Origin of the sequence: Erwinia plantamica (genome assembly GCF_043420595.1) — a bacterium.
GTDB classification, from domain to species: domain Bacteria; phylum Pseudomonadota; class Gammaproteobacteria; order Enterobacterales; family Enterobacteriaceae; genus Erwinia; species Erwinia aeris.
Window position 1 is genome coordinate 1 of the sequence record NZ_JBGCUC010000026.1, and the last position, 52,023, is coordinate 52,023.

At 55.9% G+C, this 52,023-nt stretch carries 46 protein-coding genes, 9 tRNA genes and 1 other RNA gene; 38 read left to right on the forward strand and 18 right to left on the reverse strand.

Translation table 11 applies throughout. The features are described from left to right. The 12 genes from AB3U87_RS20280 to nagB form a co-directional block, all read right to left on the reverse strand. Positions 1–75: transfer RNA gene (locus AB3U87_RS20280), tRNA-Gln, on the reverse strand. A gap of 41 nt (positions 76–116) precedes the next feature. Beyond that, a tRNA-Gln gene (locus tag AB3U87_RS20285) sits at positions 117–191 on the reverse strand. 7 nt (positions 192–198) lie between these two features. Further along, a tRNA-Met gene (locus AB3U87_RS20290) sits at positions 199–275 on the reverse strand. 36 nt (positions 276–311) lie between these two features. Next, positions 312–386: transfer RNA gene (locus tag AB3U87_RS20295), tRNA-Gln, on the reverse strand. A 37-nt stretch (positions 387–423) separates the two neighbouring features. Beyond that, positions 424–498 (reverse strand) — tRNA-Gln (locus AB3U87_RS20300). Between the two features lie 19 nt (positions 499–517). Next, positions 518–602 (reverse strand) — tRNA-Leu (locus tag AB3U87_RS20305). Positions 603–613: 11 nt separating this feature from the next. After that, positions 614–690 (reverse strand) — tRNA-Met (locus AB3U87_RS20310). A 207-nt stretch (positions 691–897) separates the two neighbouring features. Next, positions 898–2,565 (reverse strand): asparagine synthase B, encoded by a 1,668-nt coding sequence (gene asnB, locus AB3U87_RS20315; protein WP_253454905.1) that lies wholly within the window; start codon positions 2,563–2,565, stop codon positions 898–900. A 284-nt stretch (positions 2,566–2,849) separates the two neighbouring features. Continuing rightward, complete coding sequence (locus tag AB3U87_RS20320) at positions 2,850–3,602, reverse strand: HAD-IIA family hydrolase (RefSeq protein ID WP_253461076.1); 753 nt, start codon at positions 3,600–3,602, stop codon at positions 2,850–2,852. Positions 3,603–3,634: 32 nt separating this feature from the next. Further along, the gene (nagC, locus tag AB3U87_RS20325; RefSeq protein WP_301729842.1) at positions 3,635–4,855 is read right to left on the reverse strand and encodes a DNA-binding transcriptional regulator NagC; all 1,221 of its coding nucleotides are present in this window, start codon (positions 4,853–4,855) and stop codon (positions 3,635–3,637) included. Between the two features lie 7 nt (positions 4,856–4,862). Further along, the gene (nagA, locus tag AB3U87_RS20330) at positions 4,863–6,011 is read right to left on the reverse strand and encodes an N-acetylglucosamine-6-phosphate deacetylase (protein WP_253454903.1); all 1,149 of its coding nucleotides are present in this window, start codon (positions 6,009–6,011) and stop codon (positions 4,863–4,865) included. Positions 6,012–6,052: 41 nt separating this feature from the next. Beyond that, the gene (nagB, locus tag AB3U87_RS20335; protein WP_301729841.1) at positions 6,053–6,853 is read right to left on the reverse strand and encodes a glucosamine-6-phosphate deaminase; all 801 of its coding nucleotides are present in this window, start codon (positions 6,851–6,853) and stop codon (positions 6,053–6,055) included. Between the two features lie 321 nt (positions 6,854–7,174). Between nagB and nagE the strand changes: the two genes are divergently transcribed. The 4 genes from nagE (at position 7,175) to AB3U87_RS20355 (ending at position 15,349) form a co-directional block, all read left to right on the forward strand. Next, positions 7,175–9,121: a PTS N-acetyl glucosamine transporter subunit IIABC gene (gene nagE / locus AB3U87_RS20340; protein WP_253454900.1), complete on the forward strand. Its 1,947-nt coding sequence runs from the start codon at positions 7,175–7,177 to the stop codon at positions 9,119–9,121. Positions 9,122–9,262: 141 nt separating this feature from the next. After that, a complete protein-coding gene (glnS, locus tag AB3U87_RS20345; RefSeq protein WP_253454899.1) occupies positions 9,263–10,930 on the forward strand; it encodes a glutamine--tRNA ligase in 1,668 nt (555 codons plus the stop codon). 255 nt (positions 10,931–11,185) lie between these two features. After that, positions 11,186–12,589, forward strand: coding sequence for a chitoporin ChiP (chiP, locus tag AB3U87_RS20350; protein ID WP_394150294.1), 1,404 nt, complete (start codon positions 11,186–11,188; stop codon positions 12,587–12,589). Positions 12,590–12,691: 102 nt separating this feature from the next. Continuing rightward, positions 12,692–15,349, forward strand: a complete 2,658-nt coding sequence (locus tag AB3U87_RS20355) for a beta-N-acetylhexosaminidase (protein ID WP_394150296.1) — start codon at positions 12,692–12,694, stop codon at positions 15,347–15,349. A 57-nt stretch (positions 15,350–15,406) separates the two neighbouring features. On the opposite strand, the gene fur is transcribed toward AB3U87_RS20355, so the two are convergent. The 4 genes from fur to ybfF form a co-directional block, all read right to left on the reverse strand. After that, the gene (fur, locus tag AB3U87_RS20360) at positions 15,407–15,850 is read right to left on the reverse strand and encodes a ferric iron uptake transcriptional regulator (protein ID WP_253454897.1); all 444 of its coding nucleotides are present in this window, start codon (positions 15,848–15,850) and stop codon (positions 15,407–15,409) included. Between the two features lie 348 nt (positions 15,851–16,198). Continuing rightward, complete coding sequence (gene fldA / locus AB3U87_RS20365; RefSeq protein ID WP_125288585.1) at positions 16,199–16,729, reverse strand: flavodoxin FldA; 531 nt, start codon at positions 16,727–16,729, stop codon at positions 16,199–16,201. Positions 16,730–16,870: 141 nt separating this feature from the next. Next, positions 16,871–17,152: a LexA regulated protein gene (ybfE, locus tag AB3U87_RS20370; RefSeq protein ID WP_125288637.1), complete on the reverse strand. Its 282-nt coding sequence runs from the start codon at positions 17,150–17,152 to the stop codon at positions 16,871–16,873. Between the two features lie 145 nt (positions 17,153–17,297). Further along, a complete protein-coding gene (gene ybfF, locus AB3U87_RS20375; RefSeq protein WP_253454896.1) occupies positions 17,298–18,062 on the reverse strand; it encodes an esterase in 765 nt (254 codons plus the stop codon). 236 nt (positions 18,063–18,298) lie between these two features. Here ybfF and seqA point away from each other — a divergent pair, with 236 nt between their 5' ends. The 6 genes from seqA (at position 18,299) to AB3U87_RS20405 (ending at position 24,696) form a co-directional block, all read left to right on the forward strand. Continuing rightward, a complete protein-coding gene (gene seqA / locus AB3U87_RS20380) occupies positions 18,299–18,853 on the forward strand; it encodes a replication initiation negative regulator SeqA (RefSeq protein WP_253454895.1) in 555 nt (184 codons plus the stop codon). A 24-nt stretch (positions 18,854–18,877) separates the two neighbouring features. After that, the gene (gene pgm, locus AB3U87_RS20385) at positions 18,878–20,518 is read left to right on the forward strand and encodes a phosphoglucomutase (alpha-D-glucose-1,6-bisphosphate-dependent) (protein ID WP_253454894.1); all 1,641 of its coding nucleotides are present in this window, start codon (positions 18,878–18,880) and stop codon (positions 20,516–20,518) included. A gap of 474 nt (positions 20,519–20,992) precedes the next feature. Then, positions 20,993–21,199 carry a DUF2517 family protein gene (locus AB3U87_RS20390; protein ID WP_253454893.1) on the forward strand — a complete coding sequence of 69 codons (207 nt, stop codon included), beginning with the start codon at positions 20,993–20,995 and terminating at the stop codon, positions 21,197–21,199. 299 nt (positions 21,200–21,498) lie between these two features. Beyond that, positions 21,499–22,455 (forward strand): YbgA family protein, encoded by a 957-nt coding sequence (locus AB3U87_RS20395; protein ID WP_253454892.1) that lies wholly within the window; start codon positions 21,499–21,501, stop codon positions 22,453–22,455. A 14-nt stretch (positions 22,456–22,469) separates the two neighbouring features. Further along, complete coding sequence (phrB, locus tag AB3U87_RS20400) at positions 22,470–23,888, forward strand: deoxyribodipyrimidine photo-lyase (protein ID WP_253454891.1); 1,419 nt, start codon at positions 22,470–22,472, stop codon at positions 23,886–23,888. A 64-nt stretch (positions 23,889–23,952) separates the two neighbouring features. Next, positions 23,953–24,696, forward strand: a complete 744-nt coding sequence (locus AB3U87_RS20405) for a type 2 GTP cyclohydrolase I (RefSeq protein ID WP_301253158.1) — start codon at positions 23,953–23,955, stop codon at positions 24,694–24,696. Positions 24,697–24,743: 47 nt separating this feature from the next. Here AB3U87_RS20405 and AB3U87_RS20410 read toward each other — a convergent pair whose 3' ends face one another. Further along, the gene (locus AB3U87_RS20410; protein WP_253454889.1) at positions 24,744–24,929 is read right to left on the reverse strand and encodes a hypothetical protein; all 186 of its coding nucleotides are present in this window, start codon (positions 24,927–24,929) and stop codon (positions 24,744–24,746) included. 144 nt (positions 24,930–25,073) lie between these two features. Between AB3U87_RS20410 and pxpB the strand changes: the two genes are divergently transcribed. From pxpB to nei, 7 genes are all read left to right on the forward strand, one after another. Further along, entirely contained in the window at positions 25,074–25,730 is a 657-nt protein-coding gene (gene pxpB / locus AB3U87_RS20415) for a 5-oxoprolinase subunit PxpB (protein ID WP_394150301.1), read from the forward strand. After that, positions 25,724–26,656 (forward strand): 5-oxoprolinase subunit PxpC, encoded by a 933-nt coding sequence (gene pxpC / locus AB3U87_RS20420; protein ID WP_253454887.1) that lies wholly within the window; start codon positions 25,724–25,726, stop codon positions 26,654–26,656. Before pxpB ends, pxpC begins: the two co-directional genes overlap by 7 nt. Beyond that, positions 26,646–27,383 (forward strand): 5-oxoprolinase subunit PxpA, encoded by a 738-nt coding sequence (pxpA, locus tag AB3U87_RS20425; protein ID WP_394150303.1) that lies wholly within the window; start codon positions 26,646–26,648, stop codon positions 27,381–27,383. Before pxpC ends, pxpA begins: the two co-directional genes overlap by 11 nt. A gap of 89 nt (positions 27,384–27,472) precedes the next feature. After that, a complete protein-coding gene (locus AB3U87_RS20430) occupies positions 27,473–28,201 on the forward strand; it encodes a DUF969 domain-containing protein (RefSeq protein ID WP_394150305.1) in 729 nt (242 codons plus the stop codon). Then, a complete protein-coding gene (locus AB3U87_RS20435; RefSeq protein ID WP_301253179.1) occupies positions 28,198–29,190 on the forward strand; it encodes a DUF979 domain-containing protein in 993 nt (330 codons plus the stop codon). The genes AB3U87_RS20430 and AB3U87_RS20435 overlap by 4 nt, the downstream gene beginning before the upstream one ends. A gap of 7 nt (positions 29,191–29,197) precedes the next feature. Next, the gene (gene pcp / locus AB3U87_RS20440; protein WP_253454884.1) at positions 29,198–29,839 is read left to right on the forward strand and encodes a pyroglutamyl-peptidase I; all 642 of its coding nucleotides are present in this window, start codon (positions 29,198–29,200) and stop codon (positions 29,837–29,839) included. A 12-nt stretch (positions 29,840–29,851) separates the two neighbouring features. Beyond that, positions 29,852–30,643, forward strand: coding sequence for an endonuclease VIII (nei, locus tag AB3U87_RS20445; RefSeq protein ID WP_253454883.1), 792 nt, complete (start codon positions 29,852–29,854; stop codon positions 30,641–30,643). 42 nt (positions 30,644–30,685) lie between these two features. Here the strand turns inward: nei and AB3U87_RS20450 are convergent, their stop codons facing one another. Further along, positions 30,686–31,966 (reverse strand): citrate synthase, encoded by a 1,281-nt coding sequence (locus tag AB3U87_RS20450; protein WP_253454882.1) that lies wholly within the window; start codon positions 31,964–31,966, stop codon positions 30,686–30,688. A 607-nt stretch (positions 31,967–32,573) separates the two neighbouring features. On the opposite strand from AB3U87_RS20450, the gene sdhC reads away from it, so the two are divergent. The 21 genes from sdhC (at position 32,574) to AB3U87_RS20555 (ending at position 52,023) form a co-directional block, all read left to right on the forward strand. Beyond that, positions 32,574–32,963 (forward strand): succinate dehydrogenase cytochrome b556 subunit, encoded by a 390-nt coding sequence (gene sdhC, locus AB3U87_RS20455; protein ID WP_253454881.1) that lies wholly within the window; start codon positions 32,574–32,576, stop codon positions 32,961–32,963. After that, positions 32,957–33,304, forward strand: a complete 348-nt coding sequence (gene sdhD, locus AB3U87_RS20460; protein WP_125288605.1) for a succinate dehydrogenase membrane anchor subunit — start codon at positions 32,957–32,959, stop codon at positions 33,302–33,304. Before sdhC ends, sdhD begins: the two co-directional genes overlap by 7 nt. A gap of 3 nt (positions 33,305–33,307) precedes the next feature. Then, positions 33,308–35,074, forward strand: a complete 1,767-nt coding sequence (gene sdhA / locus AB3U87_RS20465) for a succinate dehydrogenase flavoprotein subunit (RefSeq protein WP_253454880.1) — start codon at positions 33,308–33,310, stop codon at positions 35,072–35,074. A 15-nt stretch (positions 35,075–35,089) separates the two neighbouring features. After that, positions 35,090–35,806 (forward strand): succinate dehydrogenase iron-sulfur subunit, encoded by a 717-nt coding sequence (locus AB3U87_RS20470; RefSeq protein ID WP_253454879.1) that lies wholly within the window; start codon positions 35,090–35,092, stop codon positions 35,804–35,806. A gap of 159 nt (positions 35,807–35,965) precedes the next feature. Beyond that, on the forward strand, positions 35,966–38,773 hold the full coding sequence (gene sucA, locus AB3U87_RS20475) for a 2-oxoglutarate dehydrogenase E1 component (protein WP_253454878.1): 2,808 nt from the start codon (positions 35,966–35,968) through the stop codon (positions 38,771–38,773). Between the two features lie 14 nt (positions 38,774–38,787). After that, on the forward strand, positions 38,788–40,002 hold the full coding sequence (gene odhB, locus AB3U87_RS20480) for a 2-oxoglutarate dehydrogenase complex dihydrolipoyllysine-residue succinyltransferase (RefSeq protein ID WP_394150310.1): 1,215 nt from the start codon (positions 38,788–38,790) through the stop codon (positions 40,000–40,002). A 106-nt stretch (positions 40,003–40,108) separates the two neighbouring features. Then, positions 40,109–41,275, forward strand: coding sequence for an ADP-forming succinate--CoA ligase subunit beta (sucC, locus tag AB3U87_RS20485; RefSeq protein WP_125288609.1), 1,167 nt, complete (start codon positions 40,109–40,111; stop codon positions 41,273–41,275). Beyond that, positions 41,275–42,147 carry a succinate--CoA ligase subunit alpha gene (gene sucD / locus AB3U87_RS20490; RefSeq protein WP_125288610.1) on the forward strand — a complete coding sequence of 291 codons (873 nt, stop codon included), beginning with the start codon at positions 41,275–41,277 and terminating at the stop codon, positions 42,145–42,147. The genes sucC and sucD overlap by 1 nt, the downstream gene beginning before the upstream one ends. 561 nt (positions 42,148–42,708) lie before the next feature. Beyond that, positions 42,709–44,268 carry a cytochrome ubiquinol oxidase subunit I gene (gene cydA, locus AB3U87_RS20495; protein ID WP_394150312.1) on the forward strand — a complete coding sequence of 520 codons (1,560 nt, stop codon included), beginning with the start codon at positions 42,709–42,711 and terminating at the stop codon, positions 44,266–44,268. A 2-nt stretch (positions 44,269–44,270) separates the two neighbouring features. Beyond that, positions 44,271–45,410, forward strand: a complete 1,140-nt coding sequence (cydB, locus tag AB3U87_RS20500) for a cytochrome d ubiquinol oxidase subunit II (protein WP_394150314.1) — start codon at positions 44,271–44,273, stop codon at positions 45,408–45,410. A 15-nt stretch (positions 45,411–45,425) separates the two neighbouring features. After that, complete coding sequence (gene cydX, locus AB3U87_RS20505) at positions 45,426–45,521, forward strand: cytochrome bd-I oxidase subunit CydX (RefSeq protein WP_253454874.1); 96 nt, start codon at positions 45,426–45,428, stop codon at positions 45,519–45,521. Between the two features lie 276 nt (positions 45,522–45,797). Next, a complete protein-coding gene (gene ybgC / locus AB3U87_RS20510) occupies positions 45,798–46,193 on the forward strand; it encodes a tol-pal system-associated acyl-CoA thioesterase (protein ID WP_301289557.1) in 396 nt (131 codons plus the stop codon). Positions 46,194–46,198: 5 nt separating this feature from the next. After that, positions 46,199–46,876: a Tol-Pal system protein TolQ gene (tolQ, locus tag AB3U87_RS20515; protein ID WP_394150316.1), complete on the forward strand. Its 678-nt coding sequence runs from the start codon at positions 46,199–46,201 to the stop codon at positions 46,874–46,876. A 9-nt stretch (positions 46,877–46,885) separates the two neighbouring features. After that, on the forward strand, positions 46,886–47,314 hold the full coding sequence (tolR, locus tag AB3U87_RS20520; protein ID WP_125288616.1) for a colicin uptake protein TolR: 429 nt from the start codon (positions 46,886–46,888) through the stop codon (positions 47,312–47,314). 26 nt (positions 47,315–47,340) lie between these two features. Continuing rightward, positions 47,341–48,741: a cell envelope integrity protein TolA gene (gene tolA, locus AB3U87_RS20525; RefSeq protein WP_394150319.1), complete on the forward strand. Its 1,401-nt coding sequence runs from the start codon at positions 47,341–47,343 to the stop codon at positions 48,739–48,741. A 133-nt stretch (positions 48,742–48,874) separates the two neighbouring features. Next, the gene (gene tolB, locus AB3U87_RS20530) at positions 48,875–50,167 is read left to right on the forward strand and encodes a Tol-Pal system beta propeller repeat protein TolB (RefSeq protein WP_253454869.1); all 1,293 of its coding nucleotides are present in this window, start codon (positions 48,875–48,877) and stop codon (positions 50,165–50,167) included. Between the two features lie 42 nt (positions 50,168–50,209). Then, positions 50,210–50,740 carry a peptidoglycan-associated lipoprotein Pal gene (gene pal / locus AB3U87_RS20535; protein WP_253454868.1) on the forward strand — a complete coding sequence of 177 codons (531 nt, stop codon included), beginning with the start codon at positions 50,210–50,212 and terminating at the stop codon, positions 50,738–50,740. 9 nt (positions 50,741–50,749) lie between these two features. Further along, complete coding sequence (cpoB, locus tag AB3U87_RS20540) at positions 50,750–51,538, forward strand: cell division protein CpoB (RefSeq protein ID WP_301729830.1); 789 nt, start codon at positions 50,750–50,752, stop codon at positions 51,536–51,538. A 164-nt stretch (positions 51,539–51,702) separates the two neighbouring features. Next, positions 51,703–51,778: transfer RNA gene (locus AB3U87_RS20545), tRNA-Lys, on the forward strand. A gap of 13 nt (positions 51,779–51,791) precedes the next feature. Continuing rightward, positions 51,792–51,915, forward strand: a non-coding RNA gene (locus AB3U87_RS20550) — RtT sRNA. 32 nt (positions 51,916–51,947) lie between these two features. Next, positions 51,948–52,023, forward strand: a tRNA-Lys gene (locus AB3U87_RS20555).

Consider the following 52,023-nt stretch of genomic DNA (forward strand, 5'->3'; position numbering starts at 1 on the left):
TGGCTGGGGTGCAGGGATTCGAACCCCGGAATGCTGGTATCAGAAACCAGTGCCTTACCGCTTGGCGACACCCCAATTTTTTGGGTGCGATCCGCTTGGGCAGATCGTCTTTTTTATGGCTGGGGTGCAGGGATTCGAACCCCGGAATGCTGGTATCAGAAACCAGTGCCTTACCGCTTGGCGACACCCCAATAAAATTGGTGGCTACTACGGGAATCGAACCTGTGACCCCAGCATTATGAGTGCTGTGCTCTAACCAGCTGAGCTAAGTAGCCTAATTTTACTGCGTTACAACTATACTACATTCTGACTGGCTGGGATACCTGGATTCGAACCAGGGAATGCCGGTATCAAAAACCGGTGCCTTACCGCTTGGCGATATCCCAATGTCCGTACACAAGTCACAAAACCATCAGAACAAACTGGCTGGGGTACCTGGATTCGAACCAGGGAATGCCGGTATCAAAAACCGGTGCCTTACCGCTTGGCGATACCCCATCCGTGCAATGCTTCGAAATGGTGCGGGAGGCGAGACTTGAACTCGCACACCTTGCGGCGCCAGAACCTAAATCTGGTGCGTCTACCAATTTCGCCACTCCCGCTAAAAAAAAGATGGTGGCTACTACGGGAATCGAACCTGTGACCCCAGCATTATGAGTGCTGTGCTCTAACCAGCTGAGCTAAGTAGCCATCTTTTTTCGCGTTACCTTCATCGGCGTTGCGGGGCGCATTATGCTAAGTTGGCCTGAAAGCGTCAACAAGTTTTTTCCCGTTTTTTCGCTGAAATGATTCGTTTGTCTGGCTTATAACCAGTATGGCGACTAATTCAGCAAAGCCAGCGTTTTTTTAAACAATTACGGGCCGCTGGCGGCCCGATTTGTGAATAAAAGCCGTAAGTTATTTATAGGCGGACTGATGAACGCCTACCGCACGACCGGAAGGATCGTCCATGGTTTTGAACGCTTCGTCCCATTCAATCGCTTTTGCCGAAGAACAGGCGACGGATGGACCGCCCGGCACGCATTCAGCCGCGCTGGGAACCGGAAACAGCTCTTCAAAAATTTCCCGATACAGATAGCCTTCTTTTGAGGTCGGCGTGTTGTACGGAAAGCGGAAATGCGCCGTTTGCAGTTGCTGGTCGCTGACCTGTTTCGCCGCGACTTCTTTCAGCGTATCAATCCAGCTGTAGCCTACGCCGTCGGAGAACTGCTCTTTTTGACGCCACGCCACGCTTTCCGGCAGATAAGAAGAGAAGCATTCACGCAGGATATGCTTTTCCATTTTGCCGTTGGTGCCGCACATTTTGTCCGCCGGGTTGATGCGCATCGCCACGTCGAGGAATTTTTTATCCAGGAAAGGCACGCGTGCCTCCACGCCCCAGGCCGACATCGCCTTGTTGGCGCGAGCGCAGTCGAACATATGCAGCGCCAGCAGCTTACGCACGTTCTCTTCGTGAAACTCTTTAGCGTTGGGGGCCTTATGGAAATAAAGATAGCCGCCAAAGACTTCATCGGCGCCTTCGCCGGACAGCACCATCTTAATGCCCATCGCTTTAATTTTACGCGACATCAGATACATCGGCGTGGAGGCGCGAATAGTAGTCACATCATAAGTTTCGATGTGATAGATAACGTCGCGGATCGCATCCAGGCCTTCCTGCACGGTAAAGTGGATCTCGTGGTGCACCGTGCCCAGATGGTCGGCGACGGATTTCGCCGCTTTCAGATCCGGCGATCCTTCCAGACCTACCGCGAAGGAGTGCAGCTGTGGCCACCATGCTTCGCTCTTGTCCTGATCTTCGATACGCTTGGCCGCGAATTTTTTGGTCACGGCGGAAATAATAGAGGAGTCCAGGCCGCCGGAAAGCAGCACGCCATAAGGCACATCGGACATCAGATGGCTTTTCACAGCCTCTTCCAGCGCATCTTTCAGCGCCGTCGCGTCAGTTTTGTTGTGCTCTACCGCCTCATAGCTGAACCAGTCGCGCTGCCAGTAGCGGCGGATCTCGCCATCGGTGCTGGAAAGGTAGCTTCCCGGTGGGAATTCTTTAATTGATTTACAGACCGGCACCAGCGCCTTCATTTCTGAAGCGACAAAGAGGTTGCCGTGTTCATCGTTACCCATATACAGCGGAATGATGCCGATATGATCGCGGCCAACCAGGTAAGTGTTTTTTACGCTGTCATAGAGGATAAAGGCGAACATGCCCTGCAGGTCGTCCAGAAAATCGACGCCTTTTTCCTGATAAAGCGCAAGAATAACTTCACAATCCGATTCGGTCTGAAACTCGTAGCGGTCACTCAGCTCTGCACGCAGCGCCTGATGGTTATAGATCTCACCGTTTACCGCCAGCACGTGGGTGTGGGCTGCGTTGTAGAGAGGCTGCGCGCCGTTGTTGACGTCCACAATAGAGAGACGCTCGTGGGCCAGAATCGCGTTGTCACCTGCATAAACGCCTGACCAGTCCGGGCCGCGATGACGCATAAGACGAGAAAGCTCCAGCGCTTTCTTACGCAGTTCAACCGGATCGCTTTTGAGATCCAACACGCCAAAAATAGAACACATAGCTAACTCCCTAACGACAAACCGCAACGGTGATATTGATGAAAAAAGGTATAGTTAACGGCGACTTCTTCGCCCGATAGATAAGAAAATGCGCCAGATTGAGAGAGTGTGCAAGCCTTTTAGCTGTTTTCTGATAAATGGCCTGTTGCATCGCGCTTAAGTTTGATGATTATGCAATATATGGCGTTATTTTTTGCGGAATCGATAATAAACATCAAAAAGCGGTCAAAAAACAGGCAGGCGAGGCGGATAAAAAAGCCCGGCGCGTTGGCCGGGCTGGCGATTCAGAGAATGTCGATGTCCGCGACCGACGGGAATACCCAGCTGGGTCGGAAAGGCATGGCGTCAATATCGCTCAGGGTGGAAACACCGGACAGCACCAGAATAGTTTCCAGACCGGCCTGGAAACCAGCCAGAATATCGGTACGCAGATTATCGCCGACGATCACCGTCTCTTCGGAGTGCGCCTGCATCTTGTTCAGCGCCGCGCGCATAATCCACGGGCTGGGTTTACCCACGTAAAAAGGCGTCCGGCCGGATATTTTTTCAATACCCGCGCACAGCGCGCCACACGCCGGTACAAAGCCACGGGCGTGCGTATCGGGGTTAGTTGCGATAAAGCGCGCGCCGTTCGCCACGAAATAGGCGGCCTTATGCATCATATCCCAGTTAAACGAGCGCGTTTCGCCCACGATAACAAAATCGGGATTGATGTCGGTAATGGTAAAACCGGCTTTATACAGCTCATGCACCAGCGCCCCTTCGCCAACCACATAGGCTTTCTTGCCTTCCTGACGGCGTAAAAAATCGGCGGTAGCCATCGCTGAGGTATAAAATACGCTTTCCGGCAGATCGATGCCCGCCGAAGAGAAGCGGTTAGCCAGATCCAGCGCGGTTTGCGAAGGGTAGTTGGTCAGCACCACCAGCGGCATCCCTTTAGCCAGGATGCGCTGCAGGAAATCGTTAGCGCCGGGTACGGCGGTATTATCGTGCATCAAAACGCCGTCGATATCGCAGATGACGTTTTTGATAGCTATTTTTTCGCTGTCGTTCAGGGTTAGAGCGCTCATCAACTTTCCATTAAATGTTGTAACAGGATGCCGTTAAGCATGGCACGCTTTGCCAGCGCGAAAGCGCCTATGGCAGAACGATGATCGAGCTCAGAACGCACCACCGGTAAATTCTGGCGGAAAGCTTTCAGCGCCTGAGTGTTGATACAGCCTTCAATAGCGGGCAGCAGGATTTTATCTGCTTCAGTGATCTCGCCCGCAATCACCACTTTTTGCGGGTTGAACAGATTAATGGCGATAGCGATCGCCTTGCCTAAGTGGCGTCCGACGGATTCTATCACTTCGGCTGCCAGCGCGTCGCCGCGGTTGGCGGCCTTGCAAATTTTCGGCATCACACAGTCATCCAGCGTCAGCGTGCTCGGATAACCCTGGGTAAGCAGATGACGGACGCGATTTTCTATCGCGCTGTTGGCCGCCAGGGTTTCCAGACAGCCGAAATTGCCGCAGTGGCAGCGCTCGCCCAAAGGATCGACCTGGATATGGCCCAGTTCGCCCACGTTGCCGTTACTGCCTAAAAAGATATGACCATTGGTGATGATGCCTGCGCCTGTACCGCGATGGACTCGCACCAGAATCGAGTCAGCACAGTCGCGAGACGCACCAAAATAGTGCTCGGCAAGCGCCAGGCTTCGGATATCGTGACCTACAAAGCTGGTGACGTTGAAACGCTTTTGCAGATTGGCGACCAGCGGCCAGTGATGAACCGCGATATGTGGCATATAGCGGATAACGCCGTTATTAGGATCGACCAGACCTGGGAGGATAACGGCGATGGCGATCAGCTCGCGCAGCTTGCGCTGATACTGCTCGCAGAAACTGGCGATAGCGTTGAACAGCGCATGTTCCAGCGTTTCCTGGGTGCGTTCCGGCAGCGCGTAGTCCTCCTGCGCCAGCACTTTTCCACTCAGATCGAACAGGGTAAGCGTGGCGTCATTGCGGCCCAGACGGATGCCGATAGTATTGAAGCCGCGGGTTTCGGTGACGATAGAGATAGCGCGGCGGCCGCCGGTAGAGGCCTGCTGATCCACTTCTTTGATCAGGCCGCGCTCTATCATCTGGCGAGTGATTTTGGTGACGCTGGCGGGCGCTAGCTGGCTATGTTCGGCAATCTGAATGCGCGATATAGGGCCTTGCCGATCGATAAGCCGGTAAACGGCCGCGCTATTGAGTTGCTTAACAAGATCGACATTTCCTATTTGAGCCTGGCCGCCAGTGGTCATTCAGTTTCTACTCGCTTAAGACTTCGTCACCATTAACGACAGTCTGGATTATTTGATAGTCACGGGTGAACACCGTCAGGTTCGCGACTTTTCCGGCTTCGACGGAACCTAACTTATCCTCCACACCCATAGCGCGGGCTGGGTACAGCGTTGCCATCCTGATCGCCTCATCCAGCGCAATGCCGACATGTTCGACGCTGTTCGCGACAGCTTCAATCATGGTCAGCGCAGAGCCGCTGAGCGTGCCGTTTTCGTCAACGCAGAGTCCATCCCGATAGTATATTGTTTTTCCTGCAAAAATGAACTGGTCAATCTGCGCGCCCGCCGGCGCGGTGGCATCGGTGACCAGGATTAGCCTGTCGCCTTTGAGGCGTTTTGCATTACGAATATTAACGTAGTTGACGTGTAAACCGTCGGCGATGATGCCGCAGTAGACGTTGGGCGAGTCAAAAAGCGTACCGATTAAGCCTGGCTCACGGCCGGTCAACGGCGGCATAGCATTATACAGATGGGTGGCGAAACTGATGCCGGCGGCAATACCCTGGCGCGCCTCTTCGCTGGTGGCATAGGAATGACCAGCGGAAACCACGATACCGGCCTGATGCAGCTGGCGGATCACGGCAGAATCAACCTGTTCCGGTGCCAGGGTGATTTTGGCAATCACATCGCTGTTTTCACACAGATAATCGACCATCGCTTTTTCCGGGGGACGGATCAGCGCCGGATTATGCGTGCCTTTTTTGAGTGGATTCAGCCAGGGGCCTTCCAGATGCAGGCCGAGCGCCTGGTTAGCGTTTTGCGCCAGGTAAGCGCGCATCACTTCCACCGCGCGTTTCATCAGCTCGTCGCTGCTGGTGATTAGCGTCGGCAGGAAGCTGGTACAGCCCGACTTCTCGTTAGCTTTTTGCATAATCGCCAGCGTTTCAACGCTGATAGCGGCGATATCATCATTAAACTGCACGCCGCCGCAGCCGTTAAGCTGCAAATCGATAAAGCCGGGAGCAATCAGCGCGCCGTTTACATCACGCCGGGTGATATCCGCAGGCAGCTCTTCCAGCCTGCAGACACGGTCAATCAGGCCGTTGGCGATGACGACGGCGTGATTATCCAGTACTTCGTAGCCGGTAAAGATACGGCCATGGGTTAAAGCATACATAATTTTCTCCCGGCCAGCGCCGATAGCCTTGTGCAGATGAGTTACAGATTTTCCATATTTTCCGCTTCCATTTCGCGGAAATATTTAACCGTTTTCACTTTCAGTTCCATCGTCGCGGGCTCGTCGCAAACCACGATCGATTTGGCATGCAGCTGCAGGCAGCTGATGGTCCACATATGATTAACGTTGCCTTCGACGGCTGCCTGCAGCGCCTGCGCTTTCAGGTGTCCCGTCACCAGAATCATCACTTCCTCCGCGTCCAGCAGCGTGCCCACGCCAACGGTCAGCGCATATTTCGGTACCTGGCTGACGTCGCCGTCAAAAAAGCGGGAATTCGCCAGGCGCGTATCGTGCGTCAGCGTCTTGATACGGGTACGGGAAGCCAGCGATGAAGCGGGTTCATTAAAAGCGATATGCCCGTCATTACCTACGCCGCCCATAAACAGGTGAATTTTACCGTAAGCGCGGATTTTCTCTTCATACTGGCGACATTCTGCGTCAATATCAGGCGCGTTGCCATTAAGAAGATTGATATTTTCACTTTGAATATCAACGTGATTGAAAAAGTTGCGGTACATAAAGCTGTGATAGCTTTCCGGATGCTCTTTCGGCAGGCCGACATATTCGTCCATATTGAACGTAACGACGTGTTTAAAGCTGACCTGGCCCGCTTTATGCATTTCAATGAGATGACGATAGGCTTCCAGCGGCGTGCCGCCCGTGGGTAAACCCAGCACAAACGGACGCTCTGCGGTGGGTTGAAACGCGTTGATACGGTTTACAATATGGCGGGCGGCCCATTTACCGACCTGGTTTGGCGTCGTAAGAGGGATCAATCTCATTTTTTTACCTCGTTATAAGCAATTTAAGGAAATATTTTACACCGGTTTCACTGTAGTAAGCGTAATCTGCATAATCAGTAACGGGCGCGAAACAGCACCACGATCATTTTTTTCATCATAAAATAAGTAGGCGGGGTTCGCCAGCATCAACCGCGTTAAAATAGCTTCTTTGGTGATAAATATCACAAATGCTATGGTTTTAATTTGCGCAGCGAATTAATTTTTCCTTACACTGCGTCGACTAATGATTGGTGGCATTCAGAGCAGTCCGCTCAATAAAAACTGCACAACGGGCGCCTGGCGGCTCTCATAGGGGGAATAGTGAATATTTTAGGGTTCTTTCAAAGGCTGGGGCGCTCTTTACAGCTACCGATAGCCGTATTACCAGTGGCGGCGCTGATGTTGCGCTTTGGTCAGCCCGATCTGTTGAATATGCCGTTTATCGCGCAGGCTGGCGGGGCGATTTTTGACAATCTGGCATTAATCTTTGCTATCGGGGTGGCTTCTACATGGTCTAAAGATAACGCAGGCGCCGCCGCGCTGGCAGGCGCCGTGGGCTACTTTATTCTGACCAAAGCGATGATCACCATTAATCCGGCGATCAATATGGGCGTGCTGGCGGGGATCGTGACTGGCCTGGTAGCGGGCGCCACCTATAACCGCTGGGCGGATATCAAGCTGCCTGATTTTCTCAGCTTTTTCGGCGGCAAGCGTTTCGTTCCTATCGCAACCGGCTTCTTCTGTCTGATCCTGGCTGCTGTGTTTGGCTACGTCTGGCCGCCAGTGCAAAACGCCATTCATGCGGGCGGCGAGTGGATTGTCTCGGCTGGCGCGTTTGGCGCAGGCGTCTTCGGTTTCGTTAACCGCCTGCTGATCCCAACGGGTTTACATCAGGTACTGAATACCATCGCCTGGTTCCAGATTGGCGATTTCACCAACGCCGCTGGCGCCGTTTTCCATGGCGATATCAACCGTTTCTATGCGGGCGACGGCACGGCGGGCATGTTTATGTCCGGCTTCTTCCCAATCATGATGTTTGGCCTGCCCGGCGCTGCGCTGGCCATGTATATGGCCGCGCCGAAAGCGCGTCGTCCTATGGTTGGCGGTATGCTGCTTTCGGTGGCGGTTACCGCTTTCCTGACCGGCGTGACGGAGCCGCTGGAATTCCTGTTTATGTTCCTGGCGCCGATGCTTTATCTGATCCACGCCATCCTGACGGGCATTAGCCTTTATATAGCGACGGCGCTGGGTATCCATGCCGGTTTCTCTTTCTCTGCGGGCGCAATCGACTATGTGCTGATGTATAACCTGCCGGCGGCCAGCAGCAATGTCTGGGTGCTGCTGGTGATGGGCGCTATCGCATTTGTGGTTTACTTTGCGCTGTTCAGCGCGGTTATCCGCATGATGAATCTGAAAACGCCGGGCCGTGAGGATGCGACCGTGCAGCCGGAGGAAGAGGCTAACAGCAACACGGAAGAGGGGCTGGAACAGCTTTCCCGCCACTATATTGCCGCCGTCGGCGGGTCGGAAAACCTGAACGTTATTGATGCCTGTATCACCCGCCTGCGTCTTTCCGTAAAAGATGCCGCGCAGGTAAACGATGCGGCCTGTAAGCGTCTGGGCGCTTCGGGCGTGGTGAAGCTGAACAAGCAAACCATTCAGGTTATTATCGGTGCCAAAGCGGAATCCGTGGCGGAGACGATGAAAAAAATCATTGCCAAAGGGCCGGTTGCGCCAGTTGCGGTCAGCACCGTCGCCGCGACCGTCGCGCCAACCACGTCGCCTGCACCGGCTGCTGCTGCAAAGGGCGTGCTTGAAACGCTGCTGGCGCCGGTAAGTGGAGAAGTTGTGGCGCTGGAGCAGGTGCCGGATGAGGCTTTCGCCAGCAAGGCGGTCGGCGAGGGCGTAGCCATCAGGCCAACCGGCAGTACGGTGGTTTCGCCTGCCAGCGGCACCATCCTGAAAATCTTCAACACCAACCATGCTTTCTGTCTGGAAACGGAAAAAGGCCTGGAAGTGGTGGTGCATATGGGCATCGACACCGTCGCGCTGGAAGGAAAGGGCTTTACGCGGCTGGTAGAAGAGGGCGCGCAGGTTAAAGCGGGTGAACCAATTCTGGAGATGGATCTGGCCTGGCTTAACAGCCATGCGAAATCGATGATCAGTCCGGTCGTGGTCACCAATATTGAAGATTTTAGCGGTATCAGGCTGGTTGCGGGCGATACCGTCATTGCGGGCGAAAGTCCACTTTGCGAAATTACCGGCTGACGGCAGCGGTAAAAAAACGAGGGCGGGAAGCGATTCCCGCCCTTTTTTATGCGATACGCTAACAAACGGTTGTTTCCCTGAACGGCTTTGTGGATCATACTCCGTTATTTCACGCACTAAAGTATTCCAGAGGATATTAAGATGAGTGAGGCTGAAGCCCGCCCAACTAACTTTATTCGTCAGATCATCGACGAAGATCTGGCGAACGGTAAGCACACCAGCGTGCATACTCGCTTCCCGCCGGAGCCGAACGGCTATCTGCACATTGGTCACGCCAAATCAATCTGCCTGAACTTTGGCATCGCTCAGGATTACCAGGGCGAGTGTAATTTGCGTTTCGACGACACTAACCCGGTCAAAGAAGACCTGGAGTATGTCGAATCAATCAAGCGTGACGTACAGTGGCTGGGCTTCGAATGGAGCGGCAAGGTCCGTTATTCCTCTGACTATTTTGACCAGCTGCATCACTATGCCGTTGAGTTGATTAATAAAGGCCTGGCCTATGTAGACGAGCTGTCGCCGGAGCAGATCCGTGAGTATCGCGGCACCCTGACCTCGCCGGGTAAAAACAGCCCGTACCGCGATCGCAGCGTAGAAGAGAACCTGGCGCTGTTTGAGAAAATGCGCAACGGCGAATTCGCCGAGGGCAGCGCCTGCCTGCGTGCCAAAATCGATATGGCCTCTAACTTTATCGTCATGCGCGATCCGGTGCTTTATCGCATCAAGTTTGCCGAACATCATCAGACCGGCAACAAGTGGTGCATCTACCCGATGTATGACTTTACCCACTGCATTTCCGACGCGCTGGAAGGCATTACGCATTCGCTTTGTACGCTGGAATTCCAGGACAACCGTCGCCTGTACGATTGGGTGCTGGACAATATCACCATCCCGACGCATCCGCGCCAGTACGAGTTTTCGCGCCTGAATCTTGAATACGCCATCATGTCCAAGCGCAAGCTGAACCTGCTGGTAACCGAAAAAATCGTGGAAGGCTGGGACGATCCGCGCATGCTGACCGTTTCCGGTTTGCGTCGTCGCGGCTATTCGGCCGCCTCAATCCGCGAGTTCTGCCGTCGCATTGGTATCACCAAGCAGGACAACATTGTTGAGATGGCCTCGCTGGAATCCTGTATCCGCGACGATCTCAATGAAAACGCGCCGCGTGCTATGGCCGTTCTCGATCCGGTTAAGCTGGTGATCGAGAATCTGCCGGCCAACTATGAAGAAATCATCACCATGCCGAACCATCCGAACAAGCCGGAGATGGGAACGCGTGAAGTGCCGTTCAGCCGTGAGATTTATATCGATCGTGCGGATTTCCGTGAGGAAGCCAATAAGCACTACAAGCGCCTTGTGCTGGGTAAAGAAGTTCGGCTGCGTAACGCTTACGTTATCAAAGCCGAGCGCGTGGCTAAAGATGAAGCAGGCAACATCACCTGCCTGTTCTGCACCTGCGACGTCGATACGCTGAGTAAAGATCCGGCTGACGGCCGCAAGGTGAAAGGCGTTATCCATTGGGTATCCGCCGAGCATGCGCTGCCGGCCGAGTTTCGTCTTTACGATCGTCTGTTCAGCGTGCCGAATCCTGGCGGCGCCGAGGATTTCCTGACCACGATCAACCCGGACTCGCTGGTTATCCGTCAGGGCTTTGTCGAGCCTGGCCTGAAGGCTGCCGAAGCGTCCAGTCCGTTCCAGTTTGAGCGTGAAGGCTATTTCTGCGCGGACAGCGTTTACTCCAGCAGCAGCCATCTGGTGTTTAACCGCACGGTAGGCCTGCGCGATACCTGGGCTAAAAGCGGTGAATAAGTCATAATTTAATAAAAAAGCAGCCTTCAGGCTGCTTTTTTTTTGGATAATATATTAATCTGCTTAACGGCTAAAAAACAAATATAATACAACCTGTTTTGCATCATAGTTTACAACGACAATAATCGTTATTAATTGCCAGCTGCCTCACCAGTAAATATAATCAGCGCGCAGTCGGTTAATTGCTGTTTGTTATTTTTTATATTTTACGATTATTTATTTATTGTTTATATTTCTTTCGAGAAGGATTTCTCAATGCACTCTGTTAATTTAGCGCGAAAAGCGCTGGCGATGGCTGTCGCCTGCGGATCTGCTCTTGCCGGAAACTTTTATGTTCCTGCTGCTTCCGCCGCCGGGTTTATTGATGACTCGACGCTGACGGGCGGTATTTATTACTGGCAGCGGCAACGCGACAGAAAAGAGATGGATCCGGTTCATAATAAGTATGGCCAGTACACAGAAAATCTTCACCATTCAACTTTTAACGGCAGCCTCGATTTCTCTTCAGGCTATGCGGCCGATTTTATTGGTATAGAGCTGGGCGTGAATGGTTCGCTACAGCTGGCGGGAACCGGGCCTGCCGCGCCGAATGAAATTGCTTTCAGCAACGCAAAAAGCCGCTGGGACGAAAGATTTGATGGCGACGCCGACGGTGCTTCCTTTTATAAAGCCGCTATTAAGCTGAAGCATGATAATTATTGGTTAAGAGCCGGTTATATTCAGCCGCAGGGACAAACATTAATCGCGCCGCAATGGGGGTTTGTACCCGGCACCTATCGCGGATTTGAAGTCGGCTCGGTTTATGATTTTGACAATGCGGGCGCGCTTTCCCTCTCCTATATGTGGACGGATGAATATAAAGCGCCCTGGTATCGTAAAATGTATAATTTTCGTAAACCCGATTTAAAAACTGAAATAAAATATCTTCATTCCATCGGCATAAAGTACGATTTTAAAAACAAACTGGTGCTGGAAGGGGCGCTGGGCCAGGCCGAAAATTATATGGAGCAGTATTTTAGCAAAGTGTCGTGGGCGTTTCCTGTTGCCGGCAACGATCTGCATACCAGCTGGCAATTTTACGGCGCGCGTAATAAGGAACAGGGCGGCGTAAACAATATCAATAATGTTTATGATGGCCTGGCCTGGCTCCAGGCCGTGACGCTGAACTACAAAACCGGCCCGTTCGATTTTCGCGTTGAGGGCACCATGGTAAAAGCCCATGGCAACCAGGGCTTTTTTCTGGCGCGCATGACGCCGGTAGGGGCGACCTCCAACGGACGTAACGACGTCTGGTGGGATTCCCGCAGCGACTTTAACGCCAACGGGCAGAAGGCGCTGTATGGAGGAGTGATGTATGACCTGAAAGGCTGGCAAATGCCGGGCTGGGCGGTAGGTACTTCTTACGCTTACGGCTGGGATGCCCGTCCGTCCACGGATCCGATTTACGATCAAAGCATGCGCCGCCGCGAATCCGCCTGGAATATGGATCTGCGCTACACGGTACAGCATGGTCGCGCCAAAGATACGCAGGTCAACCTGCACTATACCCGTTACAAAAACCACTCTGATATCCCGAGCTTCAGCAACGGCTACGGCAATATGTTCCAGGATGAGAAGGACGTGAGGCTGACCGTGATCGCGCCTTTCACCGTGTTCTGATGCCCCATGCTGCCAGACCCGGCCGCGGCAAAAGCGCATCAGACGGGGAATAAGCGCTTTTCCGCTAACGGCAAAAAATTTAACTAGCGGATGAGGAAAGAGATGAAAAAAGTGAGATTAACACTGGTGGCGACAGCGCTGATGATGGCGATGGCCAGCGGCAGCGCCGTTGCGGATCAACGCGTCGTCGATCAAATCAGCCAGTTTGGCGTAAAGTATACCGTTAACGATAACCATGCCGCGCTGCACGGCGTTGATTGTGCCGCGCTGGGGGCCGACTGGGCCTCCTGCAATCGGACAACGATTACCTTAACTAACCCCGGCGAAGCGCTAACCAGTAAAGACTGGGTTATCTGGCTGCCCAATATTCGTCAGACGCTGCGGGTGGACAACGACCAGTTCCGCATGGTGCACGTGGTAGGCGATCTGACGCGGCTGGAGCCAACCGAAAAATTCAAGGGTTTCGCCGCCGGTGAATCGGTGGATATTCCCATTGTTAACGAATACTGGCAGCTGTTTATCACGGACGTGATGCCGCGCTGGTACGTTACTTCTGAAAACGCCCAGCCTAAAATCATTGCCAGCACCGATACGGAAGATCTGACCTCGTTTGTCTCGCCAATGGATAACTACTGGAAGCGGACGGCCGACGATCGTAACGTGTTGATGACGCCTGTCAGCCGCTTTGAAAAAAACAGTGATACGGCGCAGCTCGCTGGCGAAGCGCTGCGCGGACAGATCCTGCCGACGCCGCTGCATACTACCCTTCATGCAGAAGATGCCGATTTAAGCCGGGGCGTGCAATTCGAGCTGACCGGGCTTAACGCCGATTCTGCAGAAGCGGTAAGGGATCGTTTTGCGCTGCTGGGTCTGGCAGAAAATGGGCAGGGCTACGTGATTAAAAGCAGGCTTGCACCCGCCGCTTTCACGGGCAACGAGGCGGTTTCCGGCGCCTACAGGCTGAGCGTCCGCGCGCAGGAAGCGCAGGTAGAAGGTTTTGACGAGGCGGGCATCTACTACGGCATGATGTCCATCCTGTCGCTGCTGCCGGCCAGCGGCGAACAAAAGATCGCTACCCTGGACGTCACCGATGTGCCCCGCATGGCCTATCGCGGTATTTTTCTCGATATCGGCCGTAACTTCCACAGCAAAGAGGCGGTGCTGCGCCTGCTGGATCAGATGGCGGCGGTTAAACTCAATAAATTCCATTTTCATCTGAGCGATGATGAAGGCTGGCGTATTGAGATCCCCGGCCTGCCGGAGCTGACTGATATTGGTGCCAGACGCTGCCACGATCTCACGGAGCAGCGCTGTCTGCTGCCGCAGCTGGGATCCGGGCCTTTCGCCGACACGCAGGGCAATGGCTATCTGACCCGCGACGACTACATTGCTATCCTGCGCTATGCCAAAGCGCGCGGCATCGAAGTCATCCCGGAAATCGATATGCCTGCTCATGCCAGGGCGGCGGTGATTTCTATGGAAGCCCGCTACAACCGGCTGATGAAAGAGGGTAAGACCAAAGAGGCAAACGAGTATCGCCTGGTCGATCCAACCGATACTTCGAACACCACCTCCGTACAGTTTTACGATCGCACCAGCTATCTGAATCCCTGCCTGGATTCCTCCATGCGTTTTGTTGATAAGGTGATTAGCGAAATCCAGGCGATGCATCAGGCGGCTGGCACGCCGTTAACCACCTGGCACTTTGGCGGCGACGAGGCGAAAAACATCCGCCTGGGCGTTGGCTATACCGATGCGGCCAGTCCCGAAGCAGGCAAGGGCAGGGTCGATTTGAGCAAGGAAGATAAACCCTGGGCGAAATCGCAGGTTTGTCAGGCACTGGTGAAATCGGGCAAGGTCGCGGATATGGATCATCTGCCCAGCTATTTTGGCAAAAAGGTCAGCGAGCGGGTAAACGCGCACGGTATTGAAAAGATGCAGGCGTGGCAGGATGGCCTGAAGGATGCGAAGGGCGCTAAAGACTTTGCGACCAGGCGCATCGGCGTTAATTTCTGGGACACGCTTTTCTGGGGTGGCTTTGACACCGTTAACGACTGGGCTAACAAAGGCTATGAAGTCACCGTCTCCAACCCGGACTATCTCTATATGGATTTCCCTTATGAGGTCAATCCGCTGGAAAGAGGCTATTACTGGGGCACCCGCTTCAACGACGAGCGCAAAATGTTCAGCTTTGCGCCGGACAATATGCCGCAGAATGCAGAGACATCGGTGGATCGCGACGGTAACTTCTTTGATGCTAAATCCGATAAGCCCTGGCCGGGCGTGTATGGGATTTCAGCCCAGCTCTGGAGCGAAACCGTACGTACCGACGAGCAGATGGAATGGATGATTTTCCCACGCGCGCTGGCCGTGGCGGAGCGCGGCTGGCATCGTGCTGCCTGGGAGCAGACTTACCAGGCCGGACGTGAGTATAAAGGCGGCGAAACGCGGCATGTCGATCGGGCGGCGTTGCATAAGGACTGGCAGCGTTATGCAAACCTGCTGGGCCAGCGCGAGCTGCCGAAAATGGATAAAGCCGGGATCCACTATCGTCTGCCGCAGCCGGGCGCACGTCTTGTCGCGGGCAAGCTGGCAGCCAATATCGCCCTGCCGGGCGTGGCTATTGACTACTCGCTGGACGGTGGCAACAGCTGGCAGCGCTATCATGACAGCGCCCGTCCGTCGGTTTCCGGCGAGGTGTTGATCCGCGCCGTCAGTAGCGACGGCAAGCGCTTCAGCCGCGTGGAAAGCCTGAAATAGGCGGGGCGCAGGCAAAAAAAAACCGGCGAGCGATCGCCGGTTTTTTATTGAAATCGATTACTTATCGTGCAGCGTGTCGTCTTCACGGCAGTCGCCGGTGGCGCAGTGGCCGTAAAGATAGAGACTGTGGTTGCTGAGTTTGATACCGTGCTTCGTCGCAATATCACGCTGGCGGGATTCAATAGACTCGTCGCTGAATTCGATTACTTTGCCGCAGTCCAGGCAGATCAGGTGATCGTGATGCTGCTGCTGGGTCAGTTCAAACACGGACTTGCCGCCTTCGAAGTTATGACGGGTCACGATCCCCGCATCGTCAAACTGGTTCAGAACGCGGTAAACCGTCGCCAGGCCAATCTCTTCGCCCATGTCGATCAGGCGTTTATACAAATCTTCCGCACTGACGTGATGGCACTCTGGTTCCTGAAGCACTTCCAGAATTTTCAGTCGAGGAAGCGTGACTTTCAGGCCGGCCTTCTTTAATGCGGTGTTATTGTCAGTCATGCGGATATTGTCCTGTTACTTTGCTGGTCACTAAGTGGCTGAGAAGCCGTGAGCATCGGTCGACGCAAAAGCTGAGCGTCTCATTATAGAACCGATGCCTTGAAGAAACCACAGCGGAGATGCAAAACCATCAGGGGATGTAAGGATAAGAAGTCGTTACGTCCGGAAAAGCAAGCACCCATTTACGCTGGGTTGTCAGTTCGCTCTGCCTGGTTTTCGGCGCCGCAGAAGCGGAGGCGGAGCAGTGCTATTCTACCGTTTTGACGGTAAAAGTTACAAATATGTATCTATCACTTCTATAGGAAAAACCATTGGCCCGCTGTGGATTCGTACAGCGGGCCAATGCTATCACGCTTCGAGAATATCCTGGAGCTGAAGCTCGTCAGAAATCTGTTTGACCCACTTTTCAACGCGTTCGTTGGTCAGCTCCGGCTGGCGATCTTCATCAATGGCCAGGCCAAGGAAATGGGTATCGTCCGCCAGGCCTTTAGAGGCCTCGAAATCATAGCCTTCTGTCGGCCAGTGGCCGACGATCACCGCGCCGTTAGGCTCGATAATGTCGCGAATGGTGCCCATCGCGTCGCAGAAATATTCCGCGTAATCTTCCTGATCGCCGCAGCCAAACAGCGCGACCAGCTTGCCGTTGAAGTCGATCTCTTCCAGCGTAGGGAAGAAATCATCCCAGTCGCACTGCGCTTCACCGTAGTACCAGGTCGGGATGCCCAGCAGCAAAATATCAAAGGCTTCAAGGTCTTCTTTGCTGCTTTTAGCGATATCATGAACTTCAGCCACCTCTTTACCGAGCTGCTTCTGGATCATTTTTGCAATGTTTTCCGTATTGCCCGTATCGCTGCCAAAGAAAATGCCTACGATTGCCATGAGTTTAATAACCTCTTGAAACTTAATGATATGCGGCGGCTAGCCTGAAAATGTTAAGGGCAATAATAGCAGACAGCAACAGGGGGATAAACGGCTAATCCGCCTGCATTTGTCGCTTTGTGCTTTACCGTAGCGCGTGCTTCAGCGCTCAGGCCTGGCTAACTGCGCCATGACCATCTCTTCTATCAGTTCGCTGCGGCTCATATTACGCTGCTCGGCGAGCTGGTTCAGGGCGTCAACTGCGTCACTGTTCATTTTCAGTTCTACGCGCTTCAGCCCGCGCACTTTATCACGCTTAAGCTGGTTGCGTTTGTTAATGCGCAACTGCTCATCACGTGCCAGTGGATTGGTTTTGGGTCGTCCCGGTCGACGCTCGTCTGCGAACAGATCGATCGTGGTGCGGTCCGTGTTTTCTTTTGCCATAGAATCGTGATACTGAAGGCTGGAGTTCTGATGGATTGAGCCGTTAGCGTTTGCGGCCGGTGCCGTCGACAAATTTTAGCGCGCCATCATACCCCAGCGAAAGTCGCGACGACAATTATTTAGCCTTTTACTGAAACATTTGTTTTCACAGGGCAAAAAAACGGCGGATGGCGCGCAAAACGGCATCAGGTTTCTCGGCATGCGCCCAGTGACCCGCGCCGGTAATCACGTGGGCGCGGGCGGCAGGGAACTGGGCCAGCAGCGCGTCACGATACGCTTCCTGTAGATAAGGCGAATGTTCGCCCCGAATAAACAGCGTGGGATGTGGCCAGGCGGGCAGCGTTTCCCAGCCGATAATCCGATCGTAGTGCTGCCAGAGCGCCGGCACGTTGAAACGCCATTCGCCGTCCTGAAACGATTTAAGCAGAAACTGAATGACGCCTTCTTCCTCTATGGTCTGACGCATCAGCGCGGCGGCTTCGCTCCGGCGGGTAATGCCCGCTTCGCTGACGGCGGCCAGCGCGGCGAAAATCGCGTCGTGATGGCGTTCCCGGTAGGCCACCGGCGCAATATCGATAACCACCAGCTGCCCGACGCGTTCCGGGGCAAGGGAAGCCAGCGTCATGGCGATTTTCCCGCCCATGGAATGGCCTATAATATCAAACCGGTCGGCATCAAGCTCATCCAGCGTTTCCAGCACGTCGCGCGCCATTGCGGCATAGCTTATTTCATCCGACCTCGGCGAAAGGCCATGATTTCGGACGTCCACCTGAATAATGCGGCGATCCGCTTTCAGGTCGCGCGCCAGCACCCCAAGGTTATCCAGGTTGCCGAAAAGGCCGTGAATAAGCACCACGGGCGCGTCAGAAACGGTCGTTTGTTCAGATTGCAGGCGGAAATTCAATTTCATGGCAAACTTCTTACGGAGGAAACGAGGGGTTAGGTTATCATAAAACAGCGATTTTCTGCCGCCGCGACAGACCCGATCTTTTTACGGCATATTCCGACTTTTGTCCGCAATTGGGGCTGGCGCTACAACCCGGCAGGATTTAACTTTATAATCCTCGTGTTAGAGCTGGTCCGTCCGCGCCTGGGTAAAACAGGTCGCTAACCGGCTCTTATCAGCAATAATCGTACTGGATCAAGATGAAAACTATTGAAGTCGACGAAGAGCTCTACCGTTATATCGCCAGCCACACTCAGCATATTGGTGAAAGCGCCTCCGACATTTTACGTCGTATGCTGAAATTTTCTGCTGGTCAGGCAGCGCCGAAGGCACCTGCTGTTACGGCTGCGCCCGCGCCTGTCGCCAGCGTACAGGAAACCGTGGTGAAAGAGACGTCTCGCCCGCAGGATCGCGTTCGCGCCGTGCGCGAGCTGCTGCTGTCGGACGAGTATGCGGAGCAGAAAAAAGCGGTAAACCGTTTTATGCTGATCCTGTCGACTTTATACAATCTGGATCCCAAAGCATTTGCCGCGGCGACCGAGTCACTGCATGGTCGTACGCGCGTCTACTTTGCAGGCAATCAGCAAACCCTGGTACAGAACGGCACCCATACCAAGCCGCAGCATATTCCCGGCACGCCGTATTGGGTGATCACCAACACCAACACAGGCCGTAAACGCAGCATGATTGAACATATCATGTCGTCCATGCAGTTCCCGACGGAACTGGCGGACAAGGTTTGCGGCACACTCTAAACACAGCGTCAGGGAGAAGCGCCAATGGCCAGTCACCCCCGTGCCGGGCAGCCAGCACAGCAGAGCGATTTGATTAACGTTGCACAATTGACCTCGCAGTATTACGTCCTGCAGCCGGAAACAGGCAACGCGGAACACGCGGTGAAATTCGGCACGTCCGGCCATCGCGGTAGCGCAGGCCGACAGAGCTTCAACGAGACGCACATTCTGGCTATCGCGCAGGCGATTGCGGAAGAGCGCAAAAAGAACGGCGTTACCGGCCCTTGCTACGTGGGTAAAGATACGCACGCGCTGTCCGAACCGGCGATTATTTCCGTACTGGAAGTGCTGGCGGCGAACGGCGTGGATGTGATTGTACAGCAGGACAACGGCTACACGCCGACGCCTGCCATCTCTAACGCTATCCTTGAGCATAACAAGGCGGGCGGCGCGCAGGCTGACGGCATCGTTATCACGCCTTCGCACAACCCGCCGGAAGATGGCGGCATCAAATACAATCCGCCAAACGGTGGCCCGGCCGATACTAACGTCACTAAAGTGGTGGAAGATCGCGCTAACCAGCTGATTAAAGACGGCCTGAAAGATGTTAAGCGCATGGCGCTGGACGAAGCCTGGGCAAGCGGCCATCTGCAGGAAAAAGATCTGATCCAGCCTTATATCGAAGGTCTGGCGCAGATCATCGATATTCCGGCTATTCAGAAAGCGGGCCTGAAAATCGGCGTCGATCCGCTTGGCGGCTCCGGCATCGCCTACTGGCAGCGTATCGCGGAATATTACAATCTGGATCTGACTATCGTTAACGATTCGGTCGACCAGACGTTCCGCTTTATGCACCTGGATAAAGACGGCGTGATCCGTATGGACTGCTCATCCGAAAGCGCGATGGCGGGCCTGCTGGCGCTGCGTGATAAGTTCGATCTGGCGTTTGCCAACGACCCGGACTATGACCGCCACGGCATCGTTACGCCTGCGGGCCTGATGAACCCTAACCATTACCTGGCCGTTGCTATTAACTATCTGTTCCAGCACCGTCCGCAGTGGGGCAAAGAGGTTGCCGTCGGCAAAACGCTGGTCTCCAGCGCGATGATCGACCGCGTGGTCAACGACATCGGCCGTAAGCTGGTGGAAGTGCCGGTAGGGTTTAAATGGTTCGTTGATGGCCTGTTCGACGGCAGTTTCGGCTTCGGCGGCGAAGAGAGCGCGGGCGCTTCCTTCCTGCGCTTTGACGGTACGCCTTGGTCAACGGACAAAGACGGTATCATCATGTGCCTGCTGGCCGCCGAGATCACCGCTGTGACCGGTAAAAATCCGCAGCAGCACTATAACGAGCTGGCGGAGCGCTTTGGCGCACCAAGCTATAACCGTCTGCAGGCTTCTGCGACCTCCGCGCAAAAAGCGGCGCTGTCGAAGCTGTCGCCGGAAATGGTCAGCGCCGATACGCTGGCGGGCGATCCTATCACCGCTCGCCTGACGGCGGCGCCAGGCAACGGCGCATCAATCGGTGGCCTGAAGGTGATGACCGAGAACGGCTGGTTCGCAGCGCGTCCGTCCGGTACGGAAGACGCCTACAAAATCTATTGCGAAAGCTTCCTGGGTGCCGAGCACCGCGAGAAGATTGAGAAAGAAGCGGTAGAAATTGTTAGCGAAGTACTGAAAAACGCCTGATATCAGGGCTGAAAATAAAAGGCGCTAATTTATTAGCGCCTTTTTTATATTCCAATTTTGCCTGTTTCGGGATGTCCCGAATAATTCAGCCGATTTTAAAGCTGTGAACTTCCCTTATTCGTATACCCAAGCCGTCTGTTCCGGGAGTGGCTGGAACAAACAGGGCGCAGTGATAAAACAGCATCAAGCTTAAACAGTTGAACAATAATGCATTTACCCTGTACAAAACTGCTAAACCCCTTCAGGCAGTGGCCATGCGGCTACAGGCTTGCTGCAACGGCGCGGGGCGGTGGTTATGGCCATATTTAAACAGATGCAATGTAACGTAGTTGTTATTTATTTAATTTAAATTAACTTTAATTTAACTTATTGCCTTTACCTGGATAATTTTTAATTTAATCTGGTCGGATGAGTGGTAAATATATCGCCAGATCGGTATTATTTTAGCCAGACTTTTACTTTTCCGGAGGGCGTATGAATCTCTATCATCAATACTCGCTGCCTCATCTTCTACTGCGTCGGCTGGCAACGCTTGCGGTCGGTGTTGTCGCGCTGCCTTTTATGCTTTTTTATCGCGACCGCTCGCGCTTTTACAGCTACCTGCATCGCTGCTGGTGCAAAACCAGTACGCAGCCCGTGTGGCTGGCGCAGGCGGAAAGGGCCGCTGCCGATTTTTATTAATCGCGCCCGCATGCTTTAACGCCGCCTTATCCTCATGCTTTAGATTTTTCTTAATGCTCCGGTTTCGGGGCATGCCTCTTATCTTTCCACCGCCTTCAGACCGCTGTTAATGCCCCGTTTTAGGGGCATTTTTCTTTTCTTCCTGCCGCTTTGCCTTGTTCCGTAAGGTTTTTCGTGGGCCGGCCTTTTTTCGATAAATCACCGGTAGCAATTCTTTCCATAAAGTTGTACAACTTATTTTGTCTTGTACAGATTTAACCGCTACACTTAATGATGAAAGTAGCGAAGGGGAGAAAGGTATGAGTGAGAAAATTCCGGTAGGCATCAGCGCCTGCCTGCTTGGCGACAGTGTCCGCTTTGATGGCGGCCACAAACGTTGCGCCTTTGCCGCCGAAGATCTGGCGCCTTTTATGCGTTATGAACCGGTTTGCCCGGAAATGGCGATTGGTCTGCCCACGCCGCGTCCCGCCCTGCGCCTGACCGAAACGGCCGAAAATAGCGTTGAGCTTTGCTTCAGCAACGGGAAAGGCGATCCGCTGACCCAGGAAATGCAAAGCTTTTCCGAGAAAAAAATCGCCAGCCTGCATCACCTTTGCGGCTACATCGTCTGCGCCAAATCGCCCAGCTGCGGCATGGAGCGGGTGCGCGTCTACCAGCCAGAAAATAACAACAACCGTAAAGAAGGCGTTGGCATCTTTACGCGTGAACTGATGAAGCAAATGCCGTGGTTGCCGGTCGAAGAAGACGGCAGGCTGCACGATCCCGTGCTGCGCGAGAACTTTGTTGAGCGCATTTACACGCTGCATGAATTTAACCAGCTGTGGCGCAGCGGCCTGACGCGCGGCAAGCTTATTGCCTTTCACAGCCGCTATAAGCTAACGCTGCTGGCGCATTCACAGCCGGAATATCGCGAGATTGGTCGCTTTGTGGCGGCTATTGAGCAGTGGCCTTCACTGGAAGCCTTTGCTTTCGAGTATCGTCAGCGCCTGATGGATCTGCTGAAGCATAAAGCCACGCGCGGCAACCACACTAATGTGATGATGCACGTACAGGGCTACTTCCGACCGCAGCTGAACGCCAAACAGCGCGAGGAGCTGACCTCGCTGATCGATCACTATCGTCAGGGCTTACAACCGCTGCTGGCGCCGATGACGCTGCTCAAACACTATATGTCGGAATATCCCGATCCTTACCTTACCCAGCAACGCTATTTTGAGCCTTATCCGGAAGCGCTTCGCCTGCGTTACGGCCATTAATTACAGGGAAAGCTATGGCCACCCATCTGGTCTGGATGCGCAACGATCTGCGCATCCACGATAACTACGCGCTTTATGCAGCCTGCAGCGATGTCAATGCGGAAGTGCTCGTTCTCTATATCGCCACGCCAAAACAGTGGCAATCGCATGATATGTCACCGAAGCAGGCCGCTTTTATTTATCAAAGCCTGCACGATGTCCAGGGTGCTTTGGCAGAAAAAGGCATCCCGCTGCACTATTTACAGCGCGATGATTTTTCCGCCTCCGTTGAAGCGCTGAAAGATTTCTGCCGTGAGCATCATGTCGACAGCCTGTTTTATAACTATCAGCACGAAGTCAACGAGCGCCAGCGCGATGCGCAAGCGGAACGCGAACTGAGCGAGCTGGATATAGTTGTGCAGGGCTTCGATGACGGTCTGCTGCCGCCCGGCAGCGTGCTGACAGGCAATCGGGAAATGTTTAAAGTCTTTACGCCATTCAGCAAAGCTTTTGTTCGCCGACTGCATGAAGGGATGCCGGAATGCGCGCCCGCGCCCAAACCGCGCGCTCAGGCACCGCTGGAAAAACTACCCGCTCTGGAACCATTTGATTATCCGCAGGAAGATTTTAATACCGACCTTTTTCCCGTAGGGGAGAAGACGGCTATCCAACGTCTGCGCGAGTTCTGTCAGCAGCCGGTCGCGGAGTATGCGGCCAGGCGAGACACGCCGGCCATTGACGGCACAAGCCGCCTGTCCGTTTATCTGGTTACCGGGGTGCTGTCGCCGCGCCAGTGCCTGCATCGCCTGCTGCGCGAGCATCCCGACGCGTTAGAAAACGACAAAATATTCAGCTGGTTTAACGAGCTTATCTGGCGCGAGTTCTACCGGCACCTGATTGTCGCCTGGCCCGCGCTCTGCAAACATCAGCCCTTTATCAGCTGGACAAAAAAGGTGCAATGGCAGCGCAATGATGACCAGCTGGCCGCCTGGCAGCAGGGCAAAACCGGTTATCCGATAGTGGATGCCGCTATGCGGCAGCTGAACAGTCTTGGCTGGATGCATAATCGCCTGCGGATGATTACCGCCAGCTTCCTGATTAAAGATCTGCTGATCGACTGGCGGATCGGCGAACGCTATTTTATGTCACAGCTGATCGACGGCGATCTGGCGGCGAACAATGGCGGCTGGCAGTGGGCCGCTTCCAGCGGCAACGACGCGGCGCCTTACTTTCGCATCTTCAATCCTACTACGCAGGGCGAACGTTTTGATAAAAAAGGCGAATTCATTCGGCAATGGCTACCGGAACTGAAGGCGGTGCCCGTTCAGCATATTCACCAGCCGCATGAATGGGCGCGGAAAAACGGCGTTCAGCTCGATTATCCTCACCCCATCGTTGACCACAAAGAGGCCCGCAAACGTGCGCTGGCGGCCTACGAGGCGGCAAGGAAATAGCCGCGCGTTTTGCCGCCCTCTGCTAAAGTAGCCGCATTGAGAACGGCAAAAGAGTGTACGCCCTATGCAAAACAGTGAATTAGAAAACATCGTTAACCAGCAGCTGAATACCGCGAGCTTCAGCGACTATGCGCCGAACGGTCTTCAGGTAGAAGGGCGCGAGCAGGTACAGAAAATCGTTACCGGCGTGACCGCCTGTCAGGCGCTACTGGATGAGGCCGTACGTTTACAGGCGGACGCGGTGCTGGTGCATCACGGCTATTTCTGGAAAAGCGAAGCGCCGGTGATTAAGGGCATGAAGCGCAACCGGCTGAAAACGCTGCTGGCGAACGATATCAACCTTTACGGCTGGCATCTGCCGCTGGACGCGCATCCCGAGCTGGGCAATAACGCGCAGCTGGCGAAACTGTTTGGGATTGAGGTCAAAGGCGAAGTGATGCCGCTGGTGTTCTGGGGCGAGCTGCAGGAGCCGCTGACGGGCGAGCAGCTTGCCGCACGCATTGGTCAGACCCTGCATCGCGACCCGCTGCACTGCGGCGATAACGCGCCAGCGCTGATCCGCAAAGTGGCGTGGTGCTCCGGCGGCGGCCAGGGTTTTATCGACGCGGCGGCGGCATTCGGCGTGGACGCGTTTATCTCCGGCGAGGTTTCCGAGCAAACCATTCACAGCGCGCGCGAGCAGGGCCTGCACTTTTTTGCGGCCGGACATCATGCTACCGAGCGCGGCGGTATCAAGGCGCTGGGTGAATGGCTGGCGGCACAGCATGGCCTGGACGTCACCTTTATCGATATCGACAACCCCGCCTGACAGCAGACAGGCGGCCCCGGTGGCCGCCTGTTAACCTCAACGCCCGCTTAAGGGTAGGGCGCGACTGAGATCACCGTAAACTCTGCCGCGCCGTGATGCTTCGCAATATCCTGGCGCACCGCGTCCTGTACGGCTTCCTCTGTCGGTTCGCCCTCGCTTTCCAACAGCACTTCTTCGGAATGCAGATGGCCTTCGGCCTGATGTTCGTAATGAATTTTGAATGTCGTGCTCATCGCTACCTCCTTTATGCAGAAACCGTAATAGTAGCCACTGTGTCGCGCCTGGCTAATCGATTATTGACACTTCTCTGACATTTCCGCATAACTATTTCTTCTTTCTGGAAAACGGTGGCCTTATCAACGGGCCGGGAGAGTGTTTTGCAACGAGCACGTTGTTACCTTTCAGGTGAGCGCGCGGTAGTGCTTGAGCTGGAACCCCCTGTCTCTCTCAGCAGCCAGCAGCGTATCTGGGGCCTGTCAGCGCGCCTGACCGGCCGGCCGGAAGTCACGGAAGTCATTCCCGGCATGAACAATATCACGGTGATTTTAAGCAACCCGCAACAGCACGCGCTGGACGCCATCGAGTGGCTCCAGGGCTGGTGGGAAACAAGCGAAGCGCTGGTGCTGGAAACGCGGGATATCGCCATTCCCGTTATCTACGGCGGCGCAGCAGGGCCGGATCTGGACGAGGTGGCGCGTCAAAGCGGACTGACGCCGCAGCAGGTGGTGGAAGCCCATGCGGCGGGGCGCTATACCGTTTATTTTATCGGCTTCCAGCCCGGTTTCCCTTACCTGGCGGGCCTGGACGAGCGGCTGCATACGCCCCGGCGGGCGGAGCCGCGCCTGAAGGTGCCGGCCGGATCCGTGGGCATCGGCGGTAGCCAGACGGGCGTTTATCCGCTTGCCGCGCCGGGCGGCTGGCAGCTAATTGGCCAGACGAGTATCGCTCTGTTTACGCCTGAACAGCAGCCGCCGACGCTTTTACGTCCCAGCGACCAGGTACGCTTTATTCCGCAAAAGGAGGGCCTGTGCTGAATATTATTCGGGCTGGCATGAGTACCACCTTACAGGACGCAGGCCGTATCGGCTGGCGTCAGTTCGGCGTCAGCAGCGGCGGCGCGCTGGACTATCCGGCAATGGCGACGGCCAATCTGCTGGTCGGCAATGAGCAAAACAGCCCGGTGCTGGAAATTACGCTCGGCCAGTTCTGCGCGGAGTTTACCCGGGACGGCTGGATGGCGCTGACGGGCGCGGGCTGTAGCGCCGAGCTGGACGGCAAACCGGTGTGGACGGGCTGGCGCCTCGCCGTACGCAAAGGATCGCGCCTGACGTTGAAAATGCCGCAGCGCGGGATGCGCAGCTACCTGGCGCTGGCTGGCGGTTTTGCCGCCGTGCCCGTGCTCGGCTCGTGCAGCACCGATTTGAAAACGGGCCTGGGCGGCTTTGCGGGACGGCAGATTGAAGACGGCGACAGGCTGCCGCTGGGCGAGCCCGCGCGCACATTCAGCAAACCGGCGGGCGTGCGTCAGCTGCTGTTTGGTAACCGCGTTCGCGCGATGGCCGGCCCGGAATACCACGAATTCAGCCGCGAAAGCCGGGAGCTGTTCTGGCGGACGGGATGGCAGCTCAGCCCGCAGAGCAACCGTATGGGCTATCGCTTACAGGGCCGCGCGCTGGTGCGCGAAGCCGGGCGCGATATGCTGTCGCACGGGCTGATCCCCGGCGTGGTGCAGGTGCCGCCTAACGGCCAGCCGATTGTGCTGATGGCGGATGCGCAAACCACCGGCGGCTACCCGCGTATCGCCTGCGTGATTGAAGCCGACCTCTATCATCTGGCGCAGATCCGTCTGGGCGAGCCGATCCATTTTGTGCACTGCACACTGGAAGAAGCGCTGCAGGCGAAGCGCGAGCGCGATCGGGTACTGGAACAAATGGCATGGGGATTAGCGCATGAAAATTGATTTAAACGCCGATTTGGGTGAGGGCTGCGGCAACGATCGCGCCTTATTACAGCTGGTTTCCTCGGCCAATATCGCCTGTGGTTTTCACGCGGGCGACGCGGAAACCATGCGGCAGTGCGTGCGCTGGGCGCTGGAGTATGGCGTGGCGATTGGGGCGCATCCCGGCTTTCCCGATCGCGAAAACTTTGGCCGCACGCGTATGGCACTGCCTGCTGAAACGATTTATGCGCAGACGCTTTATCAGATTGGCGCGCTCCAGGCTATTGCCCGCAGCGAAGGCGGCAAGGTGACGCATGTGAAGCCGCACGGGATGCTTTACAACCAGGCCGCTGAGGACGCCTCGCTGGCGGAAGCTATCGCGCAGGCGGTCAGGGCTGCCGATCCGCACCTGATCCTGGTGGGGTTGGCGGGCAGCGAATCTGTTCGCGCCGCTAAATCAGCGGGCCTGACCACCAGAGAGGAGGTTTTTGCCGATCGCGGCTACCAGGCGGACGGTTCGCTGGTGCCTCGCTCGCAGCCCGGCGCGCTGATAGAGAGCGACGAGCAGGCTATTGCACAAACGCTCGCGATGGTGCAGCGGGGGAAAGTGCGGGCCGTCAGCGGCGAATGGGTCAGCGTCAATGCCCAAACCGTATGCCTGCACGGCGACGGTGCCCATGCGCTGGCCTTTGCCCGCCAGCTCCGTGAGGCGTTCGCCGCACGAGATATTGCAGTCAGCTACGGCTGACGTATCGCTACGGACGGCCCGCTTGCCTGGCCGTCTCCCTTATTGCTCCTGCACGCAGCGGGAAGCTTCAGCCTTTATCAGGAGGATAAATGGATCCTGTCGTTAATCTCTGGCCGCTGGCCGGCATCGCTGCCATCGTGGTTGGTTTTCTACTGCGCTTTAACCCGGTGCTGGTGGTGCTGGTCGCCGGTTTAATCACCGGCCTCGCGGCAAAAATGCCGATCGGCGATATTCTGGAAAAACTGGGTTCGGGCTTTCTCAATACCCGCAACCTGCCGCTGATCCTGCTGTTGCCTTTAGTGGTTATAGGCCTGCTGGAGCGCCACGGGCTGAAAGAGCGCGCCCAGGCCTGGATTGCGCAGATCAAAAGCGCTACGGCGGGAAGATTGCTGATTGTCTACCTGCTGGTGCGTGAGCTGACGGCGGCGATGGGGCTGACCAGCCTGGGCGGCCATCCGCAAATGGTGCGCCCGCTGCTGGCGCCGATGGCGGAAGGCGCTACCGAAAATCGTTACGGCGAGCTGCCGCCGGAAGTGCGTCATCGCCTGCGCGCTATGGCGGCGGCGACCGATAACGTCGGGCTGTTTTTCGGCGAGGATATCTTTGTCGCTTTTGGCGCCATCATCTTTATGCATAATTTTATGCAGCAGTCGGCGGGCATCCAGACCGATCCGCTACAGATAGCGCTCTGGGGCATTCCGACCGCCGTTTGCGCTTTTCTGATCCACGCCTTTCGCCTGCGTCGCCTGGATAAAACCCTGGCCGCAGAGCTTGCCACGCTGAATGCGCAGGCGCAGAAAGCCAAAGGAGGGCGCTGATGTTTCAGCAACAGTATCTTTACTGGCTGGCGGGTTTGATCCTGCTGGTGGTCGCCGTGATGTCCTGGCGAGACAAAGCTAATCCGCGTCGTCTGACTACCGGCCTGTTCTGGGCGCTCTACGGCCTGGTTTTTCTGGTCAGCGACGGGGCATCGGCATGGTTCGGCGCGCGTTCGCTCCATATTGCTATCGGCGTGGTGGTGGTGATTATGGCGCTGATTGCCGGTCTGGGCGGCGTAAAGCTGGGCTCCTACCATCAGCGCAGCCATCAGGAGCGCGAGGCGAGCGCCAAACGCCTGCGCAACCGGCTGTTTCTGCCTGCGCTGGCCATCCCGGTGGTTACGGTTGTCGGCGTGCTGCTGTTTAATAATTTGCCGGGCGCACGGGTGGCGCTGTTTGGGGAAGGCAATCAGGCCACGCTGGTCACGCTTTTCTCTATGATGGTTGGCTGCGTGGTGGGCTGGCTGATCGCGCTGAAAATGACGCATGAAGCGCCCGCGCAGTCCGTACAGGAAGCGCGCCGCCTGCTTGATGCTATCGGCTGGGCCTTTATTCTGCCGCAGATCCTCGCCACGCTGGGCCTGCTGTTTACTACCGCCGGGGTGGGCACGGCGATTGCGCATCTGACGGAAACTTACCTTGCCGTGGACAACCGTTTTATCGCCGTAGCGGCCTACGCTACAGGCATGGCGCTGCTGACCATGATTATGGGCAACGCCTTTGCGGCTTTCCCTATCGTCACCGCCGGTATCGGCATCCCGATCCTGGTCTTGCAGCACCACGGCAACCCGGCCGTGATGGCGGCGATCGGCATGTTCTCCGGCTATTGCGGCTCGCTGATGACGCCGATGGCCGCCAACTTCAATATCGTACCCGCCCGGCTGCTGGAGCTGCCCGATCGTAATGCGGTGATCAAGGCTCAGATACCGACCGGCGTGCTATTGTTAATAACCAATATTTTTCTTCTCTGGTTTCTGATGTTTCGGTGAGGCGGCAATGAAAACAGTATTAATGGCGGCGTTTGAGCCATTCGAGGGCGAGCTGGTCAACGCCTCCTGGGAAGCGGTCAGCCAGCTGCATGAAAGAATGATCTGCGGCGCGCACGTGGTGGCGAAACAGCTGCCTTGCGTATTTGGTGAATCGCTTCAGGTATTAAACGACGCGATGGATGAGCTGGAGCCGGAGCTGGTGATCGTGGTCGGCCAGGCGAACGGCCGGCCCAATATCACGGTCGAGCGCGTGGCAATTAATATTGACGACGCGCGTATTCCCGATAATGCGGGCAGACAGCCGATTGATGAACGCATCGTTGCGGACGGCCCGGCCGCTTATTTCGCCACGCTGCCGATTAAGGCGATCGTCGAAGGTATCCGCGAGGCGGATATCCCCGCGGCGGTATCCCAAACGGCCGGGACTTTCGTTTGCAATCATGTGCTTTACGGTTTGCTGCATCGCCAGGCGCAGCAGGGCGGTCGCGGTGGGTTTATCCACGTGCCGTATTTGCCGCAGCAGGCGGTAAGGCATCCGGGCGCGGCCAGTATGCCGCTTCAGACGGTGGTGCTGGCGCTGGAGATGGCGCTGAGTATCGCGCTGACCGTGGAAGAGGACAAAAAGCTGGAAGGCGGCGCCACACAATAACAAGGAGGCACCATGCCGGAAGGGCCTGAGATCCGCCGCGCGGCGGACAAGCTGGAAAAAGCCATCAAGGGTAAAACGCTGACCGACGTCTGGTTTGCTTTTCCCCAACTGAAAACCTACGAATCCTCGCTGATTGGCGAAAGAGTAGAGGCGATCGAAACGCGCGGCAAAGCGATACTGACGCATTTCTCCAACGGATTGATCCTCTACAGCCATAACCAGCTTTACGGCGTCTGGCGCGTGATTAAAAGCGGCACCGAGCCGCAGAGCAATCGGATACTGCGCGTGAGGCTGGCGGCAGAAGATAAAACGCTGCTGCTGTATAGCGCCTCTGATATTGAACTGCTGACGCAGGACACGCTGGCGGCTCATCCTTTTTTGCTACGCGTCGGCCCGGACGTGTTGGATATGACGCTGACGGTGGAAGAGGTCAAGGCGCGCCTGCTGTCACCGCGCTTCCGGCGGCGCCAGTTCAGCGGCCTGCTGCTGGATCAGGCTTTCCTGGCGGGTTTAGGCAACTATCTGCGGGTAGAGATCCTCTGGCACGCCGGTCTGGCGCCGCAGCATAAGGCACAGGATTTAGACGAGGCGCAGCTGGACAAGCTGGCGGAAGCGCTGCTGGCCATCCCCCGGCTTTCTTACCAGACGCGTGGCGTGGCAAAAGAAAACAAGCATCATGGCGCGCTGTTCAGCTTTAAAGTTTTTCATCGGGCGGGCAAACCGTGCGAGCGCTGCGGTGGCATCATTGAGAAAACCTCGCTCTCTTCACGGCCTTTTTACTGGTGTCCGGGCTGTCAGACATAAAAAAAGCGCCGCATTGCGGCGCTTCTCATATCAACGTTAGCCTTATTTGGTCAACGAGTTAAAATCGCGCTGATCGTAGCCGGTGTAAAGCTGACGCGGACGGGCAATTTTAATGCCGTCGTCGTGCATCTCTTTCCAGTGGGCGATCCAGCCGACCGTACGCGCCATGGCGAAGATAACGGTAAACATAGAGGATGGGATACCCATCGCTTTCAGGATCAGGCCTGAATAGAAATCGACGTTCGGATAGAGTTTGCGCTCGATAAAGTACGGGTCGTTCAGCGCAATATGCTCCAGCTCCATGGCCACTTCCAGCAGGTCGTCCTTCATGCCCAGCTCTTTCAGCACTTCGTGACAGGTTTCACGCATCACCGTGGCGCGCGGATCGTAGTTCTTATACACGCGATGGCCGAAGCCCATCAGGCGGAAAGAGTCGTTCTTGTCTTTCGCACGACGCAGGAATTCCGGGATATGCTCAACCGTTTTGATCTCTTCCAGCATACGCAGGCAGGCTTCGTTGGCGCCGCCGTGCGCCGGTCCCCACAGGGAAGCGATGCCCGCAGCGATACAGGCGAACGGGTTAGCGCCGGAAGAACCAGCTGTACGCACGGTAGAAGTGGAGGCGTTCTGTTCGTGATCCGCGTGCAGGATCAGAATACGATCCATGGCGCGTTCCAGCACCGGGTTGACCACGTACTCTTCGCAAGGCGTAGAGAACATCATGTTCAGGAAGTTACCGGCATAGGAAAGGTCGTTGCGCGGATAGACGAACGGCTGGCCGATGGAATACTTGTAGCACATGGCGGCCACGGTCGGCATTTTCGACAGCAGACGGAAAGCGGCGATTTCGCGGTGACGCTCGATATTCACGTCCATCGCATCGTGATAGAAAGCCGCCAGCGCGCCGGTTACGCCGCACATGACCGCCATCGGATGGGAATCACGACGGAAGCCGCGGAACAGATGGTGGATCTGCTCGTGGATCATGGTGTGGCGGGTAACGATAGTGCTGAACTCTTCAAACTGCTCTTTGGTTGGCGCTTCGCCATTCAGCAGGATATAGCACACTTCCAGGTAGTTAGAGTGCAGCGCCAGCTGGTCGATAGGGTATCCACGGTGCAGCAGAACGCCTTCGTCACCGTCGATATAGGTAATTTTGGATTCGCAAGAGGCGGTGGAGGTAAAGCCCGGGTCAAAAGTGAAATAACCTTTAGAACCGAGGCTACGGACATCGATCTCTTCCTGGCCTAGCGTGCCGCTCAGTACGTCGAGTTCGATAGCGTCTTCGCCGGGCAGGTTAAGCGTTGCTTTTTTATCAGCCATTTAAGTCTCCTTAGCGCCTTGTCGATGAATCTATGACATCTGAAACGCCGTTATGTCCACCGCTGCGGGTAAGCAGTATCAACTCTGTGGCATCTTATTACGTGCAGGGTACAGAGTGACGGCGCCTATGGGCCGGAAGGGCACAATCAGGCTTTGTTTAGCAGTTGTTAAAGATTCGGTATGGTCGTAACTTGTTAACCTGATGCTTAATAAGTTTAGCTCACCAATGTTACATAACTTGTGCTTAGGGGAAAGTGTATCCCCATAACTTTTGTGCATCATAGAACTTTTCGCGCTCAGTTTGTAACAAAAATGTTGAAGTTTTGTCAAATCAGATAATTAAATTTGTACAATTTGTGAAAAACGTGAGTGAGATCACTGTTCCATCTATTTTTCACCAAGATGTTTGTAGGGGAATTGTAATGAGATTGTGATCGACCTATACTTCCGCCAGGTCTCCGGAATACCCTGACACCAGGAGCCACCCAGCGTTTTAGCGCCACAATTAACACTGGATGTTGCTGTTTTGGTGCCGGTTCACAGTCCGAATGCTTATGTATTTGGCTGTCACCTTCAGGACCGGAGGAAGCAAAATAAGAAAGGCTCTGTGGGCAAAACCGTGAAAAAACAAAGACCTGTCAACCTGGATCTCTCAACGATCCGGTTTCCCGTTACCGCAATCGCGTCCATTCTCCACCGCGTGTCCGGCGTCATTACGTTTGTTGCCTTGGGCATACTGCTTTGGTTATTGGGCCTGTCGCTGTCGTCGCCCGAAGGCTTTTTGCAGGCGTCTGCCGTTATGCAAAGCTTCTTCGTTAAATTCATCATGTGGGGCATTCTCACCGCGCTGGCGTACCATACCGTCGGCGGGATACGTCATATGTTAATGGATTTTGGCTACCTGGCAGAGACGCAGGTGGTGGGAACGCGTTCGGCGCAAATCTGCTTTGGTATCACCGTCGTGCTTTCAATTCTGGCTGGAGTCCTCGTATGTTAAGCAACGCTTCCGCATTAGGACGCAACGGCGTTCACGACTGGCTGCTGGTGCGCGCCACATCTATTGTGATGACGCTCTACATCCTTTACATCCTCGGCTTTATCGTAATGACGGACACGCTGACTTACGACATCTGGCGCGGTTTTTTTGCCTCCTCCGTAACGAAAGTGTTCACGCTGCTGACGCTGTTCTCCATTCTGATGCATGGCTGGATAGGAATGTGGCAGGTGCTGACAGACTACATCAAACATCTGGCGACGCGTCTGCTGTTGCAGATGGCGATTGTGGTAGTGCTGTTTGTCTATGCGATTTATGGAACCGTCGTTGTGTGGGGTGTGTAAAAAATGAAGTTGCCAGTCAGAGAATTTGATGCCGTCGTAGTCGGCGCAGGTGGTGCAGGTATGCGTGCCGCACTGCAAATTTCCCAATCGGGCCAGACCTGTGCCCTGTTATCTAAAGTATTCCCGACCCGTTCCCACACCGTGTCCGCGCAGGGCGGTATTACCGTCGCGCTGGGCAACAGTCATGAAGACAACTGGGAATGGCATATGTACGACACGGTGAAAGGTTCCGACTATATCGGTGACCAGGACGCCATTGAATATATGTGCAAAACCGGCCCGGAAGCGATTCTGGAGCTGGAACATATGGGCCTGCCGTTCTCCCGTCTGGACGATGGCCGTATCTATCAGCGTCCGTTCGGCGGCCAGTCGAAAAATTTCGGCGGCGAGCAGGCGGCACGTACCGCGGCAGCGGCTGACCGTACCGGCCACGCGCTGCTGCATACGCTCTATCAGCAGAACCTGAAAAACAAGACCACCATCTTCTCCGAGTGGTATGCGCTGGATCTGGTGAAAAACGCCGACGGCGCGGTGGTCGGCTGTACCGCACTGAATATCGAAGATGGCGAAGTCGTCTACTTTAAAGCAAAAGCCACCGTGCTGGCGACCGGCGGCGCAGGCCGTATCTATCAGTCCACCACCAACGCACACATCAATACCGGTGACGGCGTGGGCATGGCGCTGCGCGCCGGCGTGCCGGTGCAGGATATGGAAATGTGGCAGTTCCACCCGACCGGCATTGCTGGCGCGGGCGTGCTGGTGACGGAAGGCTGTCGCGGCGAAGGCGGCTACCTGCTGAACAAGCACGGCGAGCGCTTTATGGAACGCTACGCGCCTAACGCCAAAGATCTGGCCGGACGCGACGTGGTTGCCCGCTCGATGATGATCGAAATCCGCGAAGGCCGCGGCTGCGAAGGCCCGTGGGGCCCGCATATCAAGCTGAAGCTCGATCATCTGGGTAAAGATGTGCTGGAAGCGCGTCTGCCGGGTATCCTGGAGCTTTCCCGCACCTTTGCCCACGTCGATCCGGTCAAAGAGCCTATTCCGGTTATCCCGACCTGCCACTATATGATGGGCGGCATTCCGACCAAAGTGACCGGCCAGGCGATAACGCTGAACGAGCAGGGCGAAGACGTCGTGGTGCCGGGTCTGTTTGCCGTAGGCGAAATCGCCTGCGTATCCGTACACGGCTCTAACCGTCTCGGCGGCAACTCGCTGCTGGACCTGGTGGTATTTGGCCGCGCGGCTGGCCTGCATTTACAGCAGTCGATGCTGGAGCAGGGCGAGCTGCTGGACGCTACCGACGAAGAGATCGACGCCTCGCTGGCGCGCCTGAACCGCTGGAACAATAACGAAACCGGCGAAGATCCTGCCGAGTTGCGTAAAGCGCTGCAAACCTGCATGCAGAACAACTTCTCGGTATTCCGCGAAGGCGACGCGATGGCAAAAGGTCTGGAAGAGCTGAAAGTCCTGCGTGAGCGGCTGAAAAGCGCCCGTCTGGACGACCGTTCGCCTGACTTCAATACCCAGCGTATTGAGTGTCTGGAGCTGGATAACCTGATGGAAACGGCTTACGCCACCGCGGTTGCCGCCAACTACCGTACGGAAAGCCGTGGCGCGCACAGCCGCTTCGATTACCCGGAACGTGACGACGCAAACTGGCTGTGCCACAGCGTCTATCTGCCGCAGAGCGAAAGCATGACTCGCCGTGAGGTGAACATGGAGCCGAAACTGCGCGCGGCTTTCCCGCCGAAAGCCCGTACCTACTAGTTCGCGGAGCATATGATGAGAATCGAATTTTCAGTTTATCGTTATAACCCGGACGTCGATGACGCGCCGCGGATGCAGGACTACAGCCTGGAGTCGGAAGAAGGGCGCGATATGATGCTGCTGGATGCGCTAATCCGTCTGAAAGAGAAAGATCCGACGCTGGCTTTCCGTCGCTCCTGCCGCGAAGGCGTCTGCGGCTCCGACGGCATCAATATGAACGGTAAGAACGGCCTGGCCTGCATTACGCCGGTTTCCGCGCTCGGCGCGGGAAAACGTAAAATTGTGATCCGTCCCCTGCCTGGATTGCCGGTCATCCGCGATTTGGTAGTAGACATGGGCCAGTTCTACACTCAATATGAGAAAATTAAGCCTTACCTGTTGAATAATGGGCAAAATCCACCGGCTCGCGAGCACCTGCAGCAGCCGGAACAGCGGGAAAAACTGGACGGCCTGTACGAGTGTATTCTTTGTGCGTGCTGTTCCACTTCCTGCCCGTCGTTCTGGTGGAACCCGGACAAGTTTATCGGGCCGGCGGGGCTGCTGGCGGCCTACCGTTTCCTGATCGACAGTCGCGATACGGAAACCGGTGCACGCCTGGATGACCTTAACGATGCGTTCAGCGTATTCCGCTGCCACAGCATTATGAACTGCGTCAGCGTTTGTCCGAAAGGGCTGAACCCGACGCGCGCCATCGGCCATATCAAGTCGATGCTGCTGGCGCGAAGCGCTTAAGCGCAGACCGTCCGGGAGCCTGGCTCCCGGTCGTTTTATCAGGCCGGGTTTTGCTTAAGCGGAACACGGCCGAGGGCAAGCCGCTGACGCGGCGCGGGGCTTAGCTGTTCCGTTACATAATCACGGCAACAAAAAAGCGTAATGCTTTAAGGGATCACAATGCAGAACAGCGCGATGAAACCCTGGCTGGACTCCTCCTGGCTGGCCGGCGCGAATCAGACCTATATAGAGCAGCTCTATGAGGACTATCTGACCGATCCTGACTCTGTCGATGCGGCCTGGAAAACGCTGTTTCAGCAGCTTCCGGGTCACGGAGTCAGGCCAGAGCAATTCCACTCCACCACTCGCGAATATTTCAAGCGTCTGGCGAAAGATGCCTCTCGCTATACCTCTTCCGTCAGCGATCCCGACACCAACGCCAAGCAGGTGAAGGTGCTCCAGCTGATTAACGCCTTCCGCTTCCGTGGCCATCAGCAGGCCAATCTCGATCCGCTGGGCCTGTGGAAACAGGAGCCGGTGCCGGATCTGGATCCCGCGTTTCACGATCTGACCGAGGCCGATTTCCAGGAAACCTTTAACGTAGGTTCCTTCGCCTTCGGCAAAGATACGATGAAGCTGGCCGATCTGTTCAGCCTGCTGCAGCAAACCTACTGCGGCTCGATCGGCGCGGAATATATGCATATCACCAACACCGAAGAGAAACGCTGGATCCAGCAGCGCATTGAATCGGTGGCGGGCCAGGCCTCTTTCTCTACGGATGAGAAAAAAGGCTTTCTGAAACAGCTGACCGCTGCGGAAGGGCTGGAGCGCTATCTGGGCGCGAAATTCCCCGGCGCGAAACGCTTCTCGCTGGAAGGCGGCGATGCGCTGGTGCCGATGCTGAACGAGATGATCCGTCACGCGGGCAAAAGCGGCACGCGCGAAGTGGTGCTGGGTATGGCGCACCGTGGTCGTCTGAACGTGCTGATCAACGTGCTGGGCAAAAAGCCGCAGGACCTGTTCGACGAGTTCTCCGGCAAGCATAAAGAGCATCTCGGCACCGGCGACGTGAAATACCATATGGGCTTCTCGTCCGACGTGGAAACCGAAGGCGGCATGGTGCATCTGGCGCTGGCGTTTAACCCGTCGCACCTGGAAATCGTCAGCCCGGTAGTCATGGGATCGGTTCGCGCCCGTCTGGATCGTCTGGACGAGCCGCGCAGCAGCAAAGTGCTGCCGATCACCATCCACGGCGACGCGGCCGTTACCGGCCAGGGCGTGGTGCAGGAAACCCTGAACATGTCGCAGGCACGCGGCTATGAAGTTGGCGGCACCGTGCGCATCGTGATCAACAACCAGATTGGTTTCACCACGTCTAATCCGCAGGATGCGCGCTCCACGCAGTACTGTACCGACATCGGTAAAATGGTGCTGGCGCCGATCTTCCACGTCAACGCTGACGATCCGGAAGCGGTGGCGTTTGTTACCCGCCTGGCGCTTGATTTCCGTAACACCTTCAAGCGCGACGTCTTTATCGATCTGGTTTGCTACCGCCGCCACGGCCACAACGAAGCCGACGAGCCAAGCGCAACGCAGCCGGTGATGTACCAGAAAATCAAAAAGCATCCGACGCCGCGTAAGCTTTACGCCGACCGTCTGGAAGCGGAACAGGTCGCCAGCCTGGAAGACGCGACGGAGATGGTCAATCTCTATCGCGACGCGCTGGATGCCGGTGAATGCGTGGTGCCGGAATGGCGTCCGATGAGCCTGCACTCCTTTACCTGGTCGCCTTACCTGAACCACGAGTGGGACGAAAGCTATCCGGCGACGCTGGATCTGAAACGCCTGCAGGCGCTGGCCAAACGCATCAGCACCGTGCCGGAAGCGATTGAAATGCAGTCGCGCGTGGCCAAGATCTACAACGACCGCGCCGCGATGGCCGCAGGCGAGAAGCCATTTGACTGGGGCGCAGCGGAAAACCTGGCCTACGCCACGCTGGTAGACGAAGGCATTCCGTGCCGTCTGTCCGGCGAAGATATGGGCCGCGGCACCTTCTTCCATCGTCACGCGGTGATCCATAACCAGGCCAACGGCTCTACCTATACGCCGTTACAGCATATCCATAACGGTCAGGGCACGTTCCGCGTCTGGGATTCCGTGCTCTCTGAAGAAGCGGTGCTGGCGTTTGAATATGGTTACGCCACGGCGGAACCGCGCACGCTGACTATCTGGGAAGCGCAGTTCGGCGACTTCGCCAACGGCGCGCAGGTGGTTATCGACCAGTTCATCAGCTCCGGCGAGCAGAAATGGGGCCGCATGTGCGGTCTGGTGATGCTGCTGCCGCACGGCTATGAAGGGCAGGGGCCGGAGCACTCCTCCGCGCGTCTGGAACGCTATCTGCAACTCTGCGCCGAGCAGAACATGCAGGTTTGCGTGCCTTCCACGCCGGCGCAGGTTTACCACATGCTGCGTCGTCAGGCGCTGCGCGGGATGCGTCGTCCGCTGGTGGTGATGTCGCCGAAATCGCTGCTGCGTCATCCGCTGGCGGTCTCTTCGCTGGAAGAGCTGGCTAACGGCAGCTTCCAGCCGGCGATTGGCGAAGTCGACGATCTCGATCCAAAAGGCGTTAAGCGCGTGGTGCTCTGCTCCGGCAAAGTCTATTACGATCTGCTGGAAAAGCGGCGTAAAAACGAGCAGACCGACGTGGCTATCGTCCGCATTGAACAGCTCTATCCGTTCCCGCACAAAGCGGTGCAGGAAAAACTCCAGCAGTACGCGCACGTGCATGATTTTGTCTGGTGTCAGGAAGAGCCGCTGAATCAGGGTGCCTGGTACTGTAGCCAGCATCATTTCCGTGAGGTAGTGCCGTTTGGTGCTTCATTACGTTACGCCGGTCGTCCCGCTTCGGCCTCGCCGGCAGTTGGCTATATGTCCGTTCACCAGCAGCAGCAGCAAGATCTGGTTAATGACGCGCTGAACGTTAATTAATTAAAGGAAAAATAATGAGTAGCGTAGATATTCTCGTTCCCGACCTGCCTGAATCCGTCGCCGACGCCACCGTAGCGACCTGGCACAAAAAACCTGGCGACGCGGTCAGCCGTGACGAAGTGCTGGTAGAAATCGAAACCGACAAAGTGGTGCTGGAAGTGCCTGCTTCCGCCGACGGCGTGCTGGAAGCGATTCTGGAAGACGAAGGCGCCACCGTAACTTCTCGTCAGGCGCTGGGTCGCCTGAAAGAAGGCAACAGCGGCGGCAAAGAAAGCTCCGCCAAAATGGAAGAGAAAGAGTCTACTCCGGCGCAGCGCCAGAGCGCCTCGCTGGAAGAAGAGAGCAACGACGCGCTCAGCCCGGCTATCCGTCGCCTGATTGCCGAACACGGTCTGGAGCCGTCGGCGATCAAAGGCACCGGCGTGGGCGGACGTCTGACCCGTGAAGACGTAGAGAAACACCTGGCGAAAGCGCCAGCTGCCAAAGCCGCCGAGCCGAAAGCGGCTGAAGCCGCACCTTCGCTGGCTGGCCGCAGCGAAAAACGCGTGCCGATGACTCGTCTGCGTAAGCGTATCGCCGAGCGTCTGCTGGAAGCGAAAAACAGCACCGCGATGCTGACCACGTTTAACGAAGTCAACATGCAGCCGATCATGAACCTGCGCAAGCAGTACGGCGAAGCCTTCGAAAAACGTCACGGCATCCGTCTGGGCTTTATGTCCTTCTACCTGAAAGCGGTAGTGGAAGCCCTGAAGCGCTTCCCGGAAGTTAACGCCTCTATCGACGGCGAAGATGTGGTTTACCACAACTACTTCGACGTCAGCATCGCGGTATCCACGCCGCGCGGCCTGGTTACGCCGGTGCTGAAAGATATCGATGCGCTGGGCATGGCGGATATCGAGAAAAAAATCAAAGAGCTGGCGATCAAAGGCCGTGACGGCAAGCTGACCGTAGACGAACTGACCGGCGGTAACTTCACCATTACCAACGGCGGCGTCTTCGGCTCGCTGATGTCCACGCCGATCATCAACCCACCGCAGAGTGCCATTCTGGGGATGCACGCGATCAAAGATCGTCCGATGGCGGTCAATGGTCAGGTGGTGATCCTGCCAATGATGTATCTGGCGCTCTCTTACGATCATCGCCTGATCGACGGCAAAGAGTCCGTGAGCTTCCTGGTCGCGATCAAAGAGCTGCTGGAAGATCCGTCTCGTCTGCTGCTGGACGTTTAATTCCTGTCGGGCGCGGTGAAAGCCGCGCTCAACCCTATGTGTGGCCAAAGCGCTGGCATACTGCCGGATTTGGCCAAGTCTTTTCCGAACTGGATGGATTAACAACATGAACTTACATGAATATCAGGCAAAACAGCTGTTTGGCCGGTATGGTTTACCGGCACCTGTCGGCTATGCCTGCACCACTCCACGCGAAGCAGAAGAAGCCGCTTCTAAAATTGGCGCTGGCCCGTGGGTCGTGAAATGTCAGGTTCATGCCGGAGGCCGTGGTAAAGCGGGCGGCGTGAAGGTAGTAAAAAGCAAAGAAGAGATCCGCGCATTTGCCGAGCACTGGCTGGGCAAGCGTCTGACCACTTACCAGACCGACGCTAACGGTCAGCCGGTCAACCAGATCCTGGTGGAAGCGGCAACGGACATCGATCAGGAACTCTACCTGGGCGCGGTCGTGGATCGCGGCACTCGTCGCGTAGTCTTTATGGCCTCGACCGAAGGCGGTGTGGAAATCGAAAAAGTGGCGGAAGAGACGCCGCATCTGATCCACAAAATGGCGCTGGATCCGTTAACCGGCCCGCAGCCTTACCAGGGCCGCGAGCTGGCGTTCAAACTGGGCCTGACCGGCAAACAGGTTGGCCAGTTCACCAAAATCTTTATGGGTCTGGCGACCATGTTCCTGGAGCGCGATCTGGCGCTGGTCGAAATCAACCCGCTGGTGATCACTAAGCAGGGCGATCTGATCTGCCTGGACGGCAAGCTGGGCGCAGACGGCAACGCGCTGTTCCGCCAGCCGGAGCTGCGTGAAATGCGCGATCCAAGCCAGGAAGACTCCCGCGAAGCGCACGCTGCGCAGTGGGAACTGAACTACGTGGCGCTGGAAGGCAATATCGGCTGTATGGTTAACGGCGCAGGCCTGGCGATGGGCACCATGGACATCGTGAAGCTGAGCGGCGGCCAGCCGGCTAACTTCCTGGACGTTGGCGGCGGCGCCACCAAAGAGCGCGTGACCGAAGCGTTCAAAATCATCCTTTCTGACGACGCGGTGAAGGCCGTCTTCGTCAACATCTTCGGCGGCATCGTCCGCTGCGACCTGATTGCTGACGGCATCATCGGCGCGGTAGCGGAAGTGGGCGTTAACGTGCCGGTCGTGGTGCGTCTGGAAGGAAACAATGCCGAGCTGGGCGCGCAGAAACTGGCGGACAGCGGCCTGAATATTATTGCAGCAACCAGCCTGAGCGACGCGGCGCAGCGCGTTGTTGCCGCAGCGGAGGGTAAATAATGTCCATTCTGATCGATAAAAACACCAAGGTAATCTGCCAGGGCTTCACCGGCGGACAGGGCACTTTCCACTCCGAGCAGGCGCTGGCTTACGGCACGCAGCTGGTTGGCGGCGTAACGCCAGGCAAAGGCGGCACCGAGCATCTGGGCCTGCCGGTTTTTAATACCGTGCGTGAAGCGGTAGAAGCCACTGGCGCCACCGCCTCCGTAATTTACGTTCCGGCGCCGTTCTGCAAAGATGGCATCCTGGAAGCGATCGACGCGGGCATCAAACTGATTATCACCATCACCGAAGGTATCCCGACGCTGGATATGCTGACCGTGAAGGTGAAGCTGGATGAAGCGGGCGTGCGTATGATTGGCCCGAACTGCCCTGGCGTCATCACCCCAGGCGAATGCAAAATCGGCATCATGCCGGGCCACATTCATAAGCCAGGCCGTATCGGCATCGTGTCACGTTCCGGCACGCTGACCTACGAAGCCGTGAAGCAGACTACCGATATCGGTTACGGCCAGTCCACCTGTGTGGGCATCGGCGGCGACCCGATCCCTGGATCTAACTTTATCGATATCCTGAAACTGTTCCAGGACGATCCGCAGACTGAAGCGATCGTCATGATCGGCGAAATCGGCGGCAGTGCGGAAGAAGAAGCCGCCGCCTTTATCAAAGAGCACGTGACCAAGCCGGTTGTCGGCTATATCGCAGGCGTTACCGCGCCGAAAGGCAAGCGTATGGGCCACGCGGGCGCGATTATCGCAGGCGGTAAAGGCACGGCGGACGAGAAGTTCGCGGCGCTGGAAGCGGCTGGCGTGAAAACCGTGCGCAGCCTGGCCGATATCGGCGACGCGGTGAAAGCGGTTCTGCCGCAGTAAGCCGGATCCGTCTTCTCATCAGGGCTGCCTCAGGGCAGCCTTTTTTATTTTTGCATTCATGCCGGAATATTGGTTAAGCTTTCTTATTAATAAAGTAATATAATGCAAAGCTTCCTGTAAAATAACGCGATAAAATTAACCCCGCCGGTTAATATTACAAAATTGTTTTCTGTATTGAATATTAATTAAATTAAATCACCCTCTTTGTTAAAATAATCCCTTTCATATTTACTTTATCGCAATTAATTAATCGCGATCAAAGAAACGCAAGTTATTTACGCTTCGGAGGCTGGCTAAAAATCAGGTTTGGGATTAAATTGCTCTGCGTCAAAAAATCAGCTTTACGCTTTTAATTATAAAAAGGGACTTCCTGTGTCGATCGCAAATTTTCCCGATCGCTCTCCTGCAAAAACAGCAACGGCGCGGGCCCGCTGATTTTTTCTCATTAAGATTATTCACTTACCTACAGGGTTACGTCACCCCGATGAGGAGCGATCCTGTTGCGCCATACGCTGGCCGCCCGGCGCATGGACAAAACTGAGCACGGAGCAAGGAGTCAACATGTTAGATGTGGTCGAACTGTCGCGTTTACAGTTTGCGCTAACGGCGATGTACCATTTTCTGTTTGTCCCTTTAACGCTGGGAATGGCGTTTTTGCTGGCAATAATGGAAACGGTTTATGTGCTGTCAGGCAAACAAATCTATAAAGATATGACGAAATTCTGGGGGAAACTCTTCGGTATTAACTTTGCGCTTGGCGTGGCCACCGGCCTGACGATGGAATTCCAGTTCGGCACCAACTGGTCTTATTATTCCCATTACGTCGGCGATATATTCGGGGCGCCGCTGGCTATTGAAGTCCTGATGGCTTTTTTCCTTGAATCCACCTTTGTCGGCATGTTCTTTTTCGGCTGGGATCGGCTGAGTAAAGTGCAGCACCTGACGTGCACCTGGCTGCTGGCGTTAGGCTCTAACCTGTCGGCGCTGTGGATCCTGGTGGCGAACGGCTGGATGCAGAATCCCGTCGGCTCAGAATTCAATTTTGAAACCATGCGCATGGAGATGGTCAGCTTTTCCGAACTGATCCTCAATCCGGTGGCGCAGGTCAAATTTGTGCATACCGTTGCGGCAGGCTACACCTGCGGCGCCATGTTCATTATGGGCATCAGCGCCTTCTATCTGCTGCGCGGTCGCGATATCGCTTTTGCTAAGCGCTCTTTCGCTATTGCCGCCAGCTTCGGCATGGCAGCCGTTCTGGCCGTGATCCTGCTGGGCGACGAGTCGGGCTATGTGGTCGGCGACGTGCAGAAAACCAAGCTTGCCGCTATCGAAGCGGAATGGGAAACGCAGCCCGCGCCGGCGGCCTTTACGCTGTTCGGCCTGCCCGATCAGCAGGCGCAGCAAAACCGCTACGCCATTCAGCTCCCCTGGGCGCTGGGCCTGATCGCTACCCGCTCTGTGGATCAACAGGTTACCGGCATCAAAGATCTGATGGCGCAGCATGAGATCCGCATCCGCAACGGGATGCGCGCTTACCAGCTGCTGGAACAGCTACGGGAAGGCAACAGCGATCCGGCAGTGCGCGCCGCCTTTAACCAGGCGAAGCAGGATTTGGGTTACGGGCTGCTGCTGAAACGCTATACGCCGAACGTAGCCGACGCCAGCGAGGCGCAGATCCGTCAGGCCACGCAGGATTCCATCCCACGCGTCGCGCCGCTCTATTTCGCTTTCCGCATCATGGTGGCGTGCGGCGTGCTGATGCTGCTGGTTACCCTCTGCTGTTTCTGGAGCGTTATTCGCAACCGCATTGGTCAAAGCCGCTTCCTGCTGAAATGCGCGCTGTACGGCATCCCGCTGCCGTGGATTGCTGCGGAAGCCGGCTGGTTTGTTGCCGAATATGGCCGCCAGCCGTGGGCGATTGGCGAAGTGCTGCCGACGGCCGTTGCCAACTCATCGCTGACCACGGGTCAAATCCTGTTTTCGCTGCTGCTTATCTGCGGGCTTTACACGCTGTTTTTGCTTGCCGAGATGTACCTGATGTTTAAGTTCGGCAGGCGCGGGCCAAGCAGCCTGAAAACAGGGCGTTATCACTTTGAACAGGCCACCGGAACAGGAGTTTAACCATGATCACCTATGAACTGTTGCGTTTCGTCTGGTGGGTACTGATTGGCGTGCTGCTGATCGGCTTCGCGGTTACCGACGGGTTTGATATGGGCGTTGGGATGCTTGGCCGTCTGATTGGCCGCAACGACGTTGAGCGCCGTATTATGATCAACACCATCGCGCCGCACTGGGACGGCAATCAGGTATGGCTTATCACCGCAGGCGGCGCGCTGTTTGCCGCCTGGCCGATGGTCTACGCCGCCGCCTTTTCCGGCTTTTATGTGGCGATGATGCTGGTGCTGGCCTCGCTGTTTTTCCGGCCGGTAGGATTCGACTACCGCTCCAAAATAGAAAATCCGCGCTGGCGCGGCATGTGGGACTGGGGCATTTTTATCGGCAGCTTTGTGCCGCCGCTGGTTATTGGCGTGGCGTTTGGCAATCTGTTACAGGGCGTGCCTTTCTATGCCGATGAATATCTGCGTCTGTTCTACACCGGCAGCTTCTTCCAGCTGCTGAACCCGTTTGCGCTGCTGGCAGGCGTGGTCAGCGTCACCATGATCCTGACTCAGGGCGCCACTTACCTACAAATGCGCACCACGGGTGAGCTGTATCTCAGATCCAAAACGATCGCGCAGATCGCCACGCTGGTGATGATGGCGGGCTTCGTGCTGGCCGGTATTTGGGTGAAGTACGGCATTGAAGGCTATCAGCTGGTGTCCACGCTGGATCACAATGCGGCTTCCAATCCGCTGGCGAAAGAAGTGAACCGCGTAGCGGGCGGCTGGCTGGTAAACTTTACCCATCAGCCGCTGCTGTGGATTATCCCGGCGCTGGGCGTGCTGCTACCGCTGTTTACCGTTATCTGTTCACGGATGAATAAAGGCGGCTGGGCGTTTCTTTGCTCTTCGCTGACGGTAGCCTGCGTGATCCTGACGGCGGGCGTGGCGATGTTCCCGTTTGTGATGCCTTCCAGCAGCATGATGAACCATAGCCTGACCATGTGGGACGCCACTTCCAGCCTGCTGACGCTGAAAATCATGACCGTTACGGCCGCGATCTTTGTGCCGCTTATTCTGATTTACACCAGCTGGTGCTACTACAAAATGTTTGGCCGCATCACGCGCGCGCAGATAGAAGCCAACACGCATTCCCTTTACTGATTAAGGAGCAGAACGATGTGGTATTTTGCCTGGATCCTCGGCACGCTGCTGGCCTGCGCCATCGGGGTGATTACCGCGCTGGCTATCGAACATCTCGATAAGCGCGCATAAAAGAATTTTACTGCCTGCCGTAATAAAAGCGGGATAATAACGGATCGGTTCGCCGGTCCGTTTTTCCTGCTCGTCGCCGCTGCTCTCCTTCGTTAACCCGGCTTTTTTCAGCCCTGGGTTATGTCAGTAAACGTTTAAGATTTCTCCCTAAATCCACATAATTGTTTCCGGAAGATAATTATTTTGTTTAGCCTCTGGCAATCCATTCCAAAGGCGTATGCTCTTGCGTATAGTAGCAACGTTTAAAAAGTTATACCGGGATGTAGAGTGAGTACAATGCTTTTTCGATGGCCGGTGCGTGTCTACTATGAAGACACCGACGCCGGTGGCGTGGTTTACCATGCCAGCTATGTCGCTTTTTATGAACGGGCACGAACCGAGATGCTGCGCCAGCACCATTTCAGTCAACAGACGCTGCTGGAACAGCAGGTCGGTTTTGTCGTGCGTCGTCTCACGGTTGATTACCTGGCCGCCGCTCGTCTTGATGAACTTCTTGAGGTGCAGAGCGAGGTCGTCAACATGACCAGAACGACCATGACATTCGCACAACGTATTGTTAATGCAGAAGGCCGGACGCTGAATGAAGCCGAAGTCCTGATCGCCTGCATCAATCCACATCTGATGAAGCCTATTGCGCTTCCCAAGTCTATTGTCGCGGAGTTCAAGCAGTGACTGACATGAACGTTCTTGATTTGTTCCTGAAGGCGAGCCTTCTGGTCAAACTTATCATGTTGATTTTGATTGGCTTTTCTATTGCCTCCTGGGCAATCATTATTCAGCGCACCCGTATTCTGAATGCGGCGGGCCGTGAAGCCGACGCGTTTGAAGACAAATTCTGGTCGGGCATTGAGCTGTCGCGCCTGTATCAGGAAAGCCAGGCGCGCCGTGATGAGCTGGCCGGATCTGAACAAATTTTCTATGCCGGCTTTAAAGAGTTCGCCCGGTTGCATCGTGCCAACAACCACGCGCCGGAAGCGGTGGTGGAAGGCGCAACGCGCGCCATGCGCATCTCGCTGAACCGTGAGCTGGAAGCGCTGGAAAACCATATTCCTTTCCTGGGCACGGTTGGCTCGATCAGTCCTTACATCGGCCTGTTCGGTACGGTCTGGGGCATCATGCACGCCTTTATCGCGCTGGGCGCGGTAAAACAGGCCACGCTGCAGATGGTGGCGCCGGGGATTGCCGAAGCGCTGATCGCGACCGCTATCGGTCTGTTTGCCGCTATTCCGGCAGTTATGGCGTATAACCGCCTCAACCAGCGCGTGAACAAGCTGGAGCAGAATTACGATAACTTTATGGAAGAGTTCACCGCTATTCTGCACCGTCAGGCTTTCTCCAGCGAGAACAGCAGGTAGGAGTGACCTATGGCCAGAACGCGCGGTCGCCGTAAACGCGACCTGAAGTCCGAAATCAATATTGTTCCGCTGCTCGACGTTCTGCTGGTACTGCTGCTGATCTTTATGGCGACGGCGCCGATTATCACCCAGAGCGTAGAGGTGGATCTGCCGGACGCCACGGATTCCAAAACGGTGTCCAGCGACGATAATCCGCCGGTGATTGTTGAAGTGGCGGGCGTGGGACAATACACCCTGGTGGTCGATCACGATCGCATGGAACAGCTGCCGCCGGAGCAGGTCGTCGCTGAAGCGCAGCGCCGTATCGAAGCGAATCCGAAGACGGTGTTTCTGATCGGCGGCGCGAAAGAGGTGCCTTACGATGAGATCATCAAGGCGCTGAACCTGCTGCATCAGGCGGGCGTGAAGTCGGTTGGATTAATGACGCAGCCGATTTAATTTCGGACCGTTTTTGGGAATCGAAAGTGTCGAAGGTAACCGAACAGAACGATAAGTTAAAACGCGCCATCATCATTTCAGTGATCCTGCATATCTTTCTGATTGCGTTACTGATCTGGAGCTCGTTTGACGAACATATCGACGCCAGCAGCGGCGGCGGGGGGGGTAGCGACATTGATGCCGTCATGGTGGATCCTGGCGCTATCGTCGAGCAGTACAACCGCCAGCAGAATCAGCAGAGCGACAGCCAGCGCGCCGAGCAGCAGCGTCAAAAGCAGGCGAAGCAGCAGGCGGAAGAGCTACAGCAGAAGCAGGCTGCGGAACAGCAGCGTCTGAAAGCGCTGGAAAAAGAGCGGCTGGAGGCGAAGCAGGAAGCGGCGCAGGCGGCGGAACAGAAGAAAGCGGAAGAGGCCGCGAAGCAGGCCGCAGAACAGCAAAAAGCTGAGGAAGCGGCGAAGCAGGCGGCCGAGCAGCAGGCCGCGGCGCAGGCAGAGGCGAAAGCCAAAGCCCAGGCGGATGCCAAAGCGGCCGCGACAGCAGAAGCGAAAGCCAAAGCCCAGGCGGATGCCAAAGCGCAGGCCGATACGCAGGCGAAAGCCGCGGCGGACGCGCAGAAGAAAGCGGAAGCCGAAGCGAAAAAAGCCGCGGCGGATGCGAAAAAAGAAGCGGAAGAAAAAGCGGCCGCGGCGGCGCAGGCGGCTAAAGTGAAAGCGGCGCAGGAGGAAAAAGCCAAAGCGCAGGCCGATGCGAAAGCCCAGGCTGCTGCCGAAGCGAAGGCGGCGAAAGAAAAAGCCGCCGAAGAAGCCAAAGAGAAAGCGGCGCAGCAGGCGAAAGAAGCCAAAGAAAAAGCGGCCGAGGCGGCGAAGGCAAAAGCGGCTGAGGAAGCAAAAGAGAAAGCCGAAGCGGCGGCGAAAGCGAAGGCCGAAGCGGCGGCGAAAGCGAAGGCCGAAGCGGCGGCAAAAGCCAAAGCGGACGCAGCCGCAAAAGCGAAAGCGGCGGCCGATGCGAAGAAGAAAGCCGCGGCGGAAGCGGCTAAAGAGAGCAGCGACGTCGACGACCTGCTGGGCGGCCTGACCTCCGGCAAAAACGCGCCAAAAGAGGGTAAAACCGGCGGCGCGGGCGCGGCGGGGCAGGGCAACCAGAAGAAATCGGGTGCCTCCGGCGCCGCTATCGACAGCTACCTTGGCCAGGTACAGAGCGCTATCCAGAGCAAGTTTTATGACGCGGATACGTTTAAAGGACGCACCTGTAACGTGCATATCAAGCTGGCGCCGGACGGGATGTTGATTTCGGCCACCCCGGCAGGCGGCGATCCGGCGCTGTGTCAGGCGGCTATTAACGCTGCCCGCATGGCGAGGATCCCGAAACCGCCAAGCACGGATGTGTATCAGGCGGTGAAAGAGGCGACGTTAATCTTCAAACCGTAAGATTAGCTGTAAGAAGATGCCAGGACGCGGCAGGTTGAACTATGGTCAACTTGCCGTACTCTATAAATGCACCATTGGTTTGTTGAAACACTGCTAATTATCGTGGACGTAGCGTTCAGGTAAGGGAGAGAAGATGAAGCAGGCATTACGAGTAGCACTAAGTTTCCTGATGCTGTTTGTCGCTATGGCGCATGCAGAAGTTCGCATTGAGATTACCCAGGGCGTTAACACCGCACGTCCTATCGGCGTAGTCCCGTTTAAATGGGCTGGCCCGGGCGCAGCCCCGGAAGATATTGGCGGCATCGTGGCGGCGGATTTACGCAACAGCGGCAAATTCAATCCGCTGGATCGCGCTCGTCTGCCACAGCAGCCAGGCACCGCAGCGGAAGTGCAGCCTGCTGCATGGACCGCGCTGGGTATTGATGCGGTGGTGGTCGGGCAGATCCAGCCTGGCGCCGACGGCAGCTATACCGTTTCTTATCAGCTGGTGGATACCTCCGGTAATCCGGGCACCGTGCTGGCGCAGAATCAGTACAAGGTGACTAAACAATGGTTGCGCTACGCGGCGCATACGGCCAGCGATGAAAGCTTTGAAAAGCTGACCGGCATCAAAGGCGCGTTCCGTACCCGTATCGCCTATGTGGTGCAGACCAACGGCGGCCAGTTCCCGTATGAGCTGCGCGTATCCGACTATGACGGCTATAACCAGTTTGTGGTGCACCGTTCGCCTGAGCCGCTGATGTCTCCGGCCTGGTCGAAAGATGGCAGCAAGCTGGCCTATGTGACCTTTGAAAGCGGCAAATCGGCGCTGGTGATCCAGACGCTGGCCAACGGCGCTATCCGCCAGGTTGCTTCTTTCCCTCGTCATAACGGCGCGCCTGCGTTCTCGCCTGACGGCAGCAAGCTGGCGTTCACCCTGTCGAAATCCGGCAGCATGAATCTTTACGTGATGGACTTAGGTTCAGGCCAGATGCGTCAGATCACCGACGGCCGCTATAACAGCACTGAACCTACCTGGTTCCCGGACAGCCAGACGCTGGCCTATACCTCGGATCAGGCCGGTCGTCCACAAATCTATAAAATTGGTGTAAACGGCGGCGCGCCGCAGCGTCTGACCTGGGAAGGCTCTCAGAATCAGAACGCCGATGTCAGCACCGATGGAAAATCTCTGGTGATGGTAAGCACCAACGGCGGTGCGCAACATATCGCCAGACAAGATCTGGAAACGGGAGCCGTTCAACAATTAACGGACACGTTCCTGGATGAAACGCCGAGCCTCGCGCCAAACGGCACTATGGTTATCTACAGCGCTACTCAAGGCATGGGATCCGTACTGCAGCTGGTGTCGACCGACGGTCGTTTCAAAGCGCGTCTTCCGGCTACTGATGGACAGGTAAAATCACCTGCCTGGTCGCCGTATCTGTGATGCATATAAATATGTATGGCAAACAATAATAGGATTGTAGAAATGCAACTGAATAAAGTGCTGAAAGGCTTAATGCTGGCACTGCCAGTTATCGCAGTGGCTGCATGTAGCTCACACAAAAACAACAACAACGACCAGACCAGCGGTATGGGTATGGGCGATGACGCAAACGGCGGCATGAACAGCGGCATGAACGGCGGCAATATGTCCTCCGACGAGCAGGCGCGCCTGCAGATGCAGCAGCTGCAACGCAACAACATCGTGTACTTCGGTCTGGACAAGTATGACATCCAGTCTGAATTCGCTCAGATGCTGGACGCGCACGCTACTTTCCTGCGTAACAACCCGTCTTACAAAGTGACTGTAGAAGGTCATGCGGATGAGCGTGGTACGCCAGAGTACAACATCGCCCTGGGCGAGCGTCGTGCTACTGCCGTTAAAATGTACCTGCAGGGCAAAGGCGTTTCTGCTGACCAGATCTCTATCGTTTCTTACGGTAAAGAGAAGCCAGCCGTACTGGGCCACGACGAATCGGCTTACGCCAAAAACCGTCGTGCCGTACTGGTATACTAAGAGAATCATATGATTAGTAACTTCAGACTTCACTTGCTGGGTCTGTCGTTACTGGTTGGCGTAGCGGCCCCCTGGGCCGCTAATGCCCAGGCGTCAATCAGTAACGTAGGTTCAGGCTCGGTCGAAGACCGCGTCACCTCGCTTGAGCGTATCTCTAACGCGCAGGCACAGCTTCTTCAGCAATTTCAGCAGCAGCTTGCCGACAACCAGCGTGACATTGATTCGCTGCGTGGTCAGATTCAGGAAAACCAGTATCAGCTTAACCAGATCACCGAACGCCAGAAGAATCTCTATCAGCAGATAGATACGCTGAGCAGCGGCGCGTCTGCGCAGCCTCAGGCGGCTTCAGGCGCTACGGCTCCGGCAGCGGCCGCAGAAGGCGCTACAGCCAGCGACAGCGCTTCTGCTGCGCCGACGCAGGGTGGCGACGCCAACAGCGACTACAACGCGGCTGTGGCGCTGGTATTGGAGAAAAAGCAGAACGAGCAGGCTATCGCTGCGTTCCAGGCTTTTATCAAGAAGTATCCGGATTCAACCTACCAGCCGAATGCTAACTACTGGCTGGGACAGCTGAATTACAACAAGGGTAAAAAAGACGACGCGGCCTACTATTTCGCCACCGTAGTGAAAAATTACCCTAAATCGCCGAAAAGCGCGGATGCGCTGTATAAAGTGGGTGTGATCATGCAGGAGAAGGGCGACAGCGCGAAAGCGAAAGCCGTCTACCAGCAGGTGATCAAACAGTATCCAAACACCGACGTGGCGAAACAAGCGCAAAAACGTGCGGCTGCGCTGTAATTAACCGCTTACGAACGGGTTTAGCCTAATTTATGGCCCGGTCGGGTGAAACTCAGGCAGTTGAACAAGTTATCTGAAAATAGTGGTTGCGCTGAAACGGTAAATCAGTAATATATGCCGCCGTTGCCGGGACATATGTTAAAACGTTCTGACAGCGTAAAAGTGGGTCGTTAGCTCAGTTGGTAGAGCAGTTGACTTTTAATCAATTGGTCGCAGGTTCGAATCCTGCACGACCCACCACTAATTAAGTAGTGACAAAAGGTAAGCGTGAAGGATTTGAACCTGCAGCAGGTTCGGTTAAGCGAAGCGAAACAACGTTGCGTTAAGCAACGGGCCGACAGGCCGAGGGACGCCGAGTCATCCTGCACGACCCACCACTAATTAAGTAGTAAGCAGTACCGCATGATGCGGGTCGTTAGCTCAGTTGGTAGAGCAGTTGACTTTTAATCAATTGGTCGCAGGTTCGAATCCTGCACGACCCACCA

Coding starts and splice junctions, on each gene's coding strand:
- fldA (WP_125288585.1), bottom strand. CDS start 16,729: ATGGCAATCGTAGGCATTTTCTTTGGCAGCGATACGGGCAATACGGAA.
- ybfE (WP_125288637.1), bottom strand. CDS start 17,152: ATGGCAAAAGAAAACACGGACCGCACCACGATCGATCTGTTCGCAGAC.
- AB3U87_RS20355 (WP_394150296.1), top strand. CDS start 12,692: ATGAAAAAAGTGAGATTAACACTGGTGGCGACAGCGCTGATGATGGCG.
- AB3U87_RS20390 (WP_253454893.1), top strand. CDS start 20,993: ATGAATCTCTATCATCAATACTCGCTGCCTCATCTTCTACTGCGTCGG.
- phrB (WP_253454891.1), top strand. CDS start 22,470: ATGGCCACCCATCTGGTCTGGATGCGCAACGATCTGCGCATCCACGAT.
- sucD (WP_125288610.1), top strand. CDS start 41,275: ATGTCCATTCTGATCGATAAAAACACCAAGGTAATCTGCCAGGGCTTC.
- sdhD (WP_125288605.1), top strand. CDS start 32,957: ATGTTAAGCAACGCTTCCGCATTAGGACGCAACGGCGTTCACGACTGG.
- sucC (WP_125288609.1), top strand. CDS start 40,109: ATGAACTTACATGAATATCAGGCAAAACAGCTGTTTGGCCGGTATGGT.
- glnS (WP_253454899.1), top strand. CDS start 9,263: ATGAGTGAGGCTGAAGCCCGCCCAACTAACTTTATTCGTCAGATCATC.
- AB3U87_RS20395 (WP_253454892.1), top strand. CDS start 21,499: ATGAGTGAGAAAATTCCGGTAGGCATCAGCGCCTGCCTGCTTGGCGAC.
- AB3U87_RS20470 (WP_253454879.1), top strand. CDS start 35,090: ATGAGAATCGAATTTTCAGTTTATCGTTATAACCCGGACGTCGATGAC.
- fur (WP_253454897.1), bottom strand. CDS start 15,850: ATGACTGACAATAACACCGCATTAAAGAAGGCCGGCCTGAAAGTCACG.
- pxpA (WP_394150303.1), top strand. CDS start 26,646: ATGAAAATTGATTTAAACGCCGATTTGGGTGAGGGCTGCGGCAACGAT.
- nagA (WP_253454903.1), bottom strand. CDS start 6,011: ATGTATGCTTTAACCCATGGCCGTATCTTTACCGGCTACGAAGTACTG.
- ybfF (WP_253454896.1), bottom strand. CDS start 18,062: ATGAAATTGAATTTCCGCCTGCAATCTGAACAAACGACCGTTTCTGAC.
- tolB (WP_253454869.1), top strand. CDS start 48,875: ATGAAGCAGGCATTACGAGTAGCACTAAGTTTCCTGATGCTGTTTGTC.
- AB3U87_RS20410 (WP_253454889.1), bottom strand. CDS start 24,929: ATGAGCACGACATTCAAAATTCATTACGAACATCAGGCCGAAGGCCAT.
- seqA (WP_253454895.1), top strand. CDS start 18,299: ATGAAAACTATTGAAGTCGACGAAGAGCTCTACCGTTATATCGCCAGC.
- AB3U87_RS20450 (WP_253454882.1), bottom strand. CDS start 31,966: ATGGCTGATAAAAAAGCAACGCTTAACCTGCCCGGCGAAGACGCTATC.
- sucA (WP_253454878.1), top strand. CDS start 35,966: ATGCAGAACAGCGCGATGAAACCCTGGCTGGACTCCTCCTGGCTGGCC.
- cydB (WP_394150314.1), top strand. CDS start 44,271: ATGATCACCTATGAACTGTTGCGTTTCGTCTGGTGGGTACTGATTGGC.
- nagB (WP_301729841.1), bottom strand. CDS start 6,853: ATGAGATTGATCCCTCTTACGACGCCAAACCAGGTCGGTAAATGGGCC.
- sdhA (WP_253454880.1), top strand. CDS start 33,308: ATGAAGTTGCCAGTCAGAGAATTTGATGCCGTCGTAGTCGGCGCAGGT.
- chiP (WP_394150294.1), top strand. CDS start 11,186: ATGCACTCTGTTAATTTAGCGCGAAAAGCGCTGGCGATGGCTGTCGCC.
- nei (WP_253454883.1), top strand. CDS start 29,852: ATGCCGGAAGGGCCTGAGATCCGCCGCGCGGCGGACAAGCTGGAAAAA.
- pcp (WP_253454884.1), top strand. CDS start 29,198: ATGAAAACAGTATTAATGGCGGCGTTTGAGCCATTCGAGGGCGAGCTG.
- ybgC (WP_301289557.1), top strand. CDS start 45,798: ATGCTTTTTCGATGGCCGGTGCGTGTCTACTATGAAGACACCGACGCC.
- AB3U87_RS20405 (WP_301253158.1), top strand. CDS start 23,953: ATGCAAAACAGTGAATTAGAAAACATCGTTAACCAGCAGCTGAATACC.
- cpoB (WP_301729830.1), top strand. CDS start 50,750: ATGATTAGTAACTTCAGACTTCACTTGCTGGGTCTGTCGTTACTGGTT.
- pal (WP_253454868.1), top strand. CDS start 50,210: ATGCAACTGAATAAAGTGCTGAAAGGCTTAATGCTGGCACTGCCAGTT.
- odhB (WP_394150310.1), top strand. CDS start 38,788: ATGAGTAGCGTAGATATTCTCGTTCCCGACCTGCCTGAATCCGTCGCC.
- pgm (WP_253454894.1), top strand. CDS start 18,878: ATGGCCAGTCACCCCCGTGCCGGGCAGCCAGCACAGCAGAGCGATTTG.
- tolQ (WP_394150316.1), top strand. CDS start 46,199: ATGAACGTTCTTGATTTGTTCCTGAAGGCGAGCCTTCTGGTCAAACTT.
- tolR (WP_125288616.1), top strand. CDS start 46,886: ATGGCCAGAACGCGCGGTCGCCGTAAACGCGACCTGAAGTCCGAAATC.
- AB3U87_RS20430 (WP_394150305.1), top strand. CDS start 27,473: ATGGATCCTGTCGTTAATCTCTGGCCGCTGGCCGGCATCGCTGCCATC.
- asnB (WP_253454905.1), bottom strand. CDS start 2,565: ATGTGTTCTATTTTTGGCGTGTTGGATCTCAAAAGCGATCCGGTTGAA.
- cydA (WP_394150312.1), top strand. CDS start 42,709: ATGTTAGATGTGGTCGAACTGTCGCGTTTACAGTTTGCGCTAACGGCG.
- cydX (WP_253454874.1), top strand. CDS start 45,426: ATGTGGTATTTTGCCTGGATCCTCGGCACGCTGCTGGCCTGCGCCATC.
- nagC (WP_301729842.1), bottom strand. CDS start 4,855: ATGACCACTGGCGGCCAGGCTCAAATAGGAAATGTCGATCTTGTTAAG.